Annotated in this window: 51 protein-coding genes (1 of these 51 running past the window's edge); 23 read left to right on the forward strand and 28 right to left on the reverse strand. The window is 60.5% G+C overall.

What is annotated here, in order from left to right; all coding sequences use genetic code 11:
- Positions 1-1,013, forward strand: the 3' end of a protein-coding gene (locus tag JTP94_RS16665) for a glycoside hydrolase family 2 protein (protein WP_204851597.1). It extends 1,231 nt beyond the left edge of the window; the window shows 1,013 of its 2,244 coding nt (coding positions 1,232-2,244); its start codon lies off the left edge, out of view; it ends in the stop codon at positions 1,011-1,013.
- Between the two features lie 85 nt (positions 1,014-1,098).
- On the opposite strand, the gene JTP94_RS16670 is transcribed toward JTP94_RS16665, so the two are convergent.
- Entirely contained in the window at positions 1,099-2,010 is a 912-nt protein-coding gene (locus tag JTP94_RS16670) for a GntR family transcriptional regulator (RefSeq protein WP_204851598.1), read from the reverse strand.
- A 382-nt stretch (positions 2,011-2,392) separates the two neighbouring features.
- Between JTP94_RS16670 and JTP94_RS16675 the strand changes: the two genes are divergently transcribed.
- The 4 genes from JTP94_RS16675 to JTP94_RS16690 all read left to right on the forward strand — a co-directional run bounded on the left by JTP94_RS16675 (position 2,393) and on the right by JTP94_RS16690 (position 7,228).
- Positions 2,393-3,412 carry an aldo/keto reductase gene (locus tag JTP94_RS16675; protein WP_204851599.1) on the forward strand — a complete coding sequence of 340 codons (1,020 nt, stop codon included), beginning with the start codon at positions 2,393-2,395 and terminating at the stop codon, positions 3,410-3,412.
- Positions 3,413-3,593: 181 nt separating this feature from the next.
- On the forward strand, positions 3,594-4,583 hold the full coding sequence (locus JTP94_RS16680; protein WP_204851600.1) for an ABC transporter substrate-binding protein: 990 nt from the start codon (positions 3,594-3,596) through the stop codon (positions 4,581-4,583).
- Between the two features lie 92 nt (positions 4,584-4,675).
- Positions 4,676-6,232: a sugar ABC transporter ATP-binding protein gene (locus tag JTP94_RS16685; protein WP_204851601.1), complete on the forward strand. Its 1,557-nt coding sequence runs from the start codon at positions 4,676-4,678 to the stop codon at positions 6,230-6,232.
- 24 nt (positions 6,233-6,256) lie between these two features.
- Positions 6,257-7,228, forward strand: coding sequence for an ABC transporter permease (locus tag JTP94_RS16690; RefSeq protein WP_204851602.1), 972 nt, complete (start codon positions 6,257-6,259; stop codon positions 7,226-7,228).
- A gap of 15 nt (positions 7,229-7,243) precedes the next feature.
- On the opposite strand, the gene JTP94_RS16695 is transcribed toward JTP94_RS16690, so the two are convergent.
- From JTP94_RS16695 to JTP94_RS16710, 4 genes are all read right to left on the reverse strand, one after another.
- Positions 7,244-8,245: an acyltransferase gene (locus tag JTP94_RS16695; RefSeq protein WP_204851603.1), complete on the reverse strand. Its 1,002-nt coding sequence runs from the start codon at positions 8,243-8,245 to the stop codon at positions 7,244-7,246.
- A complete protein-coding gene (locus JTP94_RS16700; protein WP_204851604.1) occupies positions 8,242-9,534 on the reverse strand; it encodes an O-antigen ligase in 1,293 nt (430 codons plus the stop codon). The genes JTP94_RS16695 and JTP94_RS16700 overlap by 4 nt, the downstream gene beginning before the upstream one ends.
- 9 nt (positions 9,535-9,543) lie before the next feature.
- A complete protein-coding gene (locus tag JTP94_RS16705; protein ID WP_204851605.1) occupies positions 9,544-10,818 on the reverse strand; it encodes a polysaccharide biosynthesis/export family protein in 1,275 nt (424 codons plus the stop codon).
- 86 nt (positions 10,819-10,904) lie between these two features.
- Entirely contained in the window at positions 10,905-11,585 is a 681-nt protein-coding gene (locus JTP94_RS16710) for a sugar transferase (RefSeq protein WP_204851606.1), read from the reverse strand.
- Positions 11,586-12,312: 727 nt separating this feature from the next.
- Between JTP94_RS16710 and JTP94_RS16715 the strand changes: the two genes are divergently transcribed.
- Together JTP94_RS16715 and JTP94_RS16720 are read left to right on the forward strand one after the other, a co-directional pair.
- Positions 12,313-12,603: an exopolysaccharide production repressor protein gene (locus JTP94_RS16715; protein WP_204851607.1), complete on the forward strand. Its 291-nt coding sequence runs from the start codon at positions 12,313-12,315 to the stop codon at positions 12,601-12,603.
- An 88-nt stretch (positions 12,604-12,691) separates the two neighbouring features.
- Complete coding sequence (locus JTP94_RS16720; RefSeq protein WP_204851608.1) at positions 12,692-13,699, forward strand: glycosyltransferase family 2 protein; 1,008 nt, start codon at positions 12,692-12,694, stop codon at positions 13,697-13,699.
- A 14-nt stretch (positions 13,700-13,713) separates the two neighbouring features.
- Here the strand turns inward: JTP94_RS16720 and JTP94_RS16725 are convergent, their stop codons facing one another.
- Both JTP94_RS16725 and JTP94_RS16730 read right to left on the reverse strand, forming a co-directional pair.
- Positions 13,714-14,658 carry a polysaccharide pyruvyl transferase family protein gene (locus JTP94_RS16725; RefSeq protein WP_204851609.1) on the reverse strand — a complete coding sequence of 315 codons (945 nt, stop codon included), beginning with the start codon at positions 14,656-14,658 and terminating at the stop codon, positions 13,714-13,716.
- An 87-nt stretch (positions 14,659-14,745) separates the two neighbouring features.
- The gene (locus JTP94_RS16730) at positions 14,746-15,705 is read right to left on the reverse strand and encodes a glycosyltransferase family 2 protein (RefSeq protein WP_204852304.1); all 960 of its coding nucleotides are present in this window, start codon (positions 15,703-15,705) and stop codon (positions 14,746-14,748) included.
- 768 nt (positions 15,706-16,473) lie between these two features.
- Between JTP94_RS16730 and JTP94_RS16735 the strand changes: the two genes are divergently transcribed.
- The 8 genes from JTP94_RS16735 (at position 16,474) to JTP94_RS16770 (ending at position 25,974) form a co-directional block, all read left to right on the forward strand.
- Entirely contained in the window at positions 16,474-17,559 is a 1,086-nt protein-coding gene (locus JTP94_RS16735) for an acyltransferase (protein ID WP_210384177.1), read from the forward strand.
- A gap of 4 nt (positions 17,560-17,563) precedes the next feature.
- Positions 17,564-18,367 carry a glycoside hydrolase family 16 protein gene (locus JTP94_RS16740; RefSeq protein ID WP_204851610.1) on the forward strand — a complete coding sequence of 268 codons (804 nt, stop codon included), beginning with the start codon at positions 17,564-17,566 and terminating at the stop codon, positions 18,365-18,367.
- A gap of 106 nt (positions 18,368-18,473) precedes the next feature.
- On the forward strand, positions 18,474-19,685 hold the full coding sequence (locus tag JTP94_RS16745) for a glycosyl transferase family 1 (RefSeq protein WP_204851611.1): 1,212 nt from the start codon (positions 18,474-18,476) through the stop codon (positions 19,683-19,685).
- Positions 19,682-20,680, forward strand: coding sequence for a glycosyltransferase family 2 protein (locus JTP94_RS16750; RefSeq protein ID WP_204851612.1), 999 nt, complete (start codon positions 19,682-19,684; stop codon positions 20,678-20,680). Before JTP94_RS16745 ends, JTP94_RS16750 begins: the two co-directional genes overlap by 4 nt.
- Complete coding sequence (locus JTP94_RS16755; RefSeq protein ID WP_204851613.1) at positions 20,677-21,615, forward strand: glycosyltransferase family 2 protein; 939 nt, start codon at positions 20,677-20,679, stop codon at positions 21,613-21,615. Before JTP94_RS16750 ends, JTP94_RS16755 begins: the two co-directional genes overlap by 4 nt.
- Complete coding sequence (locus JTP94_RS16760; RefSeq protein WP_204851614.1) at positions 21,612-22,637, forward strand: glycosyltransferase family 2 protein; 1,026 nt, start codon at positions 21,612-21,614, stop codon at positions 22,635-22,637. Before JTP94_RS16755 ends, JTP94_RS16760 begins: the two co-directional genes overlap by 4 nt.
- Before the next feature lie 4 nt (positions 22,638-22,641).
- Positions 22,642-23,547: a UTP--glucose-1-phosphate uridylyltransferase gene (locus JTP94_RS16765; protein ID WP_034506286.1), complete on the forward strand. Its 906-nt coding sequence runs from the start codon at positions 22,642-22,644 to the stop codon at positions 23,545-23,547.
- Between the two features lie 84 nt (positions 23,548-23,631).
- A complete protein-coding gene (locus tag JTP94_RS16770) occupies positions 23,632-25,974 on the forward strand; it encodes a polysaccharide biosynthesis tyrosine autokinase (protein WP_204851615.1) in 2,343 nt (780 codons plus the stop codon).
- 5 nt (positions 25,975-25,979) lie between these two features.
- Here the strand turns inward: JTP94_RS16770 and JTP94_RS16775 are convergent, their stop codons facing one another.
- The 5 genes from JTP94_RS16775 to JTP94_RS16795 form a co-directional block, all read right to left on the reverse strand.
- Complete coding sequence (locus JTP94_RS16775) at positions 25,980-26,867, reverse strand: DMT family transporter (protein WP_204851616.1); 888 nt, start codon at positions 26,865-26,867, stop codon at positions 25,980-25,982.
- A gap of 125 nt (positions 26,868-26,992) precedes the next feature.
- Positions 26,993-27,553, reverse strand: a complete 561-nt coding sequence (locus tag JTP94_RS16780) for an NADPH-dependent FMN reductase (RefSeq protein ID WP_204851617.1) — start codon at positions 27,551-27,553, stop codon at positions 26,993-26,995.
- Between the two features lie 82 nt (positions 27,554-27,635).
- The gene (locus tag JTP94_RS16785) at positions 27,636-28,862 is read right to left on the reverse strand and encodes an NAD(P)/FAD-dependent oxidoreductase (RefSeq protein WP_204851618.1); all 1,227 of its coding nucleotides are present in this window, start codon (positions 28,860-28,862) and stop codon (positions 27,636-27,638) included.
- Between the two features lie 10 nt (positions 28,863-28,872).
- Entirely contained in the window at positions 28,873-29,187 is a 315-nt protein-coding gene (locus JTP94_RS16790) for a MocE family 2Fe-2S type ferredoxin (RefSeq protein WP_204851619.1), read from the reverse strand.
- Positions 29,188-29,214: 27 nt separating this feature from the next.
- A complete protein-coding gene (locus JTP94_RS16795; protein ID WP_204851620.1) occupies positions 29,215-30,303 on the reverse strand; it encodes a fatty acid desaturase family protein in 1,089 nt (362 codons plus the stop codon).
- A 149-nt stretch (positions 30,304-30,452) separates the two neighbouring features.
- Here JTP94_RS16795 and JTP94_RS16800 point away from each other — a divergent pair, with 149 nt between their 5' ends.
- Positions 30,453-31,481 (forward strand): LacI family DNA-binding transcriptional regulator, encoded by a 1,029-nt coding sequence (locus JTP94_RS16800; protein WP_204851621.1) that lies wholly within the window; start codon positions 30,453-30,455, stop codon positions 31,479-31,481.
- A gap of 158 nt (positions 31,482-31,639) precedes the next feature.
- Complete coding sequence (locus JTP94_RS16805) at positions 31,640-32,452, forward strand: TIM barrel protein (protein ID WP_204851622.1); 813 nt, start codon at positions 31,640-31,642, stop codon at positions 32,450-32,452.
- A gap of 36 nt (positions 32,453-32,488) precedes the next feature.
- On the opposite strand, the gene nikR is transcribed toward JTP94_RS16805, so the two are convergent.
- The 3 genes from nikR to cbiE all read right to left on the reverse strand — a co-directional run bounded on the left by nikR (position 32,489) and on the right by cbiE (position 35,067).
- Complete coding sequence (gene nikR / locus JTP94_RS16810) at positions 32,489-32,926, reverse strand: nickel-responsive transcriptional regulator NikR (protein WP_204851623.1); 438 nt, start codon at positions 32,924-32,926, stop codon at positions 32,489-32,491.
- Positions 32,927-33,047: 121 nt separating this feature from the next.
- Positions 33,048-33,806: a precorrin-4 C(11)-methyltransferase gene (cobM, locus tag JTP94_RS16815; RefSeq protein WP_204851624.1), complete on the reverse strand. Its 759-nt coding sequence runs from the start codon at positions 33,804-33,806 to the stop codon at positions 33,048-33,050.
- A gap of 19 nt (positions 33,807-33,825) precedes the next feature.
- Positions 33,826-35,067, reverse strand: coding sequence for a precorrin-6y C5,15-methyltransferase (decarboxylating) subunit CbiE (gene cbiE / locus JTP94_RS16820; RefSeq protein WP_204851625.1), 1,242 nt, complete (start codon positions 35,065-35,067; stop codon positions 33,826-33,828).
- Between cbiE and JTP94_RS16825 the strand changes: the two genes are divergently transcribed.
- Positions 35,051-35,821, forward strand: coding sequence for a cobalt-precorrin-6A reductase (locus tag JTP94_RS16825; protein ID WP_204851626.1), 771 nt, complete (start codon positions 35,051-35,053; stop codon positions 35,819-35,821). The two genes, cbiE and JTP94_RS16825, sit on opposite strands and share 17 nt — an antisense overlap.
- Here the strand turns inward: JTP94_RS16825 and JTP94_RS16830 are convergent.
- The 6 genes from JTP94_RS16830 to JTP94_RS16855 form a co-directional block, all read right to left on the reverse strand.
- A complete protein-coding gene (locus tag JTP94_RS16830) occupies positions 35,785-36,549 on the reverse strand; it encodes a precorrin-3B C(17)-methyltransferase (protein ID WP_204851627.1) in 765 nt (254 codons plus the stop codon). The two genes, JTP94_RS16825 and JTP94_RS16830, sit on opposite strands and share 37 nt — an antisense overlap.
- Complete coding sequence (locus JTP94_RS16835; protein ID WP_204851628.1) at positions 36,546-37,283, reverse strand: precorrin-2 C(20)-methyltransferase; 738 nt, start codon at positions 37,281-37,283, stop codon at positions 36,546-36,548. Before JTP94_RS16835 ends, JTP94_RS16830 begins: the two co-directional genes overlap by 4 nt.
- On the reverse strand, positions 37,280-37,912 hold the full coding sequence (locus JTP94_RS16840; RefSeq protein WP_204851629.1) for a precorrin-8X methylmutase: 633 nt from the start codon (positions 37,910-37,912) through the stop codon (positions 37,280-37,282). Before JTP94_RS16840 ends, JTP94_RS16835 begins: the two co-directional genes overlap by 4 nt.
- 2 nt (positions 37,913-37,914) lie before the next feature.
- The gene (cobG, locus tag JTP94_RS16845) at positions 37,915-39,342 is read right to left on the reverse strand and encodes a precorrin-3B synthase (protein ID WP_204851630.1); all 1,428 of its coding nucleotides are present in this window, start codon (positions 39,340-39,342) and stop codon (positions 37,915-37,917) included.
- A gap of 59 nt (positions 39,343-39,401) precedes the next feature.
- Complete coding sequence (gene cobF, locus JTP94_RS16850) at positions 39,402-40,178, reverse strand: precorrin-6A synthase (deacetylating) (RefSeq protein WP_204851631.1); 777 nt, start codon at positions 40,176-40,178, stop codon at positions 39,402-39,404.
- A gap of 84 nt (positions 40,179-40,262) precedes the next feature.
- A complete protein-coding gene (locus tag JTP94_RS16855) occupies positions 40,263-41,096 on the reverse strand; it encodes a helix-turn-helix domain-containing protein (protein ID WP_204851632.1) in 834 nt (277 codons plus the stop codon).
- A gap of 119 nt (positions 41,097-41,215) precedes the next feature.
- Here JTP94_RS16855 and JTP94_RS16860 point away from each other — a divergent pair, with 119 nt between their 5' ends.
- Together JTP94_RS16860 and JTP94_RS16865 are read left to right on the forward strand one after the other, a co-directional pair.
- The gene (locus JTP94_RS16860; protein WP_204851633.1) at positions 41,216-42,412 is read left to right on the forward strand and encodes an MFS transporter; all 1,197 of its coding nucleotides are present in this window, start codon (positions 41,216-41,218) and stop codon (positions 42,410-42,412) included.
- Between the two features lie 482 nt (positions 42,413-42,894).
- Positions 42,895-45,921, forward strand: coding sequence for a glycoside hydrolase family 38 C-terminal domain-containing protein (locus tag JTP94_RS16865; RefSeq protein WP_204851634.1), 3,027 nt, complete (start codon positions 42,895-42,897; stop codon positions 45,919-45,921).
- A gap of 38 nt (positions 45,922-45,959) precedes the next feature.
- On the opposite strand, the gene JTP94_RS16870 is transcribed toward JTP94_RS16865, so the two are convergent.
- Both JTP94_RS16870 and alr read right to left on the reverse strand, forming a co-directional pair.
- On the reverse strand, positions 45,960-47,210 hold the full coding sequence (locus JTP94_RS16870; RefSeq protein ID WP_204851635.1) for a D-amino acid dehydrogenase: 1,251 nt from the start codon (positions 47,208-47,210) through the stop codon (positions 45,960-45,962).
- Between the two features lie 31 nt (positions 47,211-47,241).
- On the reverse strand, positions 47,242-48,375 hold the full coding sequence (alr, locus tag JTP94_RS16875) for an alanine racemase (RefSeq protein ID WP_204851636.1): 1,134 nt from the start codon (positions 48,373-48,375) through the stop codon (positions 47,242-47,244).
- Between the two features lie 125 nt (positions 48,376-48,500).
- Here alr and JTP94_RS16880 point away from each other — a divergent pair, with 125 nt between their 5' ends.
- The gene (locus JTP94_RS16880; RefSeq protein ID WP_204851637.1) at positions 48,501-48,965 is read left to right on the forward strand and encodes an Lrp/AsnC family transcriptional regulator; all 465 of its coding nucleotides are present in this window, start codon (positions 48,501-48,503) and stop codon (positions 48,963-48,965) included.
- Between the two features lie 33 nt (positions 48,966-48,998).
- Here the strand turns inward: JTP94_RS16880 and JTP94_RS16885 are convergent, their stop codons facing one another.
- A complete protein-coding gene (locus JTP94_RS16885; protein WP_204852306.1) occupies positions 48,999-50,789 on the reverse strand; it encodes a PAS domain-containing sensor histidine kinase in 1,791 nt (596 codons plus the stop codon).
- A gap of 324 nt (positions 50,790-51,113) precedes the next feature.
- Positions 51,114-51,998, reverse strand: coding sequence for a LysR substrate-binding domain-containing protein (locus tag JTP94_RS16890; protein WP_204851638.1), 885 nt, complete (start codon positions 51,996-51,998; stop codon positions 51,114-51,116).
- 245 nt (positions 51,999-52,243) lie between these two features.
- Between JTP94_RS16890 and JTP94_RS16895 the strand changes: the two genes are divergently transcribed.
- Positions 52,244-53,563, forward strand: coding sequence for an MFS transporter (locus JTP94_RS16895; RefSeq protein ID WP_204852307.1), 1,320 nt, complete (start codon positions 52,244-52,246; stop codon positions 53,561-53,563).
- A gap of 86 nt (positions 53,564-53,649) precedes the next feature.
- Here JTP94_RS16895 and ctlX read toward each other — a convergent pair whose 3' ends face one another.
- Both ctlX and JTP94_RS16905 read right to left on the reverse strand, forming a co-directional pair.
- Positions 53,650-54,579, reverse strand: a complete 930-nt coding sequence (gene ctlX / locus JTP94_RS16900) for a citrulline utilization hydrolase CtlX (protein WP_246755023.1) — start codon at positions 54,577-54,579, stop codon at positions 53,650-53,652.
- A gap of 10 nt (positions 54,580-54,589) precedes the next feature.
- Positions 54,590-55,639: an ornithine cyclodeaminase gene (locus JTP94_RS16905; RefSeq protein WP_204851639.1), complete on the reverse strand. Its 1,050-nt coding sequence runs from the start codon at positions 55,637-55,639 to the stop codon at positions 54,590-54,592.
- 142 nt (positions 55,640-55,781) lie between these two features.
- On the opposite strand from JTP94_RS16905, the gene JTP94_RS16910 reads away from it, so the two are divergent.
- Entirely contained in the window at positions 55,782-56,219 is a 438-nt protein-coding gene (locus JTP94_RS16910) for an Lrp/AsnC family transcriptional regulator (protein ID WP_034506329.1), read from the forward strand.
- Between the two features lie 57 nt (positions 56,220-56,276).
- Here the strand turns inward: JTP94_RS16910 and JTP94_RS16915 are convergent, their stop codons facing one another.
- A complete protein-coding gene (locus JTP94_RS16915; protein WP_034506330.1) occupies positions 56,277-56,534 on the reverse strand; it encodes a hypothetical protein in 258 nt (85 codons plus the stop codon).
- Positions 56,535-56,676 lie beyond the last annotated feature (142 nt).

Genomic DNA, 56,676 nt, shown 5'->3' on the forward strand with positions numbered 1-56,676 from the left:
TCACCGAGAGCGAAATGCTCGAGGACGTCTATACGATGAACGATTTCATCCTCGGCAACGAGGAACTGCCGGGCGCCAACCGGCCGCGCACGCCGCTGAGGCCACAGCAGGAAAATACCGGTCTTTCCAAGGACGTGCCCTATCTGATCACCGAATTCGGCGGTCATATGTACCCGACGAAGATCTACGATCAGGAGCAGCGCCAGGCCGAGCATGTGCGCCGGCATCTGGAGGTGCTGAATGCCGCCTATGGCGATCCGTCGATCTCGGGCGCCATCGGCTGGTGCATGTTCGACTACAATACCCATAGCGATTTCGGCTCGGGCGACCGCATTTGCTACCACGGCGTCATGGACATGTTCCGCGAACCGAAATTTGCCGCTTACGCCTATGCCAGCCAGTGCGAACCCTCCGAGGAGGTCGTGATGAAGCCGGTGACGATCTGGGCGCGCGGCGAGCGCAATATCGGCGGCGCCTTGCCGCTCATCGTGCTCACAAATTGCGACGAAGTCGAGCTGCGTTATGGTTCGCTTACCAAGCGCCTCGGCCCGGATCGCGAGACCTTCCCGCATCTGCCGCATCCGCCCGTCGTTTTCGATCACCGCAATTTCACTCCCGACGAGTTGGGTGTGTGGGGCATGGAATGGGAGGACGTGCAATTCACCGGCTATATCGACGGCAAGCCGGTGGCGGCGCTGAAGATGGTTGCCAATCCGCTTCCGACCACGCTTCAGGTCGAAGCCGATGCCGATACCTTGCACGCAGGTGAGCGCGATACGGTGCGCGTCATCGTCCGCGCGCTCGACCAGGCCGGCTCGCGGCTGCCCTTCCTCAACGATATCGTCACCATTACCATCGATGGCCCGGCGCGGGTGATCGGTCCACAGGCGGTTGCGCTCCAGGGAGGCACGACCGGTTTCTGGCTTCAGGCAGCGGGTGAGGCCGGCGCGATCACGATCGAGGTTTCGTCTTCGCGTTTCGCGAACCGTAAGCTGACGCTGACGGCGCAGTGACCAACGGAAGAGGCGATCGCGATCGCCTCGGTCGGTGAGATCCCGGGGACGCCCGGCGAAGGAAGGCCGGGCCGGTTTGCCGCTTTCAGGCGGCCGATCCGGCAAGCTCGGTTGCGGTCTGCGGGATCGACTGCAGCAGCGTCTGCCGCGCAGAGGCGAGATGGCTGCGGCAGGCGGCGTCGATCCGTTGCGGGTCGCGCGATTGCAGCGCTTCGATATAGTCGAGATGTTCGGCGATGGCGCGCGCGTTGCGTTCGCGGGCGAACGCCTTGTTCCACTGATAGTGATAGTGGAACACGATGGCGATAACATCGTAGAAATCGGCGATGAAGCGATTGTTCGAAGCGCGATGGATGAGCAGGTGAAACTTCTCGTCGAGGCGCGAAAAGTCACGGTAGCGCACGTCGAAATCCTCGATCAGGTCGTGATGTTCCCGCTCGATCGCCTTGAGAGCTTTCCACGCATGATGATCCGGGGGCAGGCGACCGAATTCGGCCGCTGAATGCATTTCGAACATTTCCCGCACATCGGCCAGTTCCAGTGCGAATTCCCTGGTAAAGCCCTTGAGGATCCAATGGCTGTTCGGTCGTTTCTCGATCAGGCCGAAGCGGCTGAAGCGGATGAGGAATTCGCGCACGACGGAGGTGCCGGTGCCGATCTCGCGTGCCAGTTCCAGCTCGTTGATCTGCATGCCGGGCTGCGCCTCGTCGGACATGATGCGCAGCATGAAGCTGCGCTCGATGATATCGTGCAGCGAATTGGTTTCTTCCTCCGGAAAGAAATCGGCCTGCGTTGGCTGCCGCAGCACCGTCTTCTGCCGCTTGTTCCAGAGAATGATGCCAGCGTCACTTAGACGCATCAGGATGGCTCTCGCCGTACTGCGGCTGACGCCGAGTTCGGCGGCGATGTCGGGCTCGCTCGGCAGCGCGGTATCGGCCTTCAGACCGGCCGCATAGCGGTTGTACGCCTCCTTGAAGAGCGTGTTTTGTCTTGCCATTTCCCCCTCGCGTATCGTCGCCGCTCTTTGTTGGCGGCGCTGTCTGAACCATGATCGGATGGCAGTCAATTGCAGGAGTATTGTTGGAACCGTCTTGGCCGCCTTCCTCCAGGGCGGTCAGCGATTTCCTCGTTGACTTCAAAATGTTTATTGTAGATAAAAAACAAAAGCAATTGGCGAATGGAATGTTGAAAACTTCCCGTTACGCCAATGACCAGGGAGGAGAAGTGAATGACCGGTCCCGGATCCTTCTGCCTGACGGCAGCGGCCAGCCATGATTCCGGCCTTGTCGCCATCGATGGATATTGCAGGACATAAGTGTTCGGGCTTCAGTGGCCGGATACGATGGAAATTGAAATAGCGTCATCACAAGGGAGAGGTGATGAAGAGAAGAACAATCGGCAGGACAGGCCTGGAGGTCACCGAAATCAGCTTCGGCGCTGCGGCCTTGGGCGGTCTCTATCGTGCTTGCCCCCGCGACCAGGCGATGGAGACTTTGCAGGCTGCCTGGGACAGCGGCATCCGCTATTTCGATGTCGCACCTTGGTATGGTTTTGGTCTTGGCGAGCGCTATGTCGGCGATTTCCTGCGCGACCAGCCGGAAGACAGCTATGTGCTTTCGACCAAGGTCGGACGCTTGATGCGCCCGGTGCCGAGCGACAAGGTGCCGAACTACGGCTATGTCGATCCGCTGCCGTTCGATGCCGACTATGACTATTCCTATGACGGCATCATGCGGTCGGTGGAATTCAGCTATGCCCGCCTCGGCCTCAACCGCATCGACATGCTCTACGTCCACGACATTGGCGGCTATACGCACGGCAAGGCGCTGAACGAGCGCTATCTCGGCCAGCTCCTGGGATCCGGATTGAAGGCGCTGGAGGAGCTGAAATCATCAGGCACGATCAAGGCCTATGGTCTCGGCGTCAACGAGGTGCCCGTTTGCCTCGATGTCATGCGTGCAGCCGATATCGACTGTATCCTTCTGGCGGGCCGCTATACGCTGCTGGACCGTTCCGCAGTCGCGGAGCTGCTGCCACTTTGTGAAAAGAAGGGCACGTCGCTGGTCGTCGGTGGCGTCTTCAATTCCGGTATTCTTGCGACAGGCCCGGTGCCCGACGCGCATTTCGACTATCTTCCGGCAACGCCGGATGTTCTGGCCAAGGTTGGTGCGATGGAAGAGATCGCACGCAAGCATGGCCTATCGCTTGCCCAGCCGGCACTTCAGTTCCCGTTGCGCCACCCTTGCGTGGCCTCGGTTCTGATCGGCACGGCGAAAGCGACAAGTCTCGTTCGCAATATGCAGCTCGTGGAACCTCGGCTTCCCGGCAGCCTCTATGCGGAATTTGAAGGATTGACCCTGGTTGCACCGCCGTTGGGAGACGAGGCTGTCCGGGTGTAGGCAGAGATAGTAGCTATCGGGCCGTCGGGAGAGACGGCTTCGAGGAGGAGGAAAGCCTGTTTTGGCGTCGGTGGCCAATGCCGCTGCGCGATGTGTGATGCCTCAGGGCGTCACGATACCGAGCCGTAAGCGTTCAACGGCGGGTGTGCAGGAGAACAGAGCGCGTTGAGAGGAGAAGCAGATGAATATTGCCAAGTCACTTCTGACCCGTCGCAGCCTTGCCGGTCTTGCCGGCGCTGCCTTCATCGCAATGGCCATGCCGGCGCAGTCTTTCGCGGCCGATGTGACCATTCCCATCATCGTCAAGGACACGACGTCCTTCTACTGGCAGATCGTTCTCGCCGGCGCACGCCAGGCGGGCAAGGATCTCGGCGTCAAGGTGCCGGAACTGGGTGCGCAGGCTGAAACCGACGTCAACGGTCAGATCAGCATTCTTGAAAACGCCGTTGCCGGCAAGCCGGCCGCAATCGTCATCTCGCCGACCGAGTTCAAGGCGCTCGGCAAGCCCGTGGACGAAGCAGCGAAGTCCGTTCCGATTATCGGCATCGACTCCGGCGCCGACTCTAAGGCTTTTAAGTCATTTCTGACCACCGACAACACTCAGGGCGGCCGTATTGCTGCTGATGGCCTTGCCGCTGCGATCAAGCAAATGACCGGCAAGGATGAGGGCGATGTCGTCATCATCACCAACACGCCCGGAGCTGGTTCTCTCGAACAGCGCCGCACGGGCTTCCTGGATCAGGTCAAGACCAAGTATCCGGGCCTGAAGGTCGTCGCCGACAAGTATGCTGACGGTCAGGCAACGACCGGCCTCAACATCATGACTGACCTGATCACGGCAAATCCGAAGATCGTTGGCGTCTTTGCCTCCAATCTGATCATGGCGCAGGGTGTCGGCCAGGCCATTGCTGAAAACAAGCTCAGTGACAAGGTCAAGGTCATCGGCTTCGATAGCGACGACAAGACCCTCGGCTTCCTCAAGAGCGGCGCCATTGCCGGTCTCGTCGTTCAGGACCCGTACCGCATGGGGTACGATGGCATCAAGACCGCTCTCGCCGTCTCCAAGGGTGAAAAGGTTGAAGCCAACGTCGACACCGGCGCCAACCTCGTGACCAAGGCCAACATGAGCGATCCAAAGATCGAGGCCTTGATCAACCCGAAGGTCAAGTAAAGCCTTGAGGCCGCGCCCGATCCATCGGGCGCGGCCTTTTCGTCTGTCCGCTTCTTGGGCGGCCGCGCGGTGATGCCAGAGGGAGGAGACCCATGACGAGCCTCGAAGAAATCAGCCATCGGCACGATGACACGATCAAGACGGAAGCAAGTCGCGTTCCGGCCGGCTCGCCTATCCTCGAACTCAAGGGATTGCAGAAGCGCTATGGCTATGTCGAGGCGCTGAAGCCGGCGACGATCACGTTTCTGGCCGGCGAAATCCACGCCATTGTCGGCGAAAATGGTGCCGGCAAGTCGACGCTCATCAAGCTCCTGACCGGCGTCATCACCAGGACGGCTGGCGAGATATTCTGGTGCGGCCATCCCGTCGCTCTTGCCAATCCCAATGAAGCGATCGCGCGCGGCATCAACGCCGTGCATCAGGAGGTCGTCCTTTGCCCGCATCTGACGGTCGCGGCCAATCTTTTTCTCGGTGATGAAGTCAATCGCTTTGGCCTGATGCGCAAGAAGCAGATGGTCGCTATGGCCCAGACGGTGCTTGACGACCTCGGCTTTGGGCTGCCGGCCGCCGATCTTCTGAGCTCGCTCACCATTGGTCAGCAGCAGCTGGTCGCAACCGCCCGCGCCGCCATGCGTGGCACGCAGTTCCTGATCTTCGACGAGCCGACCGCCTATTTGACGCGCAAGGAATCGGCACAGCTGTTCAAGCTGATCCGCCGGTTGCAAAGCGAAGGCGTGACGATCGTCTACATCAGCCACCGCATGGAGGAGGTCTTCGAGCTGGCCGACCGCGTGTCCGTGCTGCGCGACGGCACGCATGTCGGCACCCGCCTGATTGCCGAGACCAATGACGACGAACTGATCAAGCTGATGATCAATCGCTCTATCGAACAGATCTACCACAAGGAAGAGATCCCGATCGGTGAGCCCATCCTGGAGACGCGCGGCCTTTCGGGTCCCGGTTTCGAGGATGTCTCGCTGACTGTGCGAGCCGGCGAGATCGTCGGACTTTATGGGCTGATTGGAGCCGGCCGCAGCGAATTCGCGCTCGGCCTCTATGGCCGTCAGCCGGTCTCGGCAGGCGAGATCTATTGGCAGGGTCGCAAGGTCGAAATCCGTAACGAGCGCGACGCCATGGATCTCGGTATCGCGCTCGCGCCGGAGAGCCGCCGCGATCAGGGGCTCTGCCTCAACCTGCCGATCGGCCTCAACATCAATTTGCCTGTGTTCGGGCGGCTGAGCCGCGGTCCGATCATCAACAACAAGAGCGAGGCTGCTAATGCTGACAAGCAAATCCGCGATCTCAGCATAAAGACGCCCAGCCGGCGGGTCCTGGTTTCCGCCATGTCCGGCGGCAATCAACAGAAGGTGGTCATCGGCAAATGGCTGAGCCACGGCGCCAAGCTTTTCATCTTCGACGAGCCGACGGTGGGTGTCGATGTCGGCACCAAGGCAGAGATCTACCGGCTGTTCGCCAAGCTGCTTCGCAACGGTGCAGGCATCATCGTCATCTCCTCCTATCTGCCGGAGGTTTATGAGCTAGCCGATCGTCTGCATGTCTTTCGCCACGGCCAGCTGGTCGCCAGCCATGATTTTCACGCTGCCACGCATGAGGAAGTCCTCGGCGAGGCGATTGCGTCTGAGCGATAATAAGTAAAAAGAGGGAGAACAAGAATGGCCGCGAACACCACAGAAGGCCCAGCCGTTGCACCGCGGCGTAAGATGAATATCCTCTTCAGCCTGACGCTGATCCTGCTTTTGATTGCGCTATGGATCGTGCTCGGCTTCTCGACAGACGTGTTCTGGACGCAGCTCAACATCACCAACCTGGCGCGCCAGGGGTCGATGACGGCCATTCTTGCGCTTGGACAAACCTTCGTCATCATCACCGGGGGCATCGATCTTTCCGTTGGCGCAATCGTCGGCTTCTGCACCGTGGTGGTCGCCTGGCTGCTCCAGGCCGGAGTACCGGTCTGGGCCGCTATCCTCATCACCTTGCTGTTCGGGGTTCTTATCGGGGCATTCCATGGCTTCGGCATCGTGCGTATGGGTTTGCCACCTTTCATCATCACGTTGGCGACGCTGACGTCCCTGCGCGGCATCGGCCTGCTGATCACCAACGGTTCGAGCATCAACATCGTCAATGACGCTTTCACAAATTTCGCGGTCGCCGATTTTCTCGGTATTCCGAGCCTGTTCTGGATGGTGATCGTGGTGGCGGTTCCAGCCGTCGTCTTCCTGCATTTGAGTCGTTGGGGCCGTTATCTTTTCGCCGTCGGCTCCAACCGCGAGGCGGCGCGCCTGTCCGGCGTCAATGTCAACAGGATGATCTATTTCGCCTATATACTGTCTGGAACCTGCGCCGCCTTGGTCGGTGTTCTGCTTGCCTCGCGCATAGCTATCGGCAATGCGACCCAGGGCGATGGCTGGGAACTGCAGGCGATCGCATCGTCGGTTATCGGCGGCACCAGCCTGTTTGGCGCGATCGGCTCCGTCTATGGCCCGCTGATCGGTGCCTTCATTCTGGCCACGATCAACAACGGCGCCAATCTCTTGAACCTGAACTCTTTCTGGCAGCGCATCATCACCGGCGCGCTGATCATCGTGATCGTCTATTTCGATCAGCTGCGCCGCCGGCGCATGTGACGTTGGATCATGCCCTCACGCTGGCGAAGGGCGTGCTCTTCGCCAGCTGACGTTTCGCAACACATTGCGCATCGGCTTTTCGACAAGCTCATAGGCAAGGATGCCGAGCAGGGTGCCCGCTATCGCGCCGATGAAGGCGGCGACATCGGAAGGAATCGGCGTGGAGGCGACGAGTTTCGCGATTACCGAGATCGCCAGGGTATGCCAGAGATAGATGGAATAGGAGCTGTTTCCGAGATAGGTGAACGGCGAAATCTCCGGCAGCCTGCCACTGCGCTCCACCGAAACCATGCCCAGCACGAGCGCGATGGCGAGCGGGCCGCAGGTAATCTCGTTGAACTCGAAGCCGAATATCTCGATTGCGGCAAAGCCCGAGATCGATGCGATGATCAGGGCAAGACCGAGGCCAGCGCCGGGAACATTTCCCTTGAGCCACAACTGGCCGAGGATGGCACCAGCCACGAATTCCAGGATGATCGGCCTCGTATAGGTGGCAAGCATAGGCGATTGCGGGGCAAAGATTGCGCCGACAATGACGAAGGCGGCAAAGATGCCGATCATGCCGCCAAGGCGCAGACGCCGCGGCAGGAACAGGCAGGCTGCAAAGAGGACATAGAAGAACATCTCGAAGTTCAGCGTCCAGCCCTGCACCAGCACCGGCCAGATCTCGCCGTTGCTCGGCGAGCGAACCGGAATGAACAGGAGCGAGCCGGCGATGTGGCCTGCCGTCAGTTTCATGCTCGGGAACAGGCCGACGATCGCGCCGACGATCATGATCGCCGTGACGATCCAGTAGGATGGCGCGATCCGTTGCAGGCGGTCGAGCAGGAAGCGCAGTGGCGTCACCGGCCGGCGCTCGCTCATGGTCCACATGATGAAGCCGCTGATGACGAAGAAGACGTCGACGCCGGCAGCCCCGATCCGGAAATGGCTTCCGCTGCGCTCAGCCGCATGGAACAGCACCACGGCGAGGGCGGCAAAGGCGCGAAGATATTGGATTCCGTAGAGCGTTTTCATCGACCGGTTCGCGGCTCCCAGTTCGCTGGTGGCGCAAATTCCATCCGGTCGTAAGACCCGAGAGGGTCGGCTTTCGGCACGCGCGTCCGCATCGATAGCTTTCCTGCCGCGAAGTAGAACAGGAAAGAGCCGACATGATACGGGTTGAGAATGTCGATCTCGACGAAGGAGCGGATCAGAAGCAGTGTCGCTACACCCAATAGCACGTAGGATTCGTCGTTCCTGTTGTCGCTCAAGAAGCGACTGATATGGCCGATGACCGTCGTCAGCAGTATCGAGGCAAGCAAAAGGACGCCGACCAGCCCGGTTTCGACTGTCGTTTCGATATAGGTGTTGTGAAAATGGAAGCCCGTGCGCGAAGCGATGTAGAATTCTTCCCACAGGCGCTCCGGTTCGGAAAAGCCCTGGACCCAATAGGCCTGATAGCCGACCCCGAAGAAGGGGTTCAATTGCGCTGCCGCGATACCCTGTTGCCAGAGATAGGTACGGCCCGTCAGTGTCGAATCCTTGCCGAAGGCGCCGAGCACGAGATCGACAGCGCCGAGATAGACGCCGGCAACCGCAAGGACGACGCCGGAAATGGCCACCGCAGCAAACAACGACTTGCGCTGCTTCGGCGACAGGAAAAGAATGATGCGCATGCTGAGACCGAGCATCACGACCAATCCCGTGGTGAGGACCGAAGTCGCCGACTGCGAGGCAAGCAGACAATAGGCTGAGAGCAGTCCGGCAATTCCCGCGCCGACCATCCAGATCCGACGTTCGCCGAGGATGAAGACGGCTGCAAAGGCGAAATAGATGCCGAGCGAGGCATAGAAGCCAAGCTGGTTCTTCGAATCGAAGGCGCCGACGAAGCTGAAGGTCCCGTCGATGGGGTCATACGCATAATATCCGAACAGAATCGAATAGATGAGCACGAGGCCGGTGCCGGCGATCGCGCCGCGCGTAAGCGTGCGAATATCCAGCGTGCGCATGGCGATCAGGGCGCAGATGATGTGCGTCATATATTGTATCGCCGCTCGCGCGGTCACCGAGGGTACGGCCGACCAGAAGATCGAGAGGCAGGTCAAGACGCCGAACGCGAAAATCCAGAGCTGCTTCTGGTAGCTGCCCAGCACGTTGCGATAGTCCATCAGCACAAGCGGGAACCACAGGGCGTAGTAAAGCAGAATGGACGGCTGGCCGAAGCGGGAGGAATAGGCAAAGACGAAGAAAGACAGGGCAGTCGCCACCATGCCGTAGGTAGCGTTGCTTCCCGGCCGGACGAAGACCGATTTGGCGATCCGCATCAGCTCTCCTTATCGCATTGCAAGACCGGTGCTGACCTTGATGAGGTCACCGGGCAGCACCTGGGTGTTCTCCTGGGCCGTAATTTCCTTGGTCTGGCCGTTGTCGTCGCGAATGATCGTATAGACGACGTTGACGTCCTGGCCGTTGCCATCGAGGTTGCTGGCATCGGCCGATTGGGCGACCGCTTCCTGCATGAGGGACTGGCTGGTGGAAAGCTTAAGCTGCAGCGTTTCCAGCTGCGTGTCGGTGTCCTGCATATCCTGCGCCAGGGATCCCTGCCAGTCGTTATGCAGAGTAATCTCGTCCTGGTTGGCCTTGTTGATATCCTGCTTGGCTTTGAGGGACGTCGTCTCGGTATCCAGAAGGGTGGCCTCCAGATCGGAGGCGCGCTGCTCGGCGGAGATCCGGCGGGAGGCAAGTTCCAGCCCCCTGTCGGCGAGGCTTTCGACCTTGTCGCGGTCGGCCTTGGCTAGATCCAGCTGACGGCTCTGCGTATCGGTCTTCTTCGCGAGAGTTTCCACTTCGTTCTGCAGAAGTGTCTTCAGATCTTCCAGGGATTTCAGCTGCGTCGTCATGCGCTGGCTGCGTGTCTGCATCAGCGCCTTCTCGCTTGCGAGCAAGGCTGTCGCTTGCGGCAATTGCTTGAGTTCCGGTGGGACTTCGATCTCGTCCTTATTGGTCAATTCGGCCAGCAGCCGGGCTTTGCGCATCAGCAGGCGTCCGCGTTCGGCCATATAGACGACCGCATCACCCTTGGCGTTGATGAAATCGCGCGCAAAGCGCTGGCCTGCATCCGCACGGCGCATGCCGCCACCGAGGCTCACGGCCTTAAGCACGGTCAGGTTGGGCGCAAAGGGAAACTCACCCGGATTTTGGATCTCTCCGGAAAGGTAAATCGGTCGAAACTGCGACATTTCGACGGAGGCCGAAGGGCGGTCGCGCAGGCCGAACTGCTTCTGCAGCCCGATGCCGATAGCCTCGGCGATCTGATCCGTCGTCTTGCCAATAGCGGGCATATCACCGATGAAAGGGATGGAAATCGAGCCGGAAGGGCCGACCGTATAGTCGCCCGTGACCACCGACCAGTCACGAATGGTGCCTTCGGCGGTCTGCCATTCGGCAACACGGACATGCAGCTTGTCCATGACGCCCAGATGATATCCGGGAATACTATCGGCGTGGGCCGCGGCCGACACCGCGCAGAGGCAGACGGCGGCGAAAGCTACGCGCCGAAAAGATGTGTTTACGCGAACAAGCCTCTTCAAAGGCCGAAATTCAATCATGCAGGATCTTCCCTGTTATTGGATCGCAGTCCCGCCAAGTGCGGGAATGCCGCAGGAAACCTCCTGCGGGTATCTGCCGGTCGTTTTCAGTAGCTGCCACGCGAAAGGCAGACTGCAGGAATGGTTTTGGCGATGATCATCATGTCGCTGCTGAGTGACCAGTTCTTGACGTAATGCGTGTCGAAGGCGACACGGCTGGCATAGGAGACGTCGTTGCGGCCGCTCACCTGCCAGAGGCCTGTCAGGCCCGGGCGGGATTGCAGATAATAGATGGCGGACGTTTCATAGAGTTCGAGTTCGTCTTCCACGACCGGGCGTGGGCCAACGATACTCATTTCGCCGCGGATGATGTTGATGAGCTGTGGCAGCTCATCGAGGCTGAGCTTGCGCAGCACCGCACCGACAAGAGTGACGCGGGGATCATTCTGCAGCTTGCGGGTAGCGCGCCACTCGTCCATCGCTTTCGGATTGGCCTGCAGATAGGCCTGCAGCACCTTGTCGCCGTTGACGACCATGGTCCGAAATTTGAGGCAGGGGAAGCTTTTGCCACTGTGGCCGATACGGCGGTGGCCATAGAAGGCTGGACCGCGATCAGAAAGCTTTACCAGTAGCATCAGCATCAGGAAAAGCGGGCTGATGAGGACCAGAGCGGTTAGCGCGGCAGAGACGTCGAAAATGCGCTTCAGTACTCCACCAGTTGGTGGAAAGACGTCGCTTTCCGCGGCGCTGAAAAAAGCCGGTGTGGCCGATCTCGTCGCAGACTTCATAGAGAAAGCTCCATTTATGTTGGCGATTGGTCGGGAATTCTCGGACGCGTAACTAGAGCTAAGATAGCCGGAGTGTAGGCCGGGATTTTGACTTTTTGCGCCAAACTTTTGTAGCGATATGGTATGGAGGTATGGAGTTACCGCTCCATCGATGCGCATGTTTAATTTAGTGATTATTTATATGCGGATTATACTGTACTAAACTCCGTATAACTGCCCTATTGGTAGTTCTCTCGCCTAGTCGATCGTTATTTTGCAGAATGTTATAGGTGCGAGGGTTAGTTTGTTCATTGTCAGACGCATGGCTAGCCTCTAGGCGCTCTTGCCTGGCCGTCCGCTAACTTGATTCTCCGTGGGGAATATTGCATTGCAGCAATATATTGCGATGCACATGCCGGTGCGGGCTATCTTGGGACTTTGTAATAAAAGTTGATTGAATTGTCGGCGAGCCGGCATGATGAAGACGGCCAATTTGTGTCCAAAAGATTGCGGATTGTTGGCCAGTCTTCCCTCGGTTGCATCGAAGAAAAAGAACAAATTCAATTGTAATTATAATCGAGGTGTAGTTTTAACGGGCGCGGGGTTAGGATCGTGTCAATTCGTAACGGATCGTTGACACTTGGTTGAATTTCAATGAATCATAAAATATATTTGGCATTCAGGTCTGATAAGGGAGGAAAGACCTTGATCGCTTTTTTTGTAATGTTTGAGCGGGCGAGGTAGCACTATGTATGCGCCGCGCGTTTTCATTAGCATGCTGGGCACGCTGGTCGTATTTGCTGTCGCGACCTACTTCCTGACGAATTCTCTTTCGACGACACTGATCGAAACGGCGATTTGCGCCGTGCTTCTGCAGATCGGATATTTCCTGGGCGTGCTCTATCTTGTTTGGAAAGAGCGCAAGGAGCGCGATGGGCTGTTGAACAAAGACAAGGTGGCGATGCCGGTTGCGGAGGATGCCAAGGTCGGCGGCCTGCCGGCACCCAGCCTCAATCGGTCTGAGCCGTTCAATCCCTGACACCGGGATATCAGATATCTTTTGGCGACCGAACGGTTGTCGGATCGCAGCCATGTCCTAAGTCTTCGGCAGAACCATGGAGACTGATGTGACTGACAGTGCCGGAAAAAGCGTCTGTGTAATCATCGCGGCAAAGAATGCCGGCGAGACCATTGGCCTGGCCGTCGCGTCGGCGCTTCGAGAGCCCGAGGTGGCGGAAGTCGTCGTCATTGACGACGGTTCGACTGACGGTACCGCTGCGGCGGCCAGCAAGGCCGATGACGGCAGCGGCAGACTGACGATTTGCGAATTCGAGAAGAATCGCGGTCCGGCGGCAGCGCGCAACCATGCCATCGAGGCCTCGCGTGCCCCGCTGATCAGCATCCTCGATGCGGATGATTTCTTCTTCCCCGGACGCTTCAAGTCGCTGCTTGCTGCGGATGACTGGGATTTCGTCGCCGACAATATCGCCTTCGTCAATGCCGATGGGGTTTCGGATGCCCATACCAGGCTCGATCATTTCGATGCGAAGCCACGTTTCCTCGATCTCGTTGCCTTCGTCGAGGGCAATATCTCCAAGCGGGGCGTCCGTCGCGGTGAGATCGGCTTTCTGAAGCCGCTCATGCGCCGCTCCTTTCTGGATGCTCATGGCTTGCGATACAATGAAACGCTGCGCCTGGGCGAGGATTACGATCTTTATGCGCGCGCTCTCGCCAGCGCGGCGCGCTACAAGATCATCCATAGTTGCGGTTATGGCGCAGTCGTGCGCAGCGATTCCCTCAGCGGTCGGCACAAGACCGAGGATCTGCGGCGGCTCTACGAGGCTGATCGGGCGATTCTGGCAAAAGGCGGCCTCTCACCGGCCGACGCGGATGCGCTCCGCCGCCACGAGCGGCATATTCGCGACCGCTACGAGCTGCGGCATTTCCTCGATATCAAATCGCAATCGGGTCTGGGTGCTGCGGCCTCCTACGCGCTTCGCCATCCCTTTGCCGTGCCGGCCATAGCAGGCGGGATCTTCGCCGATAAAACCGAGCGCTTCCGCAAGGGCGGCGCGCCGATCGCGCATTCGGGAGCGAACGGCCTGCGTTATCTTTTGCAGGCCGCTCCGGAATAAGGACTTACCCCGATTTACAGGTAGTCGCGCCGCACGCCCTCGATCACATCAAGCAGGCGCTCCTTGCAGGAGGCGAGCGCGCTATCCTTGCTCAGCTGTGGCTTTGCCTTGCTCGCCTGCCACAGCGCGAGTGCTGAAGGCATGGCAAGCGCCTGCTTCGCCATCACCCGGAGCGGGGTCTGTTCAGGGTCGGCGAGTAGGATGCTTCCCCCGTGCCGCTGCTTTTCAAGCTCCGCTGCAGCCTGTTGATCGCGCTCGAAACCGACGCCCCAGAAGCGGGCGCCCTTGGCGATCGCCTCGGCCCGGGTGGAGACCGGAATGTGCTTCGGCGCATAGGTGATCCCGAGGGAGCGCGCCCAGTCGTTCCATTTGAAGCTGTTGATCGAGCGCGAGGAGCTGACCGCGATCCACGGCACGCGGAAGGCATCGGCAAGGATTGCGCCATGCATGGACTCCGCGACGATCAGCTCGGATGTCGCAAGCTCGCGGATCACGGCTTTGGCCTCGCCGCGTGGATCGAGATAGGAAAGGCCGACCGTCTTGCAGATCTCAGGCCAGAGACCGGCGGCCGCCGACTCCCAATGGGGTATGAAGGTGCGCCTGCCTGATTTCGGCAGGTTCTGGAATTCCGGCATCTCCGTCACGAGTACGGCCGGATCGACAATGCCCATCTCGGCGGGCAGGCCGGCTTTTTGCGCCGTCAGCGGGCCGCGCACACTGCGGACGTCCCATTTTGACTTGTCGCCCGTATCGGGAAGCGAACCGTAGCCGAAGCCGCTGCCGATGACGAGCTTGTGGCCGTCGGTCGGCAATATCTCCGTATTGAGAACGGTGCCGACGCCGACCAGCAATGTTTCATCATGAACGTTGCGAAGGCCGGGAAGTAGAAAATCCCAGAGCCAGAGATTGAGATCGTCACCGAAATTGCCATGGGTAGATTCCCAGTGGAACGGCTTCATGCAGGACTCCTTGCTGATCCAAACGATAGCGGGGCATGCCGTGGCTCTTTCAATGCGGCATGCGCAGCTTATGCTGCGCTGCAAAATCTAGGGCGCGAGCTTGCCCACGGCAAGCTTCATCGCGCTTTGTAAAATAACAGGGTCGCGCAAGGCCCATTTCGCCAGCAGTCCGAATTGCGGCATTTGCCGCCGCTTGACCTGCCGCGCCTGGCTCCAAAGCGCCTGGCGGCGGGCACGATTCTTGTAGAGCCGAATGGCGGCGACATCCTGCGGCCGGCGCGAAAATCTCTGTTCAAGCGTATTGAGTGCCGTCCATGTGTTGAACTGCTGACGCAAGAACTGCGGTGAATCATTGTCGATGCTGTGGAAGATGTTCACGCCTTCGCCGCGCACCGCACCGGCGTCCTCGCACAACAACACGCGCTTGGCCGCCAGGACGCAGTCGCAAAAGAAAAGAACGTCTTCGGCTGCCAGCCGCAACGTGGGTTCAAAGCGGATCTTCTCGAAGAGGGGGCGCCCGATCACCATGCAGGACATGTGCAGAAAGCTCCAGTCCTGCAACATGACGCTGGCGATATCGGGGATCTCGATCACCGAGGGCCTCTCGGAGATCCGCACGTTCTTAGTCGATTTTTCGAGTTCCGCGATACCGAAATGGTAGTAAAACTCGTCGCCTCCATCAATGGAATCCCAGTAGCAATCGGCATCGTGCCGCGTCAGCGTCTCGAATGCATTGTGTAGGTGATCCGGCGCCCATTCATCATCGGAATCGAGAAATGCCACGAACCGGCTTTCGGCCGGCACATTGTCGAGACCGGTGTTGCGCGCCCCGCCCGGGCCGGCATTTGCCTGGCGGATCACCTTGATGCGTGCTCGCTCTTCACTGCTCAGCGACTGCAGCTCGCCTTCCACTGCAAGTGGTGATTCATCGTCGACGATGAGAATATCGAAATCCTGAAACGTCTGCCGAGATATCGACCTCAAAGCGCGTTGCAGAATGCCCGTCTGCTTCTGATAGAACGGAATAACAATCGTGATCGATGCCATTTTCCCGCCTTTACGGTTTTTAGTCCAAGAGTTTTCGGCCTCATCCCCCGGGGACGTAACCATCGGCTTTTCGGCTGTCTCCATCACCGTTCACAGGCAGTTTGCCCGGTGATGGATGCTGCCACGACGCCAACAGGTAGCGTTCATTCGATGCGGAGCAATGTCAAAGAGAGCGTTTTATCGAAGATTGTGCTCGGATAGTGTGAAGCGCCGGTGGGCGCATGCTGTCGAATGGCGGTGAAAGCCGCGCGATCCGGGAACGGTCTTGTCATCGAGTTTCCAGGCGGCATCGGCGCCGCCAGCTTGGTCTGGCTACAGCCATGAGAGGTGCATGGTCGCACGAATTTCCCATCAGGATTGAAACATTGTCGTATTTTGGTCATGCTTCATCGCGAAATCCTACCGCGATGCAAAAAAATCTTCACCTTCCGGCAAAAAAATAGAGGCTGTGTGAAGAGTATATACCGCGTCGCGGTCAAAATATTTAAATTTGCTTAAATGCCTTTGGCTCCATAGGTTTTCTGGCATCTAAATCGTTTGGTTCGGTCTTTTCCTCGGCCTCGAACCATCGCGTTGCGGCCCGATCAGACGCCGTTTGACCCTCATTTTTGCTGCACTGCCATATTCCCTTTCCCAAGAGCGCCCTAGGTTATCGTGTGCGGGCTCTGCTCGACTCTGATTGAAATGGCTGCGAGGGGGGTGCGGCCCGAAAAAGGGGTGACAGACATCGTGAACGTGACTGCCAACGTGTCTTCGCGGATAAACCTCATGCGTTTTGTGCTCATCTCGGGCATCATATTTGTTCATATTCCATTCGATGCGGATAGTAGCCCGTTCAGCGACGCCTACGGCCTGTTTGACTGGATTCGGGTTTTTCTACGCGAGAGTCTGTTTCGCGTCGGCGTTCCCTGCCTCAGCGTTATCTCAGGCTATCTGCTGTTCCGTCATGGAGCAGTGTCATTGGACTATGGCAAGACCATCCGGCGCAAGGTGAAGACGGTTCTCCTGCCATTCGCCTTGTGGAACTGCGCTTTCTTTCTGTTCGTCCTGGTCCTGCAGAGCTACGGCATCAGCGACGGCTATATGCCTGATCTGTCGAGCGCCAACCTGCACACGCTTTCCACGCTTCTGTTCGCGATCGACGGCACGCCGATCAATCTGCCGCTGTATTTCCTGCGTGATCTGTTCGTCTGCATCCTGCTGTCGCCGCTGCTGGCTTTTCTCATCCGCCGCGCGCCGCTGGTAACGCTGGCGTTCCTGTTGCTGCTCGCGGCATTGCCGGTGCCGATCGGTATCGTGCTCAGGAATTCCATTCTCTTCAGCTTCGCCTTCGGCATCTATCTCAGTATGTATCGCGTCGATGTCACGGTCATGGACCGCTATGCCGGCCTCATCGGTCCCGCCTTCATTGCGCTCGCAGCGCTCCTGGCAACTGCTTCCTACATGACAGGCCCCGGGCTGCCGCTATGGCTCGAAGTCAGTCGCAATCTGATGGTGCTCGTCGGTATTCCCGGCTTCTGGGCGCTGTCGGCGATCTTGATCCGCAGTCGGATCGGACGAGGATTGGCAGAAACCGGCGGATTGAGCTTCTGGATCTTCTGCGCCCATTACCCGCTGTTGTTCTGTCTCTGGGTCCTCTGGAACCGCGGCGGCAGCGATCTCTATCCGATTTTCTACCTCACGGCAGCGCTCCTTGCTTTGCTGCTGCTGCCCCTGACCAACGGCATGGCGCGTTACGCCCTGCCGTCCTTCTACAACCTGCTGACCGGCAGCCGGACAAGGCCACTGGCCGAACTCCGTGCGGCCGGGAACCGTGCCGCCGAAGACCGGCGGGTGCGTTCCGAGCAAAGGTGATGCTATGATGACATCGACAAACCACGCACGAAAACTGGGCCTCGTCTCCCTCGCTCTCCTGGGTGCCTGCTTCATTCCGCAGGTTGCGTCCGCACAGGACGATCAGCCGACGGGCGGCTCTTTCGTCGACAATTTCGAGCGCCTCGACACCAGCCGCTGGTATGTTTCCGATGGCTGGAACAACGGGCCGCACCAGAACTGCACCTGGTCGCGAAAGCAGGTTGGTATCAAGGATGGAGCGCTGCAATTGCAGTTCATCCAGTCGAAGACAGGCGAGCGCAACTACGCCTGCGGCGAGATCCAGACGACCAAACGCTATGGCTACGGTACCTATGAGGCGCGCTACCGCACAGCGACCGGGCCTGGCCTGAACTCAGCCTTCTTCACCTATATCGGCCCGACCGACAAGAAGCCGCACGACGAGATCGATTTCGAAGTGCTCGGCAAGAATGCCGGGCAGGTGCAGGTCAACCAATATATCTCCGCCAAGGGTGGCAATGAGAAATTGGCCCCGGTCGCCGGCGGTGCCGACCAGGGTTTCAACGACTACGCGTTCGTCTGGGAGAAGGACCGCCTGCGTTACTATGTGAACGGCAAGCTCGTTCAGGAGGTGACCGATCCTTCGAAGATACCGACGAACGCACAGAAAATCTTCTTCAGCCTTTGGGGCACAGACACGCTGAGCGGCTGGATGGGCAAGTTCGCCTATAGCGGCCAGCCTGCAACCATGCAGATCAAGCGTGTTGCCTTCACCGCGCCGGGAGAAAAATGCCTGTTTCCGGAATCGATCACCTGCAAGCTCGACTGAACCATGCCGGCCGCCAAGCGCATTGTGCGGCCGGTGAAGACGCCATGATGCAACACCAACCATACCAGGCGCCCGGTTTCTACCGGGCGCGAAAGCGGAAATCTTGATGCTGCATATTCTATATTTCGTCCACGATCTTGCCGATCCTGCCGTGCGCAGGCGCGTCCTGATGCTGCAGGCTGGCGGGGCTCTGGTGACGCTCGCGGGCTTCCGGCGTGACGACAATGCGCTCGCCGCCATCGATGGCATCGAGCCGATCGAGCTCGGCCGCACACGTGACGCCCAGTTTGCGCAACGCATCGCGGCCGTTGCCAAATCGGCAATCAAGCTGCGCCACGCGTTGCGTTCGGTTCCAAGGCCGGATGTCATCATCGGCCGCAACCTTGAAATGCTGGCTTTGGCCAATCGCGCCAAGTCTGTTTTCGGCGGCGACATGCCTGTCGTCTACGAATGCCTGGATATTCACCGGCTCTTGCTTCGCGATGATGCGCTGGGTGGTACGCTCCGTGGCGCCGAGCGCCGTCTCGGCGCGCAAGCGGCGCTGCTCATCACCAGTTCGCCGGCCTTCGTCGAGCGTTATTTCAAGCCGCGTTCCGGCTTGCATCTGCCGATCATGCTGCTCGAAAACAAGGTGCTGGCACTCGAGGCCGCCGCAGCGCGCAATGTCGCGCCGGCCGCGCGGGTGCCTGCTCGCGGCGAGCCCTGGAAGATCGGTTGGTTCGGTGCTCTGCGTTGCCGCAAGTCACTGACATTGCTGGATCAATTCTCGCGCCGGATGGAAGGGCGTTTCGAGATCGTGCTGCGCGGTCGGCCGGCCTATTCGGAGTTCGACGATTTCGACGGCATCGTGCGCGACGCGCCTTTCATGCATTTCGGCGGCGCCTACAAGAACCCCGAGGATCTTTCGGCGATCTATCACGACGTCCAGTTCTCCTGGGCCATCGATTTCTTCGAAGAGGGTCTGAACTCCAGCTGGCTCCTGCCGAACCGCCTTTATGAGGGCGGTCTCTACGGCGCCGTCCCGATCGCCATGGATGGCACCGAGACGGCGAGGTTCCTGGCAGGCCGGAAGATCGGGCTCACGCTCGACAAAGCCGACGCCGCGCATCTTGCCACCCTCCTGGGCGACATGGATGAACAGCGCTATCTCGCCGCTTTCGGCGCCGTGGCTGCCCAGGATCGCAAGCAGTGGATGACCGATCGCGCCGACTGTCAGGGGCTGGTGCTACGGCTGGCATCCCTGACGCGCGCCAATGAGCAGATCACCGAATTACAGGCCCTCCCGCAACTGAATCGCAATAGAGGTGGATTGCAATGACGACCGTAAGTCCCATGGATATGCGTTGCCTGATCGTTATTCCTTGCCTCAACGAGGAGAAGCATATCGAGCCGCTGATCGGCAAGCTCGGCCGTGCTCTCGATGAGCTCGACGCCAGGATCGTCGTCGCCGATGGCGGCAGCACGGATCGCACGCGCGACATCGTCAGGGAGATCGCCGCCAACGATCCGCGCGTCCTCCTGCTCGACAACCCTAAGCGGCTGCAGAGCGCCGCCATCAATCTCGCCATCGAGACCTTGGGTGACGGCTATGAGTTCTTCATCCGCATCGATGCTCATGGCGATTATCCGGCCGATTATTGCCAGACGCTGGTGCGGGAAGCCGGCGCGACCGGCGCGGATTCCGTCGTCGTCGCCATGCGCACCATGGGCTTCAGCGCATTTCAGAAGGCAACGGCCGTGGCGCAGAATTCCAAGCTCGGCAATGGCGGTTCGAAACATCGCGAAGGCGCCAAGGGCCATTGGGCTGAGCACGGTCATCATGCGCTGATGCGCGTCGCAGCCTTCCGCGCCGTCGGCGGCTATGACGAGACCTTCAGCCACAACGAGGATGCCGAGCTCGACTACCGGCTGCACAAGGCCGGTTTCCGCATCTGGCTCACCGACAAGACGGCCATGACCTATTACCCGCGCTCCAGTGTCCCGACGCTTTTCCGGCAATATCTCGGCTATGGGCGCGGCCGTGCCCGTAATATTCTCAAGCATCGCAGCATGCCGAGCCCGCGCCAGATGCTGCCGCTTGCCGTGGTGCCGATTTTCATCGGTGCTTTCCTGGCGATCATCAACTGGATCGCGGTCATTCCGATCAGTCTTTGGGCTGTCGCCTGCATCGCCTACGGCTTCTGGATCGCGCTCGGCGAGAAGAACCCCTATGGGCCGCTTGCCGCCATCTCGGCCATGGTCATGCATTTCGCCTGGTCGATGGGCTTTTGGATGGAAGTCTTCAGCTTTCGCAATCGCAGGGTCGCGGCATGACGCAAACTCACCGTCGCACCATAAAGATTGATATTGCAGTCTGCACCTACCGCCGTGCCGAGCTGGATCAGACGCTGCTGTCGCTTGCGGTGCTTGCCATTCCGGCCGGCGTGCAGGTCCGCATCATCGTCGCCGACAACGATGTGACGCCGAGTGCACGCGATCGTGTCGATGCCATGCGTTCGACCGTTTCCCTTGAAATCGCCTATGTGCATTGCCCGGCATCGAACATCTCGATTGCCCGCAACGCCTGCCTGGATCATGCGACCGGCGATTTCATTGCCTTCATCGATGACGATGAGACGGCCTCGGAGGACTGGCTGGCGGAATTGCTCGTCATGGCCGACACGACCGGTGCCGATGCCGTTCTCGGTCCCGTCAAGGCCGTTTATGCGAATGTCGCTCCTGCCTGGATGCAGCGCGGCGATTTTCATTCGACTTTGCCGGTCTGGGTCGCAAGTGAGATCCGCACGGGTTACACCTGCAATGTTCTGTTGCGCCGCAGCGCGCCTTCGCTTGCCGGTCGTCGGTTCAATATCGCGCTCGGACGCAGTGGGGGCGAGGACACCGAATTCTTTGCCCATATGCACGGGGCGGGCGGCCGGATCGCCTTTGCCGAGGATGCCCTGGTCTACGAACCCGTCCCCAATGGACGCGCAACGGTTTCCTGGCTTGCCAAGCGCCGGTTCCGCATGGGCCAGACGCACGGGCGCATGCTGCTGGAAGCCGCAGCAGGCCTGGGGCGCTGGCGCGCGATTGCGCTTGCGGGAACCAAATCCGCCTATTGCTTCGTTGCAGCCGCTCTGCTCGCCGCCTCTCCCGTCAAGCGGCATCGCTATGGTCTGCGCGGCATCATGCATGCCGGTGTCGTCAGCGGCCTCTTCGGGGTTCGTGAAATCGAGCAATACGGAAATCTGGAGAAAGCACCGCAATGACGGATTTCATCCCCGATGTCAGTTTCGTCATCGCTGCCTACAATGCGGAGGACACGCTCGTGCGCGCCATCGACAGTGCCTTGGCCCAAGGTGCTGTCAGCATGGAGGTCATCGTCGTCGATGATTGCTCGACCGATGGCACGCGCGAGATTGCCGGCAATCATGCCGATCCGCGCGTTCGCCTCGTTGCCATGGCCCGCAACAGTGGTCCGGCCGCGGCCCGCAATGCCGGTCTCGACGCCGCTCATGGTCGCTGGGTGGCCGTGCTCGATTCAGACGACGCGTTGCGCCCGGATCGTATGGCGCGCCTGATCGGACGGGCCGAAAAAGCCGAGGCGCAGATCGTTGTCGACAATCTCGACGTCGTCCGCGAGGATGTCGGGACGATCATTCCCATGTTTCCCGAAGCGGCGCTGGCACGCCTGCCGGTGCTGACGCTGGCGAAGTTCATCGCCTCGAACATGATTTTCCGGTCCGAACATAATTTCGGCTATATGAAGCCGGTCTTCGAACGCGCCTTTCTCGAGAAGCATCGCCTGCGCTTCGACGAGACGCTGCGGATCGGCGAGGACTACATCTTCCTTGCCTCCGCACTTGCCAGAGGCGGTGTCTGCGCGGTCGAGCCGACCGTCGGCTATCTCTATTACATTCGAGACGGATCGATCTCTCGGGTTCTGAAGAGAGAACATGTCGAGGCCATGCTTGCCGCAGATACCAAGTTCTTCGCCGAGCATTCTTTCGGTTCCGTCGCTCTTGCCGCCCAGCGGCAGCGTACGCGCAACCTGAAGGATGTTCTGGCCTTCCTGATGCTGGTCAACAGCATCAAGGAGCGCGAACTGCCGAGTGTGCTCAAAATCGCGTGCCGCAATCCACGCGCGGTCCGTCACCTGAGCATGCCGATTGCAGCCCGCCTCCGCCGTCTGGCCGCCTCCCTGCGCGGCGGCCGTCAGCCTGCGCCCACCTCTCAACTCTCCTCGCCCCTGCCCAATATGGGCGCAGGCCCTCACTCTAACAAAGGATAGAGCCATGGACCCCAAGCATCGCGTGAGAAAAGCAGTCATTCCGGTTGCCGGCAACGGAACCCGTTTCCTGCCTGCCACCAAGGCAATGCCGAAGGAAATGCTGACGATCGTCGATCGTCCGGTCGTGCAATATGCCGTCGATGAGGCTATCGAAGCCGGCATCGAGCACATCGTCTTCGTCACCAGTCGCAACAAATCGGCGATCGAAGATCATTTCGACGACACGCCGGAGCTGATTTCCTCGCTGCGGCTGGCCGGCAAGAGCCATCAGGTGAGTGAGCTGGAGCGCCTCCTGCCGCGGCCGGGTTCCGTCAGCTTCACCCGCCAGCAGGCACCGCTCGGCCTCGGTCACGCCGTCTGGTGTGCTCGCGACCTGATCGGTAACGAGCCGTTCGCGCTGCTTTTGCCCGATATGCTGTGCTACGGCATGCGGGGCTGCATGGCCGGCCTGATGGATCTCTACAACGAAGTTGGCGGCAATATCGTTGCCGTTGAGGAATGCGCGCCGGAGGAGACCTCTAAATATGGCATCATCGGCAAAGGAGCATCTGTCCGCCACGGCTTCAGCGTGACCAAAATGGTCGAAAAACCACATCCGTCGGAAGCGCCTTCAAACTTTTACCTCAATGGTCGCTATATCCTTCAGCCCGAAATCTTCGATATTCTGGCCCGTCAGGAACGCGGCGCCGGTAATGAAATTCAGCTGACCGACGGCATGCTGCGCCTCTCCGAGACGCAATCCTTCCACGCCCAGGTCTATAACGGACGCACATTCGACTGCGGATCCAAGCATGGCTTCATCGAAGCGAACGTCGCCTTTGCGCTCGCTCGCGCCGATATTGGCAGCTTGGTCTATGATTCGATCCGCAACCTGGTCGTCTCGCACGAAGCGCAGATGACCGCCGCTTAAGCCTGTTCACGTTCTGGCCCGTGGTCGACACGACTGCGGGCCATCGCCATTATTCATTCGGGCTTCTCCGACAAGGTGGTCGCCATGTATCAGAAGAACTTCACTTTCCAAAGCGCTCTTCCCCAGGGTGAAGCGCAGGATAGTTTCATTGATCTCGATCGGCTGATGGCGATCGTGACGCGTCGCATCCGTACCATCATCTTCGCCATGGCTGCTTTTGTCATTCTGGCCGTTGCCTATCTGCTGACCGCCACGTCCAGCTACACGTCGATGACGCAGATATTGCTCGACGAAAGCATGACGAAATATGCCGAGGATCAGCCACCGGCCGCTAGCAGCCAGCAGGCGGACATGGAGATTGCCAGTGCGGTCGAGATCCTGAAGTCGAACGAGATGGCCTTGCGCGTCGTCGACACGGCCGATCTTGCCGACAATAACACCCTACTCAATCCACCGCAGTCGCCGACTGCCCTGCTCAAATCCGGTGCGGGGCTGATTGCCAGCGTCTTCACGCCGGGGCGTCCGCCGATGACGCCCGCAGAGGTTCGGGAGGCGCAGCGCCAAAAGGTTGCCGCCGTATTGCAGGACGGTCTCAAGGTGGAGCGCGTCACGCGAAGTTCGGTCGTTTCCGTGTCCTTCAGCTCTACCGACAAGTTATTGGCGGCCAAGGTCACGCGCGCCTATGCCGACGCCTATCTGACCGACCAGTTGAACGCCAATTTCGACGCGACCGAACGTGCCTCCGTCTGGCTGCAGGAGCGCTTGAACGATCTGCGCCAGCGCGCGCAGGAGGCTTCGCTCGAAGTCGAGAAATACAAGGCCGACAACGGCCTGACCTCGACGGGCGGCGAGCTGATGTCGGAACAGCAGATTTCCGATCTCAACAAGCAGCTGATCATCGCCCAGGCCGATACGGCCAGCGCATCGGCGCGCTACAATCAATACAAGTCGATTATCGACCAGGGGCCGGACAATGCGGTCAAGAACGCCACCATCTCGTCCAGCCAGGGAGATACTTCGGGACTACAGGACCTGAAGACACGCTACCTCGCGGTCGAGAAGCGCGAGCAGGATGTCACGCAGAATTTCGGCGCCAATCACCCGCAGGCCGTCGCGCTCAGAGCCGAGCGGCAGGACATTACCCGGCAGATCTATCAGGTACTTCAGCAGCTCACCGCCAGCTACAAGAACGAGCTTGAGGTCGCGCAGTCGCGTTCAGCGTCGCTTCGCGAGAGCATCGAGGGTGTGGTCGGCAAGAATTCGGAAGCCAATAAATCGCTGGTGCATCTGAATGAGCTGAACCAGAAGGCGTCAGCGCTGAAGACGCTTTATGAATCCTATCTTGGCCGATTCGAGCAGGCGACGCAGCAGCGATCCTTCCCGATCGCCAAAGCGCGCGTCATCTCGCTCGCCGGCGTCCCGACAGCACCGTCGAGCCCGAAGAAGACGCTGGTGATAGCGCTTTCGGTGATCCTCGGCCTGATGGCCGGCGCCGGTATCGCCGCCTTCCAGGAGTTCCGCGATCGCTTTTTCCGTGTCGAAGCCGATGTGCGCTCCGCTCTTGGCTTGAAATTCCTCGGCTACCTGCCGCTGCTTGGCCAGCAGAGCACCGGTAAGAAGAAACGGCGCAAGGGCATTATCGGATCTGACCCGGCAACCGCTGAAGATGCCGAACATGGTGTTGCCTTTGAACGGATCATGCGCATCTCGATCGAAGCGCCTCGCTCGATCTTCGCCGAGACCTTGAGAAACGCCAAGCTCGCCAGCGACGTCATGCTGCAGGGCCGCCCCGATCGCGTGATCGGCGTCGTCTCGGCGCTGCCGGGCGAGGGCAAGTCGACGACGGCAGCGAATTTTGCCGCCCTCTTGGCCAGCAGTGGCAAGCGTACGCTGCTGATCGATGCCGACTTGCGCAATCCGGGCTTGAGCCGGACGCTGAAATCGCCGCCGCAGGCCGGGCTGATCGAGGCCGTGCTCGGTGAAGTGCCCTGGACGAATGTCGTCAAGGTCGATCCGCGCACCAAGCTTGCCATCCTGCCGGTCGTCGTGCGCGATCATCTGTTGCATACCAGCGAGCTTCTGTCGTCGCAGGGCATGCAGCATCTCATGGAACATGCGCGCAAGATGTTCGACTATATCGTCGTCGATCTCGCGCCGCTCGGACCCGTCATCGACGCCAAGGCTTTCGCGCCGCAGGTCGATGCTTTCATACTCGTGACGGAATGGGGTGCGACGCCGACCAACCTGGTGCGTGATGTTCTCGAGCAGGAGCCCCAGATCAACTCGCGCATTCTCGGCGTGATCCTGAACAAGACCGACATGTCGGAATTGCCGCGCTATAGCGATTTCGGCGGAACGGAACGCTACCGGCAGAAATATGTAAGCTACTATACCGAAGCGCCGCCGCGCGCGGAGGTGGATGCGTAGCCCCCTTATGTCCTCTGCGCTTTGAGGCGGGCTCTGGCCAGAGCATGTTCACGCCAGATCGTGAATATGCCCGCCGCCACCACGATGACCGCGCCGGCGATCATCGTGGTGCTCAGCCTTTCGCCGAATATGGCGACACCGATGATGGCGGAGAAGACGAGCTGAAGATAGGTCAGCGGCTGGATCACCACCGCGTCGAGCAGATCATAGGCGCGAATGAGGAAATAGTGGCTGGACACGCCGGTCAGGCAAAGGATGCCCATGAAGACCCAGTCGTGCGGCGCAAGGGTTGTCCAGAAGAATGGACCGATACAGCTCATCGCGACCGCGCCTACGACGCCCGTATAGAAAAAGCTGGTCATGGCACTGTCCTCGCGGCTGACATAGCGGGTGAGGACCACATAGAACGAGAACAGCAGCGCGCCGCCAAGCGGCACCAGGAAGCGCGGGTCGAAGACGCCGCTTTCCGGCTTCAGGATCAGCAGCACACCGACGAAGCCGACGCAGATCGCAAGCCATCGTCGCCAGCCGACCTTTTCGCCGAGGATCGGTATGGACAGCATTGCCACCATCAAAGGTCCTGACGAGAAGATCGCCTGCGAATGGGCAAGGCCGACGATGACGAAGGACGAGATGGCGACGACGATCTGCGCGGCAAGCAACAGGCCGCGGGCAATCTGCAGCGCTGGCCGCTTGGTTCTGACCGCAGAGCGCAGGCCGCCCGGCGAGCGCGAGGCCATCGCGACGGCAAAGAGCATGAAGGCCCAATAGCGGATCATCGCCACCAGAAGCGGCGGATAGGCGCTGACCAGATGTTTGGAGATGCCGTCCTGTATGGCGAATATGCTGATCGCCAACAGCGTGAAGACATAACCGGCGGTATTGGATTTCATTTCGGTTCGAAGAAGATGTGCGAGCCCCGGGGCGCCGGTCACCCGACGCAGCGGTCACACTAGGCTATCCGCTTTCGCAATCATAGACTTTGCTTTCGTCTTTTGCCCATGCGCCGCAGGCGGGGTCAGCTCTTTTTGTGATCCGCGACAAAGGCGGCGAAACCTTCGATGAATTTGGCGAGGTTTTGCTTCGCTTTCTCGTCGACGATCAGGCCCTCGGCATCGAAGACGCTGCCGGCGCGCGACACCATCAGCCGGCCGCCGAACCACGGATCGGCGCCCAGCGTGCGCAACACCGTCAACCAGGCATTTTGGCTGAGGATGGTGCCGAAATTGCCGGGGGAGGCTCCGAGCACGGCGATCGGTTTTGCCTTGAAGACGCGGGCAATGTCTGCCGATGGCCGGCTCATCCAGTCGATGGCGTTCTTGAATACGCCGGGGAGCGAGTTGTTGTATTCCGGCGTAAACAGGATCAGCCCATCGGCGGATATGGCGAGCTCCTTGAGTTCCTGCACCTTCTCCGGAATGCCCTCAGCGGCCTCGAGATCGGCATCATAAAGCGGCACGCCATGAATGGTCCTAGCGATCAGCTCGACGCCGGCCGGCGCAAGTTCGACGGCGGCATGGAGCAAAGCCGTGTTGAAGGAGCCTTTGCGCAGGCTGCCCGATATGCCGAGTATCTTCATCGCATCCCCCTGTTTATGCCTTGAGGGAGACATTTATGGTTCGCGGCGGTTCGTCAAGGGCTGACGGCGCGCTCAGCCCGCTTCATGCGGCAAGCAGGGATTTCAGCTTGACGCTGCTTGCCGCCAAGGCGTCGCTGCCTGGGTGAGCGCGAGCGGCGATCAACATCTCGGCAAGGCGGATGTCGCGGGCGACGGCGTTGCCGCGGCCGATGCCGCTGGCGGCGAGAAGTCTGCCGCTTGCGTCGAGATGAAAGAGGATGAACGCCCCGTCGCCGGGATCGCGCCGCACATGGCTCGTCGCCCCGTCGGCGAGGCCGGCGATCTGCAATGTCAGGTCATACTGGTCGGACCAGAACCACGGCACGGCCGAGATTTCCATCCCTTCGCCGAGCATGTTGGCAGCGGCCAGATTTGCCTGGTCCTGCGCATTGCGCCAGGATTCGAGGCGAACGCGCCGTCCGCCATAAAGCGCGAGTGGAAAAGAGCAGCAATCGCCGGCTGCGTAGATATCGGCGGCGGAGGTTTCCAGCCGCTCGTTGACGGCGATGCCGTTGTCGATCACCAAGCCGGCTGTTTCGGCAAGCGCGATATTCGGCGAGGCACCGATGCCGATCAGCACGAGATCTGCCGAAATCACCTGGCCATCCGCCAGGTGAATGGTGGCCCTTTCGGTTTCCTCTCGCACGGCCTCGATCGCTTGGCCGCAACGAATGTCGACGCCTTCCAGCCGGTGACGCTCGGTGATCACAGCGGCAATCTCCTCTGGCACGCCGCGCATCAGCACTCGCGGCAAACCTTCGATGACGGTGGCGTTGGCGCCCAGCTTTCGCGCGGTGGCCGCCAGTTCCAGGCCGATGAAGCCGCCACCGATGATGGCGATGTGCCGGCCGGGATGAAGAGCGGAGCGCAGAGACATGGCGTCGGCATGGGTGCGCAGCATGCGGATGCGCTTGGCAGCACCGTCAACGCCTGGAAAGGCGCGCGGCGAAGCGCCGGTTGCAAGCAGCAATTTGTCATAGCCGAGCGTCTGTCCGTCCGCGAGCGTCACGGTTTTGTCGGCGGGCTCGATGGCGGCCACCGTCGCATTGAGCCGCAGATCGATCGATTGCTCCCGGTATCGCTCCAGCGTGGTGACGAACTTCGGTTCGACGGTCTCGACAAGTGCCTGCTTCGACAGCGGCGGGCGCTCGTAAGGAGCGAGCGGTTCGGTGCCGATCAGGGTGATGTCGCCATCGAACCCCTTTTCCCGGAGCTTGAAGGCGGCGCGTGCGCCGCATTCTCCGGCGCCGACGATGACGAAATGCGGCATGGCCTCTTCCTCATAGTCCAATGAAAACGGTGCCGTCTTCGACCTTGACCGGATAGGTCTGCAGATTGACGCAGACGGGTGCGCCCTTGGCCTCGCCGGTCCTGTAGTCGAAACGGCCATTGTGCTTGGGACATTCGATGATGTTGTCCATGACCAGACCGTCGGCCAGATGGACCTTTTCATGCGTGCACAGGCCGTCGGTGGCGAAATAATCGTCCTCGGGACTGCGATAGACGGCGAAGGTCCGTCCGTCATGGTCGAAGCGGATGACATCCTCCTCGTCGATCGCGTCGGCGGCGCAAACCTCGATCCAATTGTTGCTCATGTTTTCCTCCCTTTGCACGTTCGGTGATTATTGCGCGGCCTCGGCGAGCGCGCCGCCATGAAATTCCTCGCGATAGGGCCGCGCCGTCGGCGGCAACTCACGCTTCAGGAAGTAGTCCTCGTTGCGCAACTGCCGCAGGAAGGCCGGTATCATCTCGCGATAGCCCGACCACATGGATGGATTGGTGGCCGGCAAGTCATGCTTGATCATCGCGTGGAGCTTCGGCAGGGCGTGATAGGGCACCATCGGGAACATGTGGTGTTCGACATGGTAGTTCATGTTCCAATAGATGAAGCGGCTCACCGGGTTCATCATGACGCTGCGGCTGTTCAACCGATGATCGATGACATTGTCGGCGAGGCCGCCATGCTGCAACAGGCCGGTGAGCACGTGATGCCAGGCGCCGTAAAGCCGGGGCAGGCCGACGAGCATCAACGGCAGGATCGAGCCCATGGCGATCGCCGCTGCGACGGTGGCGACATAGATTGCCAGCCATATGCGGGCGATACGGACGGCCTTCGGCTGCTCCATCTCCGGAATGAAGGTCTTTTCTTCGGCGCTGACGACGCCGGCGGCATTGCGCAGCATGTCGATGACCGCATGCCAGGCGTCCAGGATGCCGAAGAAATTGAGGATGACGCGAAAGAGATCCGGCGGCCGCATGACGGCAATCTCCGGGTCGCGGCCGACGATGACCGTATCGGTATGATGGCGGGCATGGCTCCAGCGCCAGGTCACCGGATTGCGCATGATCATGAAGCAGGCGACCTGATAGACCGCATCGTTCATCCAGCGGGTCTTGAACGCCGTGCCATGGCCGCATTCGTGCCAGCGGCTGTCCGAGGCAGAGCCATAGAGCACGCCGTAGGCCAGGAAGAAGGGGATGCAGATCCACGATCCCCAGAAATAGACGCCCAGGCTGGCAAAAAGCACCATGCTGCCGAGCCAGATGATCGTGTCGCGAATGGCCGGCGCGTCGGAACGCTGCATCAGCGCCTTCATGTCCTTACGCGTGACATCCGTGTGATACCACTCGGCGGCGGCAAGCCCGGTTTCCACCGCCATTTTGCCGCTTACGCCGAGCAGGCTGTAATCCCGTTTGATTATCTCAGTCATCGCTACCTCCCGCGCCGCGCAACAGCTCGCCGCCCTCATGTCGAGAACGATAGATCGACTTTTCGCTTGCCTCAATGCAGAAATGATGGAATCTATCAAAACCTATCAAATTCTGATGTCATCAATGATGGCATATCTCAGGAGCAGCCATGCGTCGCCCGACCATTTCAGATCTCGCCAAGGCGTCCGGCGTCAGTGTCGCCACGATCGACCGCGTATTAAACGGACGTCACCGCGTTCGAGAGGAAACGGCAAGAAGGGTCTATGAGGCAGCGCAGGAGATCGGCTACCACGCCGTCGGTCTGCTGCGTCAGCGCGTCTTCGAGGATCTGCCGCAATATCGCCTGGGCTTCGTCTTGCAGAAGCCTGTTCAATCCTTCTATCAGACCTTCGCCAAGGAGATCGTCGTCGCGGCGCAGGCGGTCACCACGGCGCGCATAACTCCCCAGGTGGATTTCGTCGCCGCCTCGACGCCAACGGCAATCGTCGAGAAATTGAAGGCAATGGCCGCGCGCAGCCAGGCGATTGCGCTGGTTGCGCCTGATTATCCGGCCGTGACGGCTGCGATCGAAGAACTGAAGGAGAGGGGTATTCCGATCTTTTCCCTGCTTTCCGATTTCTCGACCGGCGTCCGTCAAGGCTATATCGGCGTTGATAATCGCAAGGTCGGGCGTACGGCCGCCTGGATCATCGCCCGCTCGGCCCGTCGTCCGGGCAAGGTCGCCTGCTTCGTCGGCAGCCATCGTTTTCATGGTCATGAACTGCGTGAGATCGGCTTTCGAAGCTATTTCCGCGAAAACGCGCCCGAGTTCGAGGTACTTGATACGCTGATCAATCTCGACACGCCCGAGATCACCCATGAGGCAACGCTCAATCTCTTGCAGAAGCATCCCGATCTCATCGGTTTCTATGTCTGTGGCGGTGGCATGGAGGGCGCAATTTCAGCGATCCGCGAGGAGCGGTTGGCCGGCAAGCTGATCGCCGTCGTCAACGAACTGACGCCGGATTCCAAGGCAGCACTCGCCGACGATGTCGTCGCCATGGCGATCGGCACGCCTCTGCCCGCGCTCTGCAAGGAGCTGATGAGCCTGATGATGAAGTCCGTTGAAAGCGACGAGACGGCTGTTCCTGGACAAAGCTTCCTGCCCTTCGAAATCTTCGTCTCGGAAAACATCTAGCGTGAATGATGTAATTCCATCATTGCGATGATAATTCTATCAGGAATGACGGCTAGGGACGATGGATCGCAGGCATGAATCTCGCTAGTCCTTCGCTGGCAGGCGCGGCGGATTGGGATGTCTTTTGCAGCCGGTCGCCTTGAGGAGGAGTGCCCACCATGAGTTCCGTTCGTTTTGCGCTCAATCATATGTGTGCGCCGTCGCTTGGCTTGGAATCGTTCTTTGCCGCGGCAAAGCAGCTCGGCATCGAAAGCGTCGAGATCCGCAATGACTTGGCTGGAAACGCGATCCTGGATGGCACGCCGGCAGCGACCGTGAAGGAGCTTGCGGCGCACCACGGGCTTGCCATCATCTCGATCAACGCGTTGCAGCGGTTCAACGAATGGACCGACGAACGGGCGCGGGAGGCTGCTGAGCTGATTGGCTATGCGCGCGATTGCGGCGCCAGGGCATTGGTGCTGGTTCCCGTCAATGACGGCAGCGGCCGCGAGCCGGAGGCCCGCCGCGCCAATCTCCGTAAGGCATTGTCGGCCTTGAAGCCGATGCTGGAAGCAGCCGGCATTGTCGGCCTCGTCGAGCCGCTCGGCTTCGAGATCTGCTCCTTGCGCCTGAAGAGCGAAGCGGCTGACGCGATAGAGGAGCTGGGCGCGAAGTCGACCTTCTGCCTGGTGCACGATACCTTCCACCACCATCTGGCCGGCGAGACCACGATTTTCCCCGAATTGACGGGGCTGGTCCATATTTCCGGCGTCAGCGATCCCGCGGTATCGGTTGCCGACATGCGAGATCCGCACCGCGTTCTCGTCGATGCCAGCGACCGTCTCGACAATGTCGGGCAATTGCGGGCGCTGCAATCAGCCGGCTATGCCGGCCCTGCCTCTTTCGAACCCTTTGCCCCGACGGTGCATGCTTTGACGGAACCGGTAGCGGCGATCAAGGAAAGCATGACTTATATAACGGGTCAGCTCTGACGGCTGCAGTTGTCCGCGGGCAACTGGCTTGATCGCTCAGTCGTGCGAATGCCCCTCGGTGTGATGCGTGCCATGTTCTGAAGGGATGAGATGCAGGTTTCCAAAGCGGACGCCGCGTTGGGTGACCACGCTGTCGGCAAAGGTCTTTATCTCGTCCACCTTGCCTTTCAACACGGAGACCTCAAGGCAATCATGCCCGTCGATATGGACATGAAGCGTCGAAACCGAAAGGTCATGGTGGTTATGCTGTGTCGTCGTCAGGCGGCGTGACAGGTCGCGGGTTTCGTGCTCATAGACATAGGTAAGTGCTGCGTAACATTTTGCCTCGCCATCGATGGTCGGCTGCGCGCGCGTGACGGCGTCGCGAACGAGGTCGCGCAACGTTTCCGAACGGCTGGCATAGCCGCGCTGCGTGCTGATCTTGTCGATTGTCTCGAGAAGATCGTCGTCGATCGTGATGGTAATACGCTGCATCTCTTGATCCTCGTTCGCCCCGTCGCAAGCTGGGATCGACTAGAGGAAATTTCGGCGGAGATTGCAACCAGGGGCGCGGCGCTCTTGAGCGCTTCGGTCTTAACGGAGTGACGAAAGCGCTCTATTGCCGATCACGGAAACGGCGCTGATAGGTCGGATCATAGAGCGAGCTCTCGCGGAAATCGCTGGCGCCAAGCGATGGTCCGACGAAGATGAGCGCGGTCCGTTCGATCGGCTCTGCCGCCACCTGTGCTTCGATCGTGGCAAGGGTGCCCCGAACGATCCGCTCGTCCGGCCAGGAGGCCTTGACGACGATCGCGACCGGGCAATCGGCGCCGTAAAGCGGCGTCAGATCCTCGACGACTTTTGCGAGCGCATGGATAGCGAGATGGATGGCGAGCGTCGCGCCGGTGGCGCCGAATTTCTCCAGCGTCTCGTTGTTCGGCATCGGCGAGGCACGACCGGAAACGCGGGTGAGAACAAGGCTCTGTGCAACGGCCGGGATGGTCAGTTCGCGTCCGAGCGCCGAAGCGGCGGCGGCAAAGGCGGGAACGCCTGGGGTCAGCGTATAGTCGATGCCATGCTGTTCCAGCCTGCGGATCTGTTCGGCGACCGCGCTCCAGACGGAAAGATCGCCGGAATGCAGGCGCGCGACATCCTCGCCGGCGGCGGCAGCCTTCAGATATTCGGCCTCGATCTCGTCCAGCGACAGCGGCGCCGTGTCGACGATGCGTGCGCCGGGCGGGCAATATTGCAGCAGTTCCGGCGAAACGATCGAGCCGGCATAGAGACAGACCGGGCATTTGCCGATCAGGTCGCGGCCGCGCACCGTGATCAGGTCCGCAGCACCTGGGCCCGCGCCAATGAAATGCACCGTCATTGCTCTACCTCGTTTCCACTTATGGCTTGATCCAGCACCATTGCGTCACCGGCATGGCTGGCCGCCAGCCGGTCATGCGGCCGACGGGTGCTGCGCGGGCGATATCGATGCGGGTCAGGGAGCCGCCGCGCCGTGCCTGTTCGGCAAGCAAGGCGGCTTCCATTTCGGTCGTGACCGCATTGGCGACCAGCCGTCCACCGCTTCTCAACTGGCTGATGGCAGCATCGAGCACGCCCGCATCGCTGCCGCCGCCGCCAATGAAGATTGCATCCGGTGTCGGCAGACCCGCAAGGGCACCCGGCGCCTCTCCCTCGATGATGGTCAGACCCGGCACGCCGAAATTCCCGGCATTGCGGCGGATACGTGCCGCTCGCTCGCCCGATGCCTCGATCGCGATGGCGCGTAGCGAGGGATCGGCAAGCATCCATTCGATGCCGATCGAGCCGGAACCTGCGCCAACGTCCCACAGCAACTCGCCGCGCCGAGGCGCCAGCGCCGATAGGGTCATCGCGCGGATTTCCCGCTTGGTGATCTGGCCGTCATGTTCGAAAAGTTCATCGGCAAGACCGGCGATAACAGGCAGGATCCGCGCGTTCGCGTCGGCCTTGACCTCGATGCCGCAGATATTGAGATCGTTGATATCGGCAGGAGCAAAGTCGGCGGCTTTTTTCTGCGAGACCTTCTCCTGCGGGCCGCCGAGCGCCTCGAGAACCGTTAGTGTGGACTGACCAAAGCCTATCGTCTGCAACAGATTGACCAACTCGGCAGGCCCCTTGCTATCGGACGTCAGCGTCAGGATCTTGCGACCTGGATGCAGATGCGGACGGATGAGATCGATCGGGCGTCCGTGCAGCGAAAGGATGGTGACATCCTGCAAAGGCCAGCCGAGGCGCGAAGCCGCAAGGCTGAAAGACGAGGGTGCCGGAATGACGCTCATTTCAGAGGCGGGAATACGCCGCGAGAGCGTCGCGCCTACGCCATAGAAGAAGGGATCACCCGAGGCGAGAACCACGATCGGCGTGCCGCGACGGGCCAGTACCGCTTCCACCGACTTCTCGAACGGGCTCAGCCATATATGCGCCTCGCCTGTGATCAGCGGCTGCATCAATTCGATATGGCGCGCGCCGCCGAAGACGACCGGTGCGGAAGCAATCAGACGCTTGGCCTCGTCGCCAACGCCGGCTGGACCGTCCTCGCCGATGCCGATAAGAGTGAGCCAGCGTTGAATTGAAGGTGTCTCAGCCATGGGCAAGGCCCGCATTCTGATCCTGGGCGGCACGACGGAGGCTCGCATGCTGGCGGCGGCACTCGCCTCCCGCGCCGATCTCGATGTCGTCCTGTCGCTTGCCGGCAGAACTGCCGATCCGGCTCCACAGCCGGTCCCGGTGCGCAGCGGCGGCTTCGGCGGCGCGGAGGGTCTTGCCCGCTATCTGCGCGACGAAACGATCGATCTGATGATCGACGCGACCCATCCTTTCGCGGCCCGCATCTCCGCCAACGCCGCACAAGCGGCGGCTCAGAGCGGTGTTCCGGCCTTTGCCCTGCGCCGGCCGGCCTGGGCGCCTGCCGAAGGAGATGACTGGCTTTCCGTGCATAGTGTCCCGCAGGCCATCGCCGCGCTTGGCGTAGCGCCCTTGCGCGTGTTCCTGGCGACCGGGCGGCAGGAAGCTCATTATGCCGATGCCGCGCCCCATCACCACTATTGGGTCCGCAGCGTCGATCCGGTCGAGCCGCCGCTGACGGCGCCCAATGTCAGCTACATCCATAGCAGGGGGCCGTTCCGGCTGGAGGACGAGCTGGAGACGCTGCGCGAGCATCGCATCGAGGTGATCATCGCCAAGAACAGTGGCGGTGAGGCGACCTACGCGAAGATTGAAGCTGCGCGGCAGCTCGGCATCAAGGTAATCATGATCGAACGCGCCGAGGCAACCGGCCTGACGGCGGTCGAAACACTCGAAGCTGCGCTCTATCGGATCGATCATTTCGCGTCTTCCCTAATGAAGCGCGGCGTGTAGACCAGATCCTGGCGTCCTTCGCGGGTAATGACGCGCGTCTCGGCCGAACCGATGATGACGCAGGTCGCCATATCGGCCTGCGATGCCTCGGCATCCGCCAGCCGCGCGACCGCAATGCGCTCATCCGGGCGGCCGGCTGCCCGGCCGAAGATAACAGGCGTATCCGCAGGCAATATGGCACGCACGATCTCGAAGGCCGTGCCGAGCTGCCAGGGCCGTGCCTTGCTGATCGGATTATAGAGCGCGATGACGAACCCGGCTTCTGCGACCGCACGAAGCCTGCTTTCGATCAGGGGCCAGGGCTTCAGATTGTCCGACAGCGAAATCGCGCAGAAATCATGGCCTAGCGGCGCACCGATGCGTGCGGCAACGGCGAGCATGGCGGTAATCCCCGGCACGACGACGAGGTCGATGGCACGCCACTCCTCCGGCCCGTGATCGATCGCTTCGCAAACAGCCGCTGCCATGGCAAAGACGCCGGGATCGCCGCCGGAGACGACGCAGACATTGGCTCCCGCCGCCGCCCGCTGCAGCGCCGCCCTGGCGCGGTCCAGCTCCTCGCGGTTGTCAGAGACATGGCGGATCTGGTCGGCGCGCAGCGTCAGACGATCGAGATAGGGGCCGTAGCCGAAGAATTCGGTGGCGTCCGCGATCGCAGCCAGTGCCTCCGGCGTCGTCTGTTCGGGATTGCCGGGGCCGGTGCCGATGACATAAAGGCGCCCGCTCATGGCCTGCTTTCCCAACCAGGAACCAGCACCAGCGAGAAATAGGGAGCCTCGGCATCGTCTCGGCTCGCGAGCGGCGTCATCGCCCCATTCGTCATCGTGCCTCGTTCGACGTAGATGGCCTCTTCAAGGCGTCCGGCGGCCTCAAGCGCGCGACGGATCTTCGGCAGGTTGCGGCCGACCTTCATGATCACGGCCGCCTGGGTGTCACCGAGGCGTCGGGCCAGTTCGGTCTCCTTCATCGTTCCCGGCAAAACCGAGAGAACGTCGTCTCCCTGCACCATCGGCAGTCCGGCAAGCGACCAGCAGCCGGACATGGCGGTGACACCGGGGATGACCTCGGTCGGGAAACGATCGGCAAGGCGCACGTGCAGATGCATGTAGGAACCGTAGAACAGCGGATCGCCTTCGCTGAGCACGGCAACGGTCTTTCCTTCGCGCAGATGTGCCGCCACCATCTCGGCCGAAGCGTCGTAGAAGGCGGTGATCTGCCTGCTATATTCCGGCGTGTCCTTGTCGATCTCCGTCGTGACGGGATAGTAAAGCGGCAGCAGCGTTACGTCCGCTTTCAGCAGTTCGCTGACGATTGCCTTTCCGTTGCCGCCTCTGCCCTGCTTGGCGAAGTAGGCAACGACGTCTGCACGCTCCAAAGCCCTGACGGCCTTGACGGTCAACAGTTCCGGATCGCCCGGGCCAGTGCCGACGCCGATCAGCTTTCCGCTGGAAGGCGCGCTCATAGGCCCGGCCTCGCGAGCGCATTGAGGGCGGCGGCCGTCATGGCGCTGCCACCGAGCCGGCCCCGCACGATGGCAAAGGGAACGCCGTAGGAATGTTCTGAAAGGGCATCTTTCGATTCCGCAGCTCCGACGAAGCCGACGGGCATGCCGATAATGGCGGCGGGCTTCGGAGCGCCGTCGCGCAGCATCTCCAGCAGATGGAAAAGGGCAGTCGGCGCATTGCCGATGGCAACCACGGCGCCGGCAAGGCGTTCGGCCCATAGATGCATGGCGGCAGCCGAGCGGGTGTTGCCGATCGACTTTGCAAGTTCGGCCGTGCGCGGATCTTGCAGCGTGCAGATCACCTCATTGGCGGCGGGCAGACGGGCGCGGGTGACACCACGAGCAACCATCTCTGCATCGCAGAAGATCGGCGCTCCATTGGAAAGCGCCTTGCGTGCTGCACTAACGAAATCAGCAGAGAACATGAAATGCCGTGCTGCTTCCACTTGTCCGCAGGCATGGATCATGCGGATAGCGACATCGGCCTCTGCCTCGGAAAAGCGCGTGAGATCGGCTTCGCTGCGGATGATCGCGAAGGAGCGTTCGTAAATCGCATCCCCTTCGCGGATATAGTCATAGTCAGGCATTTCTATCCCTGTCGTAAAGCCGTCGCGATTGCGTCCCGGCCGAGCCGTTTAAGACACTGCTGCGCCGATTCGCCAGCAGCTTTGTTGTTTCGCACCAACCCGCCGAGCTCGGCCAGCGCTGATTTTAGCTTTTCCTTACCGATGTAAGCCACGGGCTCGCTCGATGCTGACCCATTTACGACAATCCCGTAGCCTGTTGCAGCACCGACGATCGCAAGCATCGTCTGGCCCGGATGGGCGCAGCCTTTTCCGCAGCCTGACAGATGCACCTTGAGCGAACCGTCGAGCAGCTCGGGGGCGATATCAACGAGATCCGTTGCCGATTGCCGGGTGGCATAATGGGCGGATGCGCAAGCGCCCGCTCCGGAGCAAGGAATGGCATAATTCGCCGGGTCGCCGGCGCGTGTTCGAAAGCCGCAGCTGGCCGCCGTCGTGCGCGCATGTTCCATCGTGCTCGGCGTAAGCCCCAGCAACAGCATTGCATGGTCCGGCGCGGTGCGGATTTCGTTGACGCCTGCCATCTCTGCAACGCCAAGAAAGCGGCGAAGATCTGCCGCATGAATCTGGCCGAAGGATGGGCGCAGCCCGAGTGCATTGCGCGTCTCATCGAGCTGGATGATGCCAACGGCAGAGATCGATGGACCTCGCGCATTGCCCATCTTGGCTTCATCGAATTGAAATTGCTCACGCAGGACCTCGGCATCAAGGTCACGGCCACGGGCGCGAGGGCCAATCTCGACGAGGCTTTTCAACAGCGCGATCACGGCTGTAATCGCCTGCTCGTCCGAGAGTGCCGCCGCAACCGGCTTTGCCGTTGCAGCCGTGCCGGCTATCGCGAGGCTCCAAAGGTGCGTGCTACCGGACATTTCCGCTCGCAGTCGAATATCGGCTGAAAGCCCGTCCAGTGTCAGTCGTCCATCACCATCGATGATGATGGTGAGTTTGGCTGCCAAGAGCGGCTTTGGCTCGAGCGCATCGATGGCCCTTCGCAGGTGGTTAGCGATATCGCGGGCATTAGCGATCTCGAGTGAATCGAGTCCACTGAGCGGCGGGACCTCTATGGCAACGCCGCTCTCCGGAACGATGCCGGCGCGGTCGATATCGGCAGCGAGCCCGTCCATGCTCTGCGGGCGCATGCCGCGCAGCTGAAGATTGCCGCGCGCCGTGATCTCGATCAATCCGTTGCCATGCGTCTCGGCGGCTTCGGCCAATGCGCGAAATTGAGCTACGGTCAATCCGGGCGTTGTCGGGCGCAGCCGCACGAGCAGGCCGTCGCCCGTTTGCATCGGCGTGCTCAGCGATGGACAGGCGCCGCGAACCATGGAGGGCAGGGGCGATGCATCGACAAGCCTATCAACGCTCTCTTGCGAGAAGCACGCTTGCCCTTCCATCGTTTGTCCGTCGGTCACAACCATGAGACTGCCCTTCATAAGGGACATTTCCTCGCACAATCCCGTTCGGCGGGCAAACGATTTGGCATGGATGCCGCTCATGCGCGATCGTCGAAATCCTGCCCTTTGCGCAGCAGATAAATGTCCATGATCCACCCATGCTCGGCACGGGCCTGCGCGCGCGTCGCGAGAATGCGCTCCGATACATCGGCGAGCCTGCCGGCAATGGTAATCTCGTCCTTCGTGCCGAGATAGGCTCCCCAGTAGATATAGGCATCGGGATCGTCGATCTTGCTGAAGGCCTGTTCGCCGTCGAGCATGACCACGGCTGTTTCGGCAATGCCGGGAAAGCTTTCTGCCAGCCGCCGGCCCGTGGTGATCTGCACCGGCTTGCCGACGAGGTTGAGGGGAATGCGGTGGCTCGCAGTCAGCGCCTGGATGCTGGTGATGCCGGGAATGATGCTGTAGTCGAGCGGGACGTTGCCGCGCGCAATGACGCGTTCGATGATGCGCAGCGTGCTGTCGTACAGACCGGGATCGCCCCAGACCAGGAAGGCCGCGCTTTCGTCTTCCGCCAGGTGCTCGAGAAACAGCTGCTCATAGGTCGCCGAAATCTCCTCGTGCCAGTCATCGACGCTTTGCACGTAGCTGCGATCGGCAATCTGGCGCGATGGCACGTCATAGTCGACGAAGCGGATCGCCTTGTTGGTGGCGTAACGCTGGCAGATATCCTTGCGCACATCGGCGAGCTCCGTCTTGGCGGCACCCTTGCTGGGAATGAGGATCACATTGGTCGCATTCAGCGCGTTGATCGCCTGCATGGTCATATGCTCGGGATTTCCCGTGCCGATACCGACGATATGGATGTGCCGCATATGCTTGCCCTCGCTCTCCCGCTGTTTGCCGGAAGCAGCAGGTTATTTCAAGGGGAACGGCGTTAGTTCGGTCGCGTCGCCGGCCTATGACTGCCGGTCGAAGGTCCAGCGGTTGATCATGTAGGCCCTCGGCGGAGTGCCGAGCACGCGTCGGAACATGGTGGTGAAAGCCGCCACGCTCTCATAGCCCGCTTCAAGTGCGACGGTGGTGACGGGCTGGCCCTCGGCCAGCCGCGGCAGGCAGGCGAATACGCTTGCCTGCTGGCGCCAGGTCGTGAAGCTGATGCCGGTTTCCTTGCGGAATTGCCGCGTGAAAGTCCGCCGGCTCATGGCGAGTTTTTCGGCCCAGTCGTCCAGCCGGGCGTTGGGCGAGGGATTGGCGAGATAGTCGCGGCAGAGCGAGGTCAGCCGACGGTCAGAGGGGAAAGGGAGGCCGAGCGGGCGTTCCGGCAGCGTAGTGATCTCCTCGACGAGCAGCGACAGGACCAGCTTGGCCTTTCGATGGCTGGCCGGGGCTTCCCCCAATCGAATGGCCTCCAGCAGCAGGCTACGGGCGAGATCCGTGACTTCGACGACGCGAGGCGCTTCCTCTTTTGCAGGCTGGCCGCGCGGCATGACATAGACGGATTTCATGCTGACATCACTCAGGATCTCGATCGAATGTTCCAGTCCTACAGGGATAAACAGGGCATGACCAGGCGGCACCATCCAACGGCCCCGCGCCGTCATGATCAGAGCGACGCCGGCGAAGATGCAGAGCAATTGCGTGCGGCGATGATGATGCCACGGAACGACGTAACCCTGTGGCGGCTCGGCGCTATGGACGAGTACATCCGCAGTCGAGTCCTCCATCCAACGCATGTTCTGGACATGGTCGTTGTCGAGGGTTGCCAGTAGCTGTTTCGATAGCTTTTCCATATTGGCCCGATCGCGAAACTATTGGACCAAAACACGAAAGAAGGTCACCCGCAAGCCGTGTAAAAGGCGGATCAAATAACATGGTCGGCAAGGAGTCGCCGGCGCAGGAAGGAATCCCAATGGTTGCGGCATTTTCGGGTGCGCAAGCCCGATTTGAAAAGACGACGATCTCGATCGTAGTGGCGGTCAGCACCTGCCACCTGTTGAACGACATCATGCAATCGCTACTGACATCGCTCTATCCGATGTTCCGAGAGAATTATGCGCTCGATTTCGTTCAGATCGGGCTGTTGACGATGATGTTCCAGATCACCGCATCGTTGCTGCAGCCGGTGGTCGGCATCGTCACCGATAAATGGCCGATGCCCTATTCGCTGCCGGTCGGAATGGTCAGCACATTTTCGGGTCTTTTGCTGCTCGGCTATGCCGGAAGCTTCGGCATGCTGCTGGTTGCCGCCAGCCTCATCGGCTTCGGCTCGGCTGTCTTCCATCCGGAAGCTTCACGCGTTGCGCGTCTGGCCTCCGGCGGCCGTCATGGCCTGGCCCAGTCGCTGTTCCAGCTCGGCGGCAATGCCGGCTCGGCGATCGGCCCGCTGATTGCAGCCTTCTTCGTTCTTCAGCATGGCCAGAAGAGCGTCGCCTGGCTTTCGGTGCTGGCCGTCATCGGCTTCATCGTGCTCAGCTGGGTCGGCACCTGGTATGTCAATCACCGCCGCCAGCACGCCGCGCGTCCCGCACCCAGCCGCACCTTGCCGATCGCGCGCAACAAGGCGATGTGGGCGCTTGCGATCCTGATCCTGCTGACGGCGACGAAGAACGTCTATATGGCGAGCATATCGAGCTACTTCACCTTCTATGTCATCGACAAGTTCCATCTCGATGTTCGTGATGCGCAGCTGATGCTGTTTCTGTTCCTGGGCTCGGTTGCTGCCGGAACGATCATGGGTGGCCCGGTCGGCGACCGTCTCGGCGCGCGCTTCGTCATCTGGTTCTCGATCCTTGGTGTCATTCCTTTTGCGCTGATGATGCCATACGCAAACCTGTTCTGGACCTGTGTCCTGACCGTCATCATCGGCCTGGTGCTGGCCTCGGCCTTCCCGGCGATCGTCGTCTTCGCTCAGGAGCTGATCCCCGGCCGCGTCGGGCTGATCGGCGGCATCTTCTTCGGCTTCGCCTTTGGAGCGGGCGGACTTGGCGCAGCGGCCCTCGGTGATTTCGCCGACTCGCATGGCATCCCCTTCGTCTTTACGCTCTGCTCCTATCTGCCGTTGCTTGGCCTGTTCACGATCTTCCTGCCGCGAATACCGAGGCATTGATGCTAGACGGCAGGGCATCGTGCCCTGCGCTCTCCATGGAAATGCGCCATTCTCGTTATGGCGGCATATTTGGCCGGCCGGATGATTGGGGAAGCCCGGTTGCCGGCCGAAATCGTGACAGCTTGGTCGTGTCTCGTTTACGATTTTATTCCCTGCTGCGGCAATTTCGTCGCATGCGGTGGATTTTTGTCTTTTGGCGCTGGCAATCCGACGCACCTTCATCTTAAGTTACACTAGTTTCATGCCGGAGGGGGCTGTTGAATGCGCGCTGAAATCGAAGTCAGCCTGGGAGGAGATATGGCCGGCGATACCATCGCTTCCAATCGCGAAGGGGTGAAGAACCCATGCCTGCCTCGCGTCTCGTTACCTTGACGGCTCGATCCAGCGTTTTGGGGGTTAACCCCTGCCGCTATCACCCTATTTTTCACTGAACTGCGCCGCACATCCGGCCAGCGTCGACTTCAAACCATGTAGGACATGCCATGCATCTTACCACCGCCCAGCGTTTGGATCGCCTCAAGGTACGTACGGCAGAGCTCAGCCATTGGCGTGAACGCGCTACGCTCGCCATCGAGAATTGGAGCTTCGACGGCGAAAAGATTGCCATCGGTCAGGCCTGGCCGCATCGCAAAGGGGTGGTGCATTTCGCGGCGCAGGCCAGCGTGCCTGCCGGCTGGCCATTGGACGAGACGCGCCTGCAGCTCGATCTCGGCGGGGAGAGCCTGATCACACTGGACTTCGGGGAGGGGGAGGAGGAACGCTTCGGCCTTGATCCCTACCACCAGGAATTTCCGCTGAAGGGCCGCAATCTCGCGATTTCAACCGATAGCGTTGCCCGCTTCCCCTTTGGCGAGCCGAACCGGCAACCGAAACTGAACCGTGCACAGCTCGCCTGGCTGGATATGCCGGTGCATCGGCTGCATCTTCTGCTGCGACAGATCGCCGAAGCCGTCGGCGCGCTCGGCGAGCACGAGGCTGTGCCGCACATTTTGGATGCAGCCGAAGCGGCGCTCCGCAGCCTCGATTGGCCGTCTGCGACCGAGCCCTATATCTCGCGCACGGCCAATGCCGAGTGGCAACGGAAAATCTGGGAATTGCCGGAGCTTGTCGAGAACCCGGCAGCTCTCTCCGACCATGAGCGCGAAAGCGTGGCGGAAGCCCATGAGCAGTTGCTCGCTCGCCTCCGCAACCTCCAGCAGCGCTACCCGCAAAACGGCGAATTGCTGTTGACCGGCCATGCCCATATCGATCTTGCCTGGCTCTGGCCCTATGATGAGACGCGCCGCAAGATGCGCCGTACCTTCCACACGGCTCTGTCGCTGATGGAGCGCTCGCCGGATTTCCGCTTCAACCAGTCGACCGCGCAATACTACGCCCAGATCGAGGCTGATGATCCCGACCTGTTTGCCCGGATCAAGGAGAGGGTTGCCGACGGTTCCTGGGAGGTGATCGGCGGCATGTGGGTCGAGCCGGATACGAACATGCCGACGGGCGAGAGCCTGGTGCGCCAAATCCTCTACGGCCAGCGTTATTTCGAGAAGACCTTCGGCGCGCGCCACACGATATGCTGGCTGCCGGATTGCTTCGGCTTTTCCGGCGCTCTCCCGCAATTGCTGCGCCAGGGCGGCATCGAAAGCTTCTTCACCATCAAGGTCAATTGGAGCGAAACCAACAGGTTCCCCTACGATCTCTTCTGGTGGGAAGGCCTGGATGGCAGCCGTGTGTTGACCCATGTCTTCAACAACCCGATGGAAGGCTATAACGGCTTCGTGCAGGCGGATTGCTTCCTGCCGACCTGGAAGAATTTTCGCGCCAAGACGCTGCATGACACGTCACTGCTGGCGGTCGGTTATGGCGACGGCGGTGGCGGCGTGACGCCGGAGATGGTGGAGCGCGAGGAGCAGTTGCGCGCATTCCCGGCGATCCCGAAGGCGCGTTGGGGCAAGGTGGGGGATTTCTTCACCAGCGCTCATTTGACCGCCAGCGAAAAACGCCTCCCTACGTGGTCCGGCGAAATATATCTCGAGCTGCATCGTGCCACGCTGACGAGCCAGAGCGGGGTGAAACGGCTGCATCGCAGGGCCGAACGCGCCTTGATCACGGCCGAGACCTTGGCGTCCATTGCCCATATGGCCGGGGCGGCGGCGCCAGTGAGCCTGGAAGCCGACTGGCGCCTGACGCTGAAGAACGAATTCCACGACATCCTGCCGGGATCGAGCATCCGCGAAGTCTATCAGGATGCGGAGCGGGAGCTTTCCGAGGTCATCGACCATGCCAAGACGGTTCAGCGGCAAGCCATGGAAGCGCTTGGCTCTATCTTGCGGAAGGGCGATGTCGCGAATGCCGTCGTCGTCGTCAATCCCTCTCTCGATCGCCGGTCGTTCAGTGCCGTGCTTGCCGATGGAACGAGTCTTTCGACGGGCGACAGCATCGAGCCGCTGTCAGCCCGCGTGTTCGACCGTGCCGCATTGAAGCCGGCAACAGGGCTACGGGCAACGGCGGATCGTCTGGAGAACGCGCATCTTGCCGTTGTCATCGGAGCCGATGGCGCTGTCCAAAGCCTCATTCATAAGGCGAGTGGGCGCGAGGCGCTGGCGGAACCGGCCAACCAGCTCTGGGTCTATCCCGTCGACAAGCCGCGCAACTGGGATGCCTGGGACATCGATGCCGACTATGACGAGGTCGGCATTCGTCTCGAGAAGCCGGAAAGCATCGAGCTTGTAGAGGAAGGGCCACACCGGGCTTCGATCAAGGTCGTGCATCGCTATCGCGATTCCCGCGTCGAGCAGCATTATGTTTTGACCGCCAATTCGCGAAGGCTCGATATCGAAACCAGCATCGACTGGCACGACCGTCGCGCGCTGTTGCGGTCGCTGAGCCCCGTTGCGATTCGCTCGCGCACAGCGACCTTCGAATGCGCCTATGGCGTTGTCAGCCGCTCGACGCATACTAATACCAGCTGGGATGCGGCAATGTTCGAGGCGGCCGCGCATCGTTTTATCGACATGAGCGAGCCCGACTTCGGTGTCGCCCTGCTCAACGATGCGAAATACGGCCATAGCGCCCGCGACAATGTGCTTGGCATCAGCCTGGTGCGCGGGCCGATCTATCCGGATCCGCTGGCGGATGAAGGCGAGCAGCGTTTCACCTATGCGCTCATGCCCCATGCCGGCGAGTGGCATAGCGGCGGGGTGCGCGAGGAAGCCGAAGATCTGAACCAGCCGTTGATTGTCGCGACTGCCTCGAACCTGGCCGAGACGTCATTCGTCGCGCTAGATGTAGGGGGCACGCCGGTTGCGCTTTCGGCCGTCAAGCCGGCGGAAGACGGTGATGGACTTGTGCTGCGCGTCTATGAGCCGGCCGGTCGTCGGGGTGGCTTGACTATCACGGCAGCGAACGGCTGGCGGATAGGCGAAGCCGTCACGCTGATGGAAGAGCCGCAAGCACGCGCTGCCGGCCCCGATATCCTGCCCTTCGAGGTCAGGAGCTGGAGGGTGAGGCGCGGATGATCAGGCGATAGCCACCAACTGCAGCACAGGGGCTTGGATCAGGCGTACCGGCTGATGGCAAGGTCCGTCGCGTCGATATCCGGCTTGCGGCCGCTGACCAGGTCGCTGATGACGCGCGCCGAGCCGGAGCTCATGGTCCATCCGAGCGTGCCGTGCCCGGTGTTGAGGAACAGCCCCTTGATCTTCGTCGGTCCGATCACCGGTGTCCCGTCCGGTGTCATCGGCCGCAGGCCCGACCAGAAGGATGCCTTGGCGACATCGCCGCCGGGGAAGAGATCGGTGACGGAATGTTCGAGCGTCTGTCGGCGGGGAAGGCCGAGATCATTGGTGTAGCCGGAGATCTCAGCCATGCCGCCGACGCGGATGCGGTCGCCGAGGCGGGTGATGGCGATCTTGTAGGTCTCGTCCATCACGGTCGATTCCGGCGCGCGCGACGCGTCGGTGATCGGGATCGTCAGGGAGTAGCCCTTGACCGGATAGACCGGAAGCTTGATGCCGAGGGGCTTGAGCAGCAGCGGCGAATAGCTGCCGAGCGCGACGACAATGGCATCGGCGTCCAGGCGTCCACCTTCGATAACGACGCCGCGTGCCTGGCCGCCCTGGATGTCGAGCCCCTTGATCGAAGTGCCATATTGAAAGCGCACGCCGAGTTCCACCGCCTTGGCGGCGAGCGCATTGGTGAACTTGAAGCAATCGCCGGTCTCGTCCTTCGGCGTCAGCAGACCGCCGACGATCTTGTCGCGGACCTGCCGCAGCGCCGGCTCGACACGGATGCAGCCGTCGCGATCGAGAACTTCATATGGCACGCCGTCGGCCGCCAGAGCCTTGACGTCCTTGCCGGATGCATCGAGCTGTTGCTGCGTGCGGAAGAGCTGCAGCGTGCCCTGCATGCGCTCGTCATAGGCGATACCAGTCTCTTCGCGAACCGCGGCCAGCGAGATGCGGCTGTAGTCGGCAAGGCGCAGCATCCGGCTCTTGTTGATCGCATAGCGTTCCGACGTGCAGTTCGACAGCATCTTCACGAGCCATGACAGCATGGCGGCATCGACCTTCGGGCGCAGGATAAGCGGCGCGTGGTGCATGAACAGCCACTTGATCGCCTTCATGGGGATGCCGGGTGCGGCCCAGGGCGAGCAATAGCCGAAGGAGACCTCGCCGGCATTGGCAAAGCTCGTCTCCAGCGCCGGCCCCTGCTGCCGGTCGACGACCGTGACCTCATGGCCCGCCTTGGCGAGCTGATAGGCGGATGTAACGCCGACGATGCCGGCACCCAGAACGACGACTTTCATGATGTCCCCAGTGAATTGAGCGGTAAGGAGGTCAGACGTATTGGCGATGGAAGCGATGGCCGAGACTGGTCAGGATCTCGTAGGAAATCAAGCCGGCATCCCGCGCAAGATCCTCTAAAGTCTGATGATCCCCCAACACTTCCACCAGGCTTCCGAAGGAGAGCGCATCTTCCGGCAGGGCACTGATGTCGATTGTCGTGCTGTCCATCGAAACCCGGCCGACGATCGGCAGCCGCACGCCGCCACAGTAGGCTGCGCCCCGGTCGCTGAGGCTGCGCGGAAGGCCATCGGCATAGCCGGCGGAAATCGTTGCGAGCCGGGTCTGAGCCCTCGTCACATGCACGCCGCCATAGCCGACGCGTGCGCCGGTCGGGACTGTTCGTGTCTGCACCACGGCGACAGCGAGCCGGACGACCGGTTCCATCGGATTGGCCACGCCGCCGGTCGGAGCGCCACCGTAAAGGGCGATGCCCGGCCGCGCGAGCACACCGTGAAAATCGCCGCCAAGGAAGATGCCGCCGGAGTTCGCGAACGAGATGTCATGGCCGGGGAATGCCTCGGCAACGCGACGCATCTGCGCAAGCTGATCTGTATTCTGCTCGCTGTCGGTATCGTCTGCGGAGGCAAGGTGGCTCATGATGAACAGAATATCGATGTCGCTGCATGTCTCTAGGTGGGCCGCAACGGCGCTTCTGTCTTCCATGGGTATGCCGAGCCGCGACATGCCGGTGTCGAACTGCAGGACGGCCGGAAGCTTGCGGCGCAAGGAGCGTGCAGCCTCGGTCCATTGCCGCAGCTGATCGAGCGAATTGATGACGGGAATGATGCCGCTTTCGACGCAAGCGATCTCGTTATTCGGCAACAGACCATTCAGCACGAGGATCGATGCATCGCGCGGCAATTGCGGACGCAGCCGCTGCGCCTCGATGAAATGGGCAACGAAGAAATGGCGGCAGCCGCGCCGATAAAGTGCCTTGGAGACCTGGTTCGCGCCAAGCCCATAGGCATCGGCCTTGACGACAGCCGCCGTTCGCGCTGGCGCGACGACGGAGGACAGCTTGTCATAATTCCTGCACAGGGCCTTGAGGTCGATCGTGAGGTAACCGCAAGCTGCGCTGTCGATCGCCAGTTTTGGCGCCCCGGAATCCAATATGCCGCTATCCATGTCCGCCCTCGTTTTTCCGAGTTGAGATTATTGATATGATCGTGAAATTGCCTATCAAACAGTGATTGATTATTGTGTAGTTAGATTCATATTGAAACGATCATCGAATTTTTGAAAGAATCCACATGGCAGCGCTTGATGCGATCGATCGCAATATTCTTCGCTTGCTGCGCCTCAATGCCCGCCTCAGCAATGCAAGGCTGGCAAGTGAGGTAGGGCTTTCACCGTCCGCCTGTCTGCGGCGTATCAGATTGATGGAACAGGCGGGCGTGATCCGCGGCTATACGGCGCTCGTGGATACCTCTCAGGCCGAAACGGCGATTGCCGTCATCATCAACATCACGCTCGAACGGCAGACGGAGGATCATCTCGACCGTTTCGAGGCGGCGGTGCGCAAGCATCCGGAGATCCGGGAATGCTTTCTGATGACGGGGGGCTCCGATTATCTCCTGCGCGTGGAGGTTGCCAATCCCGGCGACTTCGAGCGTATCCATAAGGATATTCTCTCGACATTGCCGGGGGTGCTGAGAATCCATTCGAGCTTCTCGATCCGCAACGTGCTTGCGACGCGACCGAAAGGTCTGCGTTAAGCGGGCAGCACCAACCCGGTATGAGAGATTGCCTTAATCTCGAGCCTGATCCCAGCCGACGCCGGCGGCGGCACGAACCTCGCAGATCAGTCCGCTCGGTTCATAACTGACTTGAACCTCGCCATTCAATTCGGCCGCCAGAAGACTTTCGATCAGCCGGGAGCCGAAGCCCTTGCGCGTGGGTGGTTCGACGGTTGGTCCTCCCGCTTCCTGCCAGCGTAGTCTGAGGCGATCGGACCCATCACCCTCCAGTGACCACACGATAGCCACGCGGCCATCCGGTACGGAGAGCGCTCCGTATTTGGCGGCGTTCGTCGCCAGCTCATGCAGTGCAAGCGATATGGAAACGACTGCCCGCGGCGCGAGCTGCATCATTGGGCCGTGGATTTCGAACTTTTCCTTCGGATATGGAGAGAGAGCCTGTCGCACGACTGCGGTCAGTTCGGCTTGTTCCCAATTGCCGTGGATCAGCAGATCATGGGCTCTCGCCATGGAGGTCAACCGCGCGTCGAACGTCTCCACGGACGCTCTGTCGACATCGCCGCGTCCCAATGTCTGGCGCGCTATGGCCATGACTGTCGCCAGCACATTCTTGACGCGATGATTGAGCTCGCCGACAAGAACAGTCTGCAGGCGCTCTGCTTCCTTCTTGGCGCTGATATCGTGGGCGATTTTCGAGGCCCCGACGATCCGGCCATAGGTGTCGTAGATCGGCGAGACGCTCAGCAGCACATCGACGAGCTGGCCATTCTTGCATCGCCGCTTGGTCTCGTACGGTTCAACTTTCTGCCCGGCGCGGATTTGCGCGAGAATCGCCGGCTCCTCTTCGCGTCGATCGTCGGGGACGAGCATCATCACCGATCCGCCGATCGCTTCTTCGGCCGAATGGCCATAGAGCCTTTCTGCACCGAGGTTCCAGCTTGTGATCATCATGTTGAGATCGGTGCTGAGGATCGCATCGTCCGAGGAGGCGATGATGGCGGCCAGGCGTCGCTCGACCTCCTGTGCCCGCTTGCGCTCGCTGATATCGATGACGACGCTCACAGCGCGCCGGATCCTGCCGGCAGAACTATCGCGCACGCCGGAAGCTGAGTTTGTCACCCAGACGAGACTGCCGTCCTTGCGGACGTAACGCTGCTCGATCTCAAAGCTTTCGCCGGTCGCCAACACCGTTTCAAACAGCCGTGTGGTGTCGCGTTGATCGTCCGAATAGGTGATGTCCTGCATCCGCATGTCGAGAAGTTCGCTTTCCGAGTAACCGACTATCTCGCAAAAGCGCCTATTGACGAGGGAGAAGCAGCCATCGAGGTCATATTGGGCAATCCCGGTCGCCGATTGGGAAATGATTGCGCTAACCCGCTCCTCGCTCTCCCGTAATATCTCCTCGGAGCGCAGGCGTTTCGTCGTTTCGTTGACGATGCAAAAGACGCCTTGCACCTTGCCTTTGCTGTCGCGGACAGGCGAGTAGGAGATGTCGAAATAGGCCGTCTCCGGATAACCGTGGCGCTCGATATAGAAGGGCCTATCCTTGGCGACGATTGTCTTGCCGTCTTCCAGCACAGCGCGCAGAAGCGGCTCGAGGTCGCTCCACATTTCAGCCCAGCTTTCTCGTGCCGGGCGGCCCAGCGCCTGTGGATGCTTGTCGCCTATGGTCGGTGCATAGGCATCATTGTAGAGCGCGACAAAATCCTCGCCCCAGAACATGACGATCTCGGCTTGGGCGGGGAGCATGATATCGACAGCCGATACCAGGCAATGCGGCCAAGCCGACCTCGGGCCCAGACTGGTCTTCTCCCAGTCGAAGCCAAAAATACGCGCTGCCATCTCGCCGGTATTGCCTGCAAGTTCGGGCACGATATTCAGGGTGCTATCCTCTCTCTTGAGCGATGACAATTTTACTACAGACCGTCCGATCTCACTCATGTTCTCCGGGCGGGATTCATAGCATACTCTTTGTGACGAAGTGCAGCGTTAAAATTTGCTAATTTCTGTGCGTTTTAAGCAGCATAGACTGATTTTTCTGAGTATATTCGGCGTCCGCGCCAGTATCGCATGTGCCTGCACGCGCCGTCGAATTTCTTTGACCTGGTTACTACTATCGGAGTGCACCTTTCGATAGCGGCATGGACGCTTCCCGGCCGGATTTCTTCAGGTGTCGGGTCTTGCGCGCATTTCAGCCGTCAGCCATTTTTCCAGTGCCAGCGCGTCCGGCCGGCCTGCGAGGTGCGGCGCGATCCAGAGCACCATGCGTCGCGGTCCGGGTAGGAAGCCGAACGGCGCCACCAGTCGCCCCGAGGCCAGTTGATCGAGCACCAGCATCTGCGGGACGACCGCGATACCGAGCCCGCAGGCCGCGGCCTGTATCAACAGGTAGAAGTGGTCGAAAGCCGAATGGTTGGGGAGATCCAGTTCCGTCTTCTCCGCGGCGGCCTGCCAATCGCGCCATGCCTCCGGCCGGGTCCGTGTCGACAGGATCGTGGCGCCCTCGATATCCTTGGGGCAATGGATGCCCGCCCGGCTCAAATATTCCGGCGAGCAGACCGGGCCGATCGCTTCGCCGCCGAGCTCCCGGATGATTGCGTCCTTCGGCGGCTCGATGACGCTGGAGCGGATTGCAAGGCCGATCTTGTCCCGGACGAAGTCGATCTGGTCGTAGTTCATGTTGAACTGCAGAGCGATCTGCGGATGGCGCTCATGGAACTGGCCGATGCGCGGAATGATCCATCCCATCATGATCGACGATGAACAGGATAGCGTCAGCGGGCTTGGCCGGATACGCTCGACACTTGCCTGCATCAGGCCGAAGGCGCTTGCAAGTCCCTCGGCCAGCCGCGATCCTTCCGGCGTCGGCTCCGTCGAGTGCGCCCTGCGGGTGACGAGAATGACGCCCAATGTCTCCTCAAGGCCGCGAATGTGGCGGCTGATCGCGCCATGGGTCACACACAGCTCGTCGGCGGCAAGCGTCATCGAGCGGTGCCGGGCGGCCGCTTCAAACGCCTTGAGCGCGTTCAATGATGGAAGAGGGCCACTCATCTTTGTATTTGTATCCCTACTGATCAGTGATGTGATTTTTTCTCACATGATGGAGAGATTAAATCGTTTGCCTGCTACTTGTCCATCCCGTTAGAGATCGAGGCCATTGGAAGGCGCATGCGGTCAGAGGCAGTTCCTGGAGGGGAAGTCGGAGTTTCCATTCTGTCAACGACGCAGACGGATCGCCGCGCCGGAAATATTCTAGAACGGGGGGAGGATTTATAGTGCAGCCCGGTATTCAGGAAATGTCACAGGTCGAGCGCTCGGCCATCGCCAAGGTATCGAAGCGGCTGGTGCCCTTCATCGCCTTGATGTTCTTCATCAACTTCCTTGATCGCACCGCGATCTCCTTTGCCGGCCCGAACGGCATGACGACCGATCTCGCCTTGACGGCAGCACAATTCGGCTTTGCGGCCGGCATCTTCTTCTTCGGCTATATCGTGCTTGAAATCCCGAGCAATCTGGCGCTGCACAAATATGGCGCGCGCCGGTGGCTGGCCCGCATCATGGTCAGCTGGGGCATTGTCGCGCTGCTGTTCACCTGGGTATCGAGCGCGACAGAGCTTTACGTTCTGCGCTTCCTGCTCGGTGTTGCCGAGGCCGGCTTCTTTCCCGGAGCCATCCTGTTTCTGAGCATGTGGGTGCCGGCGAGGCATCGCAGCAAGATCCTGGCGTTGTTTTACCTTGCCCAGCCGTTGACGACGGTTATCGGCGCTCCCTTTGCCGCCATGCTGATCCAGATGCATGGCGTCTTCGGCCTCGAGGGCTGGCGCGTCATGTTCTTTGGTGTCGCGGTCCCGGCCATTATCATCGGCATCGTCACATGGTTTTATCTCGCCGACAGGCCGAATGATGCCAAGTGGCTGACGCAGGCCGAGAAGGATTGGCTGAACCGCGAACTTGCCGGCGAAGAAAAGGCCAAGGTCGCGGCGCATGGCAAGATGACGGGTCTGGCGTTGACGGATGGCCGGGTATGGCTGCTGTCGGTCATCTATTTCGGTCTGATCTACGGGCTCTATGCGCTGGCCTTCTTCCTGCCGACGATCATCGGCGGTTTCGAGACGAAGTTCGGCACGAAGTTCGACGTCTTCGACAAGGGCCTGATCACGGCGATCCCCTATCTGCCGGCTGCCATCGTGCTGTTTTTCTGGAGCCGCGATGCATCGAAGCGCGGCGTCAGGCCGTGGCACATCGGCATCCCGGCCCTGGTGGGAGCGTTCAGCATTCCCGCGGCTCTCTACATGGGTTCGCCGGAGGCGACGATCGCGATGATTACGCTGACGGCCTGCGCGATTTTCGCGGCTCTGCCGAACTTCTGGGCCATTCCGTCGCGTTTTCTGGCGGGACCGGCTGCGGCAGCCGGCATTGCTCTCATCAACACGATCGGCAACATTGCCGGGTTTGCGGCACCCTATGTGACCGGCCTCATCAAGGATGCGACCGGCGTCTATGAGTTGCCCATGTTCATCGTGGGTGGTCTGATGTTCTTGTCCGCTCTGCTGGCCTTCTCGTTGAGCGGCAGGGTGCGTGAGCCGGAACTCGCGGTTTCCAGCAGCAAGGGCTGAAGCGGTCCGAAACGGAGGACGAGCTAACGCAATGGCGGTCGCAAACGCGGCTGCCATTGCCGTTTTACCGGCGGATCTCTATGGCTTCAGTTCCTCGGCGTGAGATGGACGCCCGCAAGCGTGCATCGCACCGAGCCTCCGGCGCGCTCGATTGTGGGGATATCGAGGGCGACAATCCTGGCATTGGCCTCGATCACCGTGCGCTGATCATCGCCGAGCGCGGCCAGCGCCGTCGTCGAAAGCGCCAGAATTCGGCTCTCCTTACCCTGTAGCTCGATGGCATTGCCGGCGAAATTGGCAATCTGCGCGTTGGTCAAGTGCACAATGTCGCGGCCGGAGCGCTGTAGCCGCGCGACGACTTCGTCACGCCGTCTTGCATCCGTGATCATGCCGGTCCCGATCATGGCAAAACCTGTCGCCACGCACATCAGCACATTGGTATGATAGATCGGCACGCCGTCTGCATCATGGGCGTCGAACACCATCGGCTCGAAATTGAAATGCGTGCAGAAGCGTTCGAGCGCGATCGGATCCGTCCGGTCCGAACGCGCGGCATAGGCGACGCGATCGATATGGTCGAGCACCATTGCGCCGGTCCCTTCGAGGAAGATCCCGTCCGGCTCGAGCCCGGAATAATCGATGACGTCCTGGACGCGGTAGCGTTCCTTCAACATCTCGATCACGTCGCCCCGCCGTTCGCGACGCCGGCTTGGCGCCTTCATAGGGTAGATCGCGATATGGCCGCCGGCATGGGTGGAGAACCAGTTGTTGGGAAAGACCGAGTCCGGCGTCTCGGTGCCACCGTCTTCGAACAGGTGGACCGTCACTCCATGGTGATCGATCGTCTCGGCGGCACGTGTGATCTCGTCGAAAGCCCTGGATGCCAGGTCATCGCCCGCATCGGTCGAAAGCTGGAAGCGATTGTCGGCCGCAGTCTCGGTGTTGACCGTGAAATGATGCGGGCGGACCATGACGACGGCAGAGGGCGCCTGCGCGGAATAGGCGGAATGCGGCATCGGCCTTTCCTCAACCGGCGCGCTGCAGCATGCCGAACAGGTCGCGCGGATCGTCCGGATCAGCGATGATGTCCAGTTTCTGGAAATAGTCTGTCCCCACCAGCTTCTCGCGGACGTAGCGCAGGGCGGAGAAGTCCTCGATGGCGAAGCCGACACTGTCGAACAGGGTGATCTGCGCCTCGCTGCGGCGCCCTTGTGCCCGGCCGCTCACCACTTGCCACAGTTCCGTGACCGGATAATCCGGATCCATCTGCTGGATCTCTCCCTCGATGCGGGTCTGTGGCGGATATTCGACGAAGGTGTCGGCGCGCAGCAGGATGTCGCGATGAAGCTCTGTCTTGCCGGGGCAGTCGCCGCCAATCGCGTTGATGTGGACGCCGGCGCCGACCATGTTGTCGGTTAGGATCGTGGCGAACTGCTTGTCGGCCGTACAGGTCGTAATGATGTCAGCCCCTTCGATGGCTGCCTGCGCCGATGTGCACGGAACCAATCGCAAGCCCATGTTGGCGAGATTGCGCATGGTCTTTTCCGTCGCCTTCGGATCGATGTCATAGAGGCGGACTTCTTCGATCCCGAGAACCGCCTTCATCGCCAATGCCTGGAATTCGGCTTGCGCGCCGTTGCCGATCAGCGCCAGGCTGCGGGCTCCGGCTGGCGCGAGATGGCGTGCGGCCATTGCCGAGGTAGCGGCGGTGCGCAGCGCGGTCAGCAGCGTCATCTCAGTGAGCAGCACAGGGTAGCCGGTCGACACTTCCGCCAGCAGGCCGAAGGCGGTCACGGTCTGCAGCCCCTGCGCCATGTTCTTCGGGTGCCCGTTGACATATTTGAAGCTGTAGACAGCGCCATCCGAGGTCGGCATCAGCTCGATGACCCCGTCAAGGGAATGGGAGGCGACCCGTGGCGTCTTGTCGAAAAGGTCCCAGCGACGAAAATCCGCCTCGACGGCCTCGGTCAGCCCGATCAGCATGGTTTCGATGCCGACATGATGCACGAGCCGCATCATGTTTTCGACGCTGACGAAGGGAATGAAGGCTTTTTCCGACGGAAGCAGTGCGGGCATTCTGGTGTCCTCGATCAGATTATTCCCAACAGGGTAACAAGCAGGCCGATTGACTGAAATCGCAAAACTGTGCCAGTTCTGGTATGTTGTTGTACAAATTGTATAGCACTTACTGTGAAAATGACAGAGTCCGGATTTTGCAATGGCCTTTGCCAAATATATTCCCGATGATCTCGATCGGCGCATCATCGCTCATCTGCGCGCGGACGGTCGTGCTTCGCTCTCCAAGTTGTCGGATGCTTTAGGCGTCGCTCGCGGCACGGTGCAGAACCGGTTGGATCGGCTGATCGAAACCGGCACGCTTTTGGGCTTCACCATTCGGGTGCGGGAGGACTATGACGAGCAGACGGTGCACGCCGTTATGATGATCGAAGTGGTGGGAAAATCGACGACACAGGTCATACGCAAGCTGCGCGGTCTGCCCGAGATCTATTCGCTTCACACGACGAACGGCAATTGGGATCTCGTCGCCAATATTAGAGCAACCAGCCTGTCGGATTTCGACCGTGTCTTGCGCGAGGTGCGCATGATCGATGGCGTTGCAAACAGCGAAACCAGTCTGCTGCTCAGCAGCCTTTGAGGATTGCATCCTTACCCAGGCCGCCGATCGCAACGGCCTGGCATGCGTTCGCCCGGCTTACGGGCGGCGGGCGCGGAGTACGCGCTTCCAGATCGTGCCGCCCAGATATCGGTTGAACACGATGAAATAGGCGACGATGAGGACGAAGAGCAGGAGGGCCGGCGCACCGCTGAGCTTAAAGCCGTCATCCGTCTTGCCGCCGAAGATCGATGCAATGATATAGCCGAAAACAAAAAAGGCGGTCAGGAAGTCAAAGATAGCGGCAAGTACGATGCGCCACGTGGCCGGTTGCTTCATGGCTTCTGTGTCAGGCATTATCGGATTTCCTCGTGTCTGTGAAAAATGTCGGCTAGAGCGTGTGGACAATCACCGACCCGCGCATGAATCTTCGTTTGCAGGAGCGCTTTGTCAATCACGGAGGAGGCTGAACGTCGTAGATACGGAGCCGGTTTCAGTA

Origin of the sequence: Martinezella lusitana (assembly GCF_016901135.1) — a bacterium.
Classification (GTDB): domain Bacteria; phylum Pseudomonadota; class Alphaproteobacteria; order Rhizobiales; family Rhizobiaceae; genus Rhizobium; species Rhizobium lusitanum_D.

Excerpts from the sequence above, each read along its gene's own strand:
- JTP94_RS16670 (WP_204851598.1), bottom strand. The coding sequence starts at position 2,010 with ATGGCAAGACAAAACACGCTCTTCAAGGAGGCGTACAACCGCTATGCG.
- JTP94_RS16675 (WP_204851599.1), top strand. The coding sequence starts at position 2,393 with ATGAAGAGAAGAACAATCGGCAGGACAGGCCTGGAGGTCACCGAAATC.
- JTP94_RS16680 (WP_204851600.1), top strand. The coding sequence starts at position 3,594 with ATGAATATTGCCAAGTCACTTCTGACCCGTCGCAGCCTTGCCGGTCTT.
- JTP94_RS16685 (WP_204851601.1), top strand. The coding sequence starts at position 4,676 with ATGACGAGCCTCGAAGAAATCAGCCATCGGCACGATGACACGATCAAG.
- JTP94_RS16690 (WP_204851602.1), top strand. The coding sequence starts at position 6,257 with ATGGCCGCGAACACCACAGAAGGCCCAGCCGTTGCACCGCGGCGTAAG.
- JTP94_RS16695 (WP_204851603.1), bottom strand. The coding sequence starts at position 8,245 with ATGAAAACGCTCTACGGAATCCAATATCTTCGCGCCTTTGCCGCCCTC.
- JTP94_RS16700 (WP_204851604.1), bottom strand. The coding sequence starts at position 9,534 with ATGCGGATCGCCAAATCGGTCTTCGTCCGGCCGGGAAGCAACGCTACC.
- JTP94_RS16705 (WP_204851605.1), bottom strand. The coding sequence starts at position 10,818 with ATGATTGAATTTCGGCCTTTGAAGAGGCTTGTTCGCGTAAACACATCT.
- JTP94_RS16710 (WP_204851606.1), bottom strand. The coding sequence starts at position 11,585 with ATGAAGTCTGCGACGAGATCGGCCACACCGGCTTTTTTCAGCGCCGCG.
- JTP94_RS16715 (WP_204851607.1), top strand. The coding sequence starts at position 12,313 with ATGTATGCGCCGCGCGTTTTCATTAGCATGCTGGGCACGCTGGTCGTA.
- JTP94_RS16725 (WP_204851609.1), bottom strand. The coding sequence starts at position 14,658 with ATGAAGCCGTTCCACTGGGAATCTACCCATGGCAATTTCGGTGACGAT.
- JTP94_RS16730 (WP_204852304.1), bottom strand. The coding sequence starts at position 15,705 with ATGGCATCGATCACGATTGTTATTCCGTTCTATCAGAAGCAGACGGGC.
- JTP94_RS16735 (WP_210384177.1), top strand. The coding sequence starts at position 16,474 with ATGCGTTTTGTGCTCATCTCGGGCATCATATTTGTTCATATTCCATTC.
- JTP94_RS16740 (WP_204851610.1), top strand. The coding sequence starts at position 17,564 with ATGATGACATCGACAAACCACGCACGAAAACTGGGCCTCGTCTCCCTC.
- JTP94_RS16745 (WP_204851611.1), top strand. The coding sequence starts at position 18,474 with ATGCTGCATATTCTATATTTCGTCCACGATCTTGCCGATCCTGCCGTG.
- JTP94_RS16750 (WP_204851612.1), top strand. The coding sequence starts at position 19,682 with ATGACGACCGTAAGTCCCATGGATATGCGTTGCCTGATCGTTATTCCT.
- JTP94_RS16755 (WP_204851613.1), top strand. The coding sequence starts at position 20,677 with ATGACGCAAACTCACCGTCGCACCATAAAGATTGATATTGCAGTCTGC.
- JTP94_RS16760 (WP_204851614.1), top strand. The coding sequence starts at position 21,612 with ATGACGGATTTCATCCCCGATGTCAGTTTCGTCATCGCTGCCTACAAT.
- JTP94_RS16765 (WP_034506286.1), top strand. The coding sequence starts at position 22,642 with ATGGACCCCAAGCATCGCGTGAGAAAAGCAGTCATTCCGGTTGCCGGC.
- JTP94_RS16770 (WP_204851615.1), top strand. The coding sequence starts at position 23,632 with ATGTATCAGAAGAACTTCACTTTCCAAAGCGCTCTTCCCCAGGGTGAA.
- JTP94_RS16775 (WP_204851616.1), bottom strand. The coding sequence starts at position 26,867 with ATGAAATCCAATACCGCCGGTTATGTCTTCACGCTGTTGGCGATCAGC.
- JTP94_RS16780 (WP_204851617.1), bottom strand. The coding sequence starts at position 27,553 with ATGAAGATACTCGGCATATCGGGCAGCCTGCGCAAAGGCTCCTTCAAC.
- JTP94_RS16785 (WP_204851618.1), bottom strand. The coding sequence starts at position 28,862 with ATGCCGCATTTCGTCATCGTCGGCGCCGGAGAATGCGGCGCACGCGCC.
- JTP94_RS16790 (WP_204851619.1), bottom strand. The coding sequence starts at position 29,187 with ATGAGCAACAATTGGATCGAGGTTTGCGCCGCCGACGCGATCGACGAG.
- JTP94_RS16795 (WP_204851620.1), bottom strand. The coding sequence starts at position 30,303 with ATGACTGAGATAATCAAACGGGATTACAGCCTGCTCGGCGTAAGCGGC.
- JTP94_RS16800 (WP_204851621.1), top strand. The coding sequence starts at position 30,453 with ATGCGTCGCCCGACCATTTCAGATCTCGCCAAGGCGTCCGGCGTCAGT.
- JTP94_RS16805 (WP_204851622.1), top strand. The coding sequence starts at position 31,640 with ATGAGTTCCGTTCGTTTTGCGCTCAATCATATGTGTGCGCCGTCGCTT.
- nikR (WP_204851623.1), bottom strand. The coding sequence starts at position 32,926 with ATGCAGCGTATTACCATCACGATCGACGACGATCTTCTCGAGACAATC.
- cobM (WP_204851624.1), bottom strand. The coding sequence starts at position 33,806 with ATGACGGTGCATTTCATTGGCGCGGGCCCAGGTGCTGCGGACCTGATC.
- JTP94_RS16825 (WP_204851626.1), top strand. The coding sequence starts at position 35,051 with ATGGGCAAGGCCCGCATTCTGATCCTGGGCGGCACGACGGAGGCTCGC.
- cbiE (WP_204851625.1), bottom strand. The coding sequence starts at position 35,067 with ATGCGGGCCTTGCCCATGGCTGAGACACCTTCAATTCAACGCTGGCTC.
- JTP94_RS16830 (WP_204851627.1), bottom strand. The coding sequence starts at position 36,549 with ATGAGCGGGCGCCTTTATGTCATCGGCACCGGCCCCGGCAATCCCGAA.
- JTP94_RS16835 (WP_204851628.1), bottom strand. The coding sequence starts at position 37,283 with ATGAGCGCGCCTTCCAGCGGAAAGCTGATCGGCGTCGGCACTGGCCCG.
- JTP94_RS16840 (WP_204851629.1), bottom strand. The coding sequence starts at position 37,912 with ATGCCTGACTATGACTATATCCGCGAAGGGGATGCGATTTACGAACGC.
- cobG (WP_204851630.1), bottom strand. The coding sequence starts at position 39,342 with ATGAAGGGCAGTCTCATGGTTGTGACCGACGGACAAACGATGGAAGGG.
- cobF (WP_204851631.1), bottom strand. The coding sequence starts at position 40,178 with ATGCGGCACATCCATATCGTCGGTATCGGCACGGGAAATCCCGAGCAT.
- JTP94_RS16855 (WP_204851632.1), bottom strand. The coding sequence starts at position 41,096 with ATGGAAAAGCTATCGAAACAGCTACTGGCAACCCTCGACAACGACCAT.
- JTP94_RS16860 (WP_204851633.1), top strand. The coding sequence starts at position 41,216 with ATGGTTGCGGCATTTTCGGGTGCGCAAGCCCGATTTGAAAAGACGACG.
- JTP94_RS16865 (WP_204851634.1), top strand. The coding sequence starts at position 42,895 with ATGCATCTTACCACCGCCCAGCGTTTGGATCGCCTCAAGGTACGTACG.
- JTP94_RS16870 (WP_204851635.1), bottom strand. The coding sequence starts at position 47,210 with ATGAAAGTCGTCGTTCTGGGTGCCGGCATCGTCGGCGTTACATCCGCC.
- alr (WP_204851636.1), bottom strand. The coding sequence starts at position 48,375 with ATGGATAGCGGCATATTGGATTCCGGGGCGCCAAAACTGGCGATCGAC.
- JTP94_RS16880 (WP_204851637.1), top strand. The coding sequence starts at position 48,501 with ATGGCAGCGCTTGATGCGATCGATCGCAATATTCTTCGCTTGCTGCGC.
- JTP94_RS16885 (WP_204852306.1), bottom strand. The coding sequence starts at position 50,789 with ATGGCAGCGCGTATTTTTGGCTTCGACTGGGAGAAGACCAGTCTGGGC.
- JTP94_RS16890 (WP_204851638.1), bottom strand. The coding sequence starts at position 51,998 with ATGAGTGGCCCTCTTCCATCATTGAACGCGCTCAAGGCGTTTGAAGCG.
- JTP94_RS16895 (WP_204852307.1), top strand. The coding sequence starts at position 52,244 with ATGTCACAGGTCGAGCGCTCGGCCATCGCCAAGGTATCGAAGCGGCTG.
- ctlX (WP_246755023.1), bottom strand. The coding sequence starts at position 54,579 with ATGCCGCATTCCGCCTATTCCGCGCAGGCGCCCTCTGCCGTCGTCATG.
- JTP94_RS16905 (WP_204851639.1), bottom strand. The coding sequence starts at position 55,639 with ATGCCCGCACTGCTTCCGTCGGAAAAAGCCTTCATTCCCTTCGTCAGC.
- JTP94_RS16910 (WP_034506329.1), top strand. The coding sequence starts at position 55,782 with ATGGCCTTTGCCAAATATATTCCCGATGATCTCGATCGGCGCATCATC.
- JTP94_RS16915 (WP_034506330.1), bottom strand. The coding sequence starts at position 56,534 with ATGCCTGACACAGAAGCCATGAAGCAACCGGCCACGTGGCGCATCGTA.